General features: G+C 61.8%; 57 protein-coding genes (1 of these 57 only partly in view). 33 read left to right on the forward strand and 24 right to left on the reverse strand.

Annotation, left to right across the window (positions count from 1 at the left end; all coding sequences use genetic code 11):
• Window positions 1–168 precede the first annotated feature (168 nt).
• The 4 genes from CEW89_RS16070 to CEW89_RS16085 all read left to right on the forward strand — a co-directional run bounded on the left by CEW89_RS16070 (window position 169) and on the right by CEW89_RS16085 (window position 3,485).
• A complete protein-coding gene (locus CEW89_RS16070; RefSeq protein WP_096806578.1) occupies window positions 169–963 on the forward strand; it encodes a glycosyltransferase family protein in 795 nt (264 codons plus the stop codon).
• A gap of 67 nt (window positions 964–1,030) precedes the next feature.
• Window positions 1,031–1,933, forward strand: a complete 903-nt coding sequence (locus tag CEW89_RS16075; protein WP_096806579.1) for a LysR family transcriptional regulator — start codon at window positions 1,031–1,033, stop codon at window positions 1,931–1,933.
• Between the two features lie 204 nt (window positions 1,934–2,137).
• Window positions 2,138–2,989 (forward strand): DMT family transporter, encoded by an 852-nt coding sequence (locus CEW89_RS16080; RefSeq protein ID WP_096807268.1) that lies wholly within the window; start codon window positions 2,138–2,140, stop codon window positions 2,987–2,989.
• A gap of 82 nt (window positions 2,990–3,071) precedes the next feature.
• Entirely contained in the window at window positions 3,072–3,485 is a 414-nt protein-coding gene (locus CEW89_RS16085; RefSeq protein WP_066702046.1) for a universal stress protein, read from the forward strand.
• 255 nt (window positions 3,486–3,740) lie between these two features.
• Here CEW89_RS16085 and CEW89_RS16090 read toward each other — a convergent pair whose 3' ends face one another.
• Window positions 3,741–4,094, reverse strand: a complete 354-nt coding sequence (locus tag CEW89_RS16090; RefSeq protein ID WP_096807269.1) for an ArsR/SmtB family transcription factor — start codon at window positions 4,092–4,094, stop codon at window positions 3,741–3,743.
• 229 nt (window positions 4,095–4,323) lie between these two features.
• Between CEW89_RS16090 and CEW89_RS16095 the strand changes: the two genes are divergently transcribed.
• The 5 genes from CEW89_RS16095 (at window position 4,324) to CEW89_RS16115 (ending at window position 7,063) form a co-directional block, all read left to right on the forward strand.
• Window positions 4,324–4,686, forward strand: coding sequence for an AtpZ/AtpI family protein (locus CEW89_RS16095; protein ID WP_096806580.1), 363 nt, complete (start codon window positions 4,324–4,326; stop codon window positions 4,684–4,686).
• Between the two features lie 2 nt (window positions 4,687–4,688).
• Window positions 4,689–5,465, forward strand: coding sequence for a F0F1 ATP synthase subunit A (locus CEW89_RS16100; protein WP_244906086.1), 777 nt, complete (start codon window positions 4,689–4,691; stop codon window positions 5,463–5,465).
• A gap of 58 nt (window positions 5,466–5,523) precedes the next feature.
• Window positions 5,524–5,760 (forward strand): F0F1 ATP synthase subunit C, encoded by a 237-nt coding sequence (locus tag CEW89_RS16105; RefSeq protein ID WP_066608699.1) that lies wholly within the window; start codon window positions 5,524–5,526, stop codon window positions 5,758–5,760.
• Between the two features lie 180 nt (window positions 5,761–5,940).
• Window positions 5,941–6,486: a F0F1 ATP synthase subunit B' gene (locus CEW89_RS16110; RefSeq protein WP_096806581.1), complete on the forward strand. Its 546-nt coding sequence runs from the start codon at window positions 5,941–5,943 to the stop codon at window positions 6,484–6,486.
• Between the two features lie 4 nt (window positions 6,487–6,490).
• On the forward strand, window positions 6,491–7,063 hold the full coding sequence (locus tag CEW89_RS16115) for a F0F1 ATP synthase subunit B (protein ID WP_096806582.1): 573 nt from the start codon (window positions 6,491–6,493) through the stop codon (window positions 7,061–7,063).
• A gap of 298 nt (window positions 7,064–7,361) precedes the next feature.
• Here CEW89_RS16115 and CEW89_RS21515 read toward each other — a convergent pair whose 3' ends face one another.
• The 5 genes from CEW89_RS21515 to CEW89_RS16145 form a co-directional block, all read right to left on the reverse strand.
• Window positions 7,362–7,616, reverse strand: coding sequence for a helix-turn-helix domain-containing protein (locus tag CEW89_RS21515; RefSeq protein WP_081423733.1), 255 nt, complete (start codon window positions 7,614–7,616; stop codon window positions 7,362–7,364).
• A gap of 179 nt (window positions 7,617–7,795) precedes the next feature.
• Window positions 7,796–8,566: a FadR/GntR family transcriptional regulator gene (locus CEW89_RS16130; RefSeq protein ID WP_096807271.1), complete on the reverse strand. Its 771-nt coding sequence runs from the start codon at window positions 8,564–8,566 to the stop codon at window positions 7,796–7,798.
• A gap of 116 nt (window positions 8,567–8,682) precedes the next feature.
• A complete protein-coding gene (locus CEW89_RS16135) occupies window positions 8,683–9,330 on the reverse strand; it encodes a YiaD family glycine zipper/OmpA-like lipoprotein (protein ID WP_066702029.1) in 648 nt (215 codons plus the stop codon).
• Window positions 9,331–9,409: 79 nt separating this feature from the next.
• Window positions 9,410–10,279: a methylated-DNA--[protein]-cysteine S-methyltransferase gene (locus tag CEW89_RS16140; protein WP_238379676.1), complete on the reverse strand. Its 870-nt coding sequence runs from the start codon at window positions 10,277–10,279 to the stop codon at window positions 9,410–9,412.
• 106 nt (window positions 10,280–10,385) lie between these two features.
• Complete coding sequence (locus CEW89_RS16145; RefSeq protein WP_096806583.1) at window positions 10,386–11,018, reverse strand: Hint domain-containing protein; 633 nt, start codon at window positions 11,016–11,018, stop codon at window positions 10,386–10,388.
• 162 nt (window positions 11,019–11,180) lie between these two features.
• Here CEW89_RS16145 and nth point away from each other — a divergent pair, with 162 nt between their 5' ends.
• The gene (gene nth, locus CEW89_RS16150) at window positions 11,181–11,828 is read left to right on the forward strand and encodes an endonuclease III (protein ID WP_066702020.1); all 648 of its coding nucleotides are present in this window, start codon (window positions 11,181–11,183) and stop codon (window positions 11,826–11,828) included.
• Window positions 11,821–12,807: an adenosine kinase gene (locus tag CEW89_RS16155; RefSeq protein WP_096806584.1), complete on the forward strand. Its 987-nt coding sequence runs from the start codon at window positions 11,821–11,823 to the stop codon at window positions 12,805–12,807. The genes nth and CEW89_RS16155 overlap by 8 nt, the downstream gene beginning before the upstream one ends.
• An 87-nt stretch (window positions 12,808–12,894) precedes the next feature.
• Here CEW89_RS16155 and polA read toward each other — a convergent pair whose 3' ends face one another.
• The 3 genes from polA to CEW89_RS16170 all read right to left on the reverse strand — a co-directional run bounded on the left by polA (window position 12,895) and on the right by CEW89_RS16170 (window position 16,500).
• Window positions 12,895–15,726, reverse strand: coding sequence for a DNA polymerase I (gene polA / locus CEW89_RS16160; protein WP_425321009.1), 2,832 nt, complete (start codon window positions 15,724–15,726; stop codon window positions 12,895–12,897).
• A 92-nt stretch (window positions 15,727–15,818) separates the two neighbouring features.
• On the reverse strand, window positions 15,819–16,241 hold the full coding sequence (locus CEW89_RS16165) for a globin family protein (RefSeq protein ID WP_096806585.1): 423 nt from the start codon (window positions 16,239–16,241) through the stop codon (window positions 15,819–15,821).
• A gap of 76 nt (window positions 16,242–16,317) precedes the next feature.
• Window positions 16,318–16,500: a zinc-finger domain-containing protein gene (locus tag CEW89_RS16170; protein ID WP_066702008.1), complete on the reverse strand. Its 183-nt coding sequence runs from the start codon at window positions 16,498–16,500 to the stop codon at window positions 16,318–16,320.
• A 196-nt stretch (window positions 16,501–16,696) separates the two neighbouring features.
• Here CEW89_RS16170 and CEW89_RS16175 point away from each other — a divergent pair, with 196 nt between their 5' ends.
• Window positions 16,697–17,629, forward strand: a complete 933-nt coding sequence (locus tag CEW89_RS16175) for an ABC transporter ATP-binding protein (protein WP_096806586.1) — start codon at window positions 16,697–16,699, stop codon at window positions 17,627–17,629.
• Between the two features lie 78 nt (window positions 17,630–17,707).
• Here CEW89_RS16175 and CEW89_RS16180 read toward each other — a convergent pair whose 3' ends face one another.
• Together CEW89_RS16180 and CEW89_RS16185 are read right to left on the reverse strand one after the other, a co-directional pair.
• Entirely contained in the window at window positions 17,708–18,085 is a 378-nt protein-coding gene (locus tag CEW89_RS16180; protein WP_096806587.1) for an HIT domain-containing protein, read from the reverse strand.
• A gap of 119 nt (window positions 18,086–18,204) precedes the next feature.
• Window positions 18,205–19,782, reverse strand: a complete 1,578-nt coding sequence (locus tag CEW89_RS16185; RefSeq protein WP_096806588.1) for a DUF5928 domain-containing protein — start codon at window positions 19,780–19,782, stop codon at window positions 18,205–18,207.
• Window positions 19,783–19,916: 134 nt separating this feature from the next.
• On the opposite strand from CEW89_RS16185, the gene CEW89_RS16190 reads away from it, so the two are divergent.
• On the forward strand, window positions 19,917–20,735 hold the full coding sequence (locus tag CEW89_RS16190) for a sulfotransferase family protein (protein WP_066701988.1): 819 nt from the start codon (window positions 19,917–19,919) through the stop codon (window positions 20,733–20,735).
• Window positions 20,736–20,763: 28 nt separating this feature from the next.
• A complete protein-coding gene (locus tag CEW89_RS16195; RefSeq protein ID WP_066701973.1) occupies window positions 20,764–20,991 on the forward strand; it encodes a hypothetical protein in 228 nt (75 codons plus the stop codon).
• Window positions 20,992–21,093: 102 nt separating this feature from the next.
• Here CEW89_RS16195 and CEW89_RS16200 read toward each other — a convergent pair whose 3' ends face one another.
• Window positions 21,094–21,435 (reverse strand): hypothetical protein, encoded by a 342-nt coding sequence (locus CEW89_RS16200; RefSeq protein ID WP_096806589.1) that lies wholly within the window; start codon window positions 21,433–21,435, stop codon window positions 21,094–21,096.
• Window positions 21,436–21,810: 375 nt separating this feature from the next.
• On the opposite strand from CEW89_RS16200, the gene CEW89_RS16205 reads away from it, so the two are divergent.
• On the forward strand, window positions 21,811–22,737 hold the full coding sequence (locus tag CEW89_RS16205) for a cation diffusion facilitator family transporter (RefSeq protein WP_066701967.1): 927 nt from the start codon (window positions 21,811–21,813) through the stop codon (window positions 22,735–22,737).
• Window positions 22,738–22,741: 4 nt separating this feature from the next.
• Here CEW89_RS16205 and CEW89_RS16210 read toward each other — a convergent pair whose 3' ends face one another.
• A complete protein-coding gene (locus CEW89_RS16210) occupies window positions 22,742–23,506 on the reverse strand; it encodes a hydroxypyruvate isomerase family protein (protein ID WP_096806590.1) in 765 nt (254 codons plus the stop codon).
• A 15-nt stretch (window positions 23,507–23,521) separates the two neighbouring features.
• Complete coding sequence (locus CEW89_RS16215; protein WP_066701961.1) at window positions 23,522–24,085, reverse strand: DUF1285 domain-containing protein; 564 nt, start codon at window positions 24,083–24,085, stop codon at window positions 23,522–23,524.
• A 106-nt stretch (window positions 24,086–24,191) separates the two neighbouring features.
• On the opposite strand from CEW89_RS16215, the gene CEW89_RS16220 reads away from it, so the two are divergent.
• Genes CEW89_RS16220 through CEW89_RS16235 form a run of 4 tightly spaced genes read left to right on the forward strand, consistent with a single transcriptional unit; the run spans window position 24,192 to window position 30,878 of the window.
• On the forward strand, window positions 24,192–25,196 hold the full coding sequence (locus CEW89_RS16220) for an AAA family ATPase (protein WP_096807273.1): 1,005 nt from the start codon (window positions 24,192–24,194) through the stop codon (window positions 25,194–25,196).
• On the forward strand, window positions 25,193–26,074 hold the full coding sequence (locus CEW89_RS16225) for a DUF58 domain-containing protein (protein ID WP_244906087.1): 882 nt from the start codon (window positions 25,193–25,195) through the stop codon (window positions 26,072–26,074). The genes CEW89_RS16220 and CEW89_RS16225 overlap by 4 nt, the downstream gene beginning before the upstream one ends.
• Window positions 26,074–28,818 carry a DUF4159 domain-containing protein gene (locus CEW89_RS16230; protein ID WP_096806591.1) on the forward strand — a complete coding sequence of 915 codons (2,745 nt, stop codon included), beginning with the start codon at window positions 26,074–26,076 and terminating at the stop codon, window positions 28,816–28,818. Before CEW89_RS16225 ends, CEW89_RS16230 begins: the two co-directional genes overlap by 1 nt.
• Window positions 28,815–30,878, forward strand: a complete 2,064-nt coding sequence (locus CEW89_RS16235; protein ID WP_096806592.1) for a hypothetical protein — start codon at window positions 28,815–28,817, stop codon at window positions 30,876–30,878. The genes CEW89_RS16230 and CEW89_RS16235 overlap by 4 nt, the downstream gene beginning before the upstream one ends.
• An 83-nt stretch (window positions 30,879–30,961) precedes the next feature.
• Here the strand turns inward: CEW89_RS16235 and CEW89_RS16240 are convergent, their stop codons facing one another.
• Together CEW89_RS16240 and CEW89_RS16245 are read right to left on the reverse strand one after the other, a co-directional pair.
• A complete protein-coding gene (locus tag CEW89_RS16240; protein ID WP_096806593.1) occupies window positions 30,962–31,393 on the reverse strand; it encodes a DoxX family protein in 432 nt (143 codons plus the stop codon).
• Between the two features lie 254 nt (window positions 31,394–31,647).
• Complete coding sequence (locus CEW89_RS16245; RefSeq protein ID WP_096806594.1) at window positions 31,648–32,343, reverse strand: DUF599 domain-containing protein; 696 nt, start codon at window positions 32,341–32,343, stop codon at window positions 31,648–31,650.
• A gap of 81 nt (window positions 32,344–32,424) precedes the next feature.
• Between CEW89_RS16245 and CEW89_RS16250 the strand changes: the two genes are divergently transcribed.
• The 5 genes from CEW89_RS16250 to CEW89_RS16270 all read left to right on the forward strand — a co-directional run bounded on the left by CEW89_RS16250 (window position 32,425) and on the right by CEW89_RS16270 (window position 37,733).
• Complete coding sequence (locus tag CEW89_RS16250; protein ID WP_096806595.1) at window positions 32,425–33,861, forward strand: FAD-linked oxidase C-terminal domain-containing protein; 1,437 nt, start codon at window positions 32,425–32,427, stop codon at window positions 33,859–33,861.
• Window positions 33,862–33,884: 23 nt separating this feature from the next.
• Window positions 33,885–34,976, forward strand: a complete 1,092-nt coding sequence (locus tag CEW89_RS16255; RefSeq protein WP_425321034.1) for an FAD-binding protein — start codon at window positions 33,885–33,887, stop codon at window positions 34,974–34,976.
• Entirely contained in the window at window positions 34,976–36,268 is a 1,293-nt protein-coding gene (gene glcF, locus CEW89_RS16260) for a glycolate oxidase subunit GlcF (RefSeq protein ID WP_096806597.1), read from the forward strand. The genes CEW89_RS16255 and glcF overlap by 1 nt, the downstream gene beginning before the upstream one ends.
• A gap of 59 nt (window positions 36,269–36,327) precedes the next feature.
• Window positions 36,328–37,128: a trypsin-like serine peptidase gene (locus CEW89_RS16265; protein WP_096806598.1), complete on the forward strand. Its 801-nt coding sequence runs from the start codon at window positions 36,328–36,330 to the stop codon at window positions 37,126–37,128.
• A gap of 125 nt (window positions 37,129–37,253) precedes the next feature.
• Window positions 37,254–37,733 (forward strand): Hsp20 family protein, encoded by a 480-nt coding sequence (locus CEW89_RS16270; RefSeq protein WP_096806599.1) that lies wholly within the window; start codon window positions 37,254–37,256, stop codon window positions 37,731–37,733.
• Window positions 37,734–37,820: 87 nt separating this feature from the next.
• On the opposite strand, the gene CEW89_RS16275 is transcribed toward CEW89_RS16270, so the two are convergent.
• Entirely contained in the window at window positions 37,821–39,986 is a 2,166-nt protein-coding gene (locus tag CEW89_RS16275) for an esterase-like activity of phytase family protein (protein WP_096806600.1), read from the reverse strand.
• Window positions 39,987–40,142: 156 nt separating this feature from the next.
• Between CEW89_RS16275 and CEW89_RS16280 the strand changes: the two genes are divergently transcribed.
• A complete protein-coding gene (locus tag CEW89_RS16280) occupies window positions 40,143–41,387 on the forward strand; it encodes an aminotransferase-like domain-containing protein (RefSeq protein ID WP_244906088.1) in 1,245 nt (414 codons plus the stop codon).
• 58 nt (window positions 41,388–41,445) lie between these two features.
• Here CEW89_RS16280 and CEW89_RS16285 read toward each other — a convergent pair whose 3' ends face one another.
• Window positions 41,446–42,012, reverse strand: coding sequence for a hypothetical protein (locus CEW89_RS16285; RefSeq protein WP_066701927.1), 567 nt, complete (start codon window positions 42,010–42,012; stop codon window positions 41,446–41,448).
• A gap of 175 nt (window positions 42,013–42,187) precedes the next feature.
• On the opposite strand from CEW89_RS16285, the gene CEW89_RS16290 reads away from it, so the two are divergent.
• Genes CEW89_RS16290 through CEW89_RS16300 form a run of 3 tightly spaced genes read left to right on the forward strand, consistent with a single transcriptional unit; the run spans window position 42,188 to window position 43,620 of the window.
• Entirely contained in the window at window positions 42,188–42,454 is a 267-nt protein-coding gene (locus CEW89_RS16290; protein WP_096806601.1) for a hypothetical protein, read from the forward strand.
• A gap of 9 nt (window positions 42,455–42,463) precedes the next feature.
• The gene (locus CEW89_RS16295) at window positions 42,464–43,096 is read left to right on the forward strand and encodes a DUF1523 family protein (RefSeq protein ID WP_066701921.1); all 633 of its coding nucleotides are present in this window, start codon (window positions 42,464–42,466) and stop codon (window positions 43,094–43,096) included.
• The gene (locus CEW89_RS16300) at window positions 43,093–43,620 is read left to right on the forward strand and encodes a methyltransferase family protein (protein WP_096806602.1); all 528 of its coding nucleotides are present in this window, start codon (window positions 43,093–43,095) and stop codon (window positions 43,618–43,620) included. Before CEW89_RS16295 ends, CEW89_RS16300 begins: the two co-directional genes overlap by 4 nt.
• A 36-nt stretch (window positions 43,621–43,656) precedes the next feature.
• Here CEW89_RS16300 and CEW89_RS16305 read toward each other — a convergent pair whose 3' ends face one another.
• The 3 genes from CEW89_RS16305 to CEW89_RS16315 form a co-directional block, all read right to left on the reverse strand.
• Window positions 43,657–45,987 (reverse strand): aldehyde dehydrogenase family protein, encoded by a 2,331-nt coding sequence (locus tag CEW89_RS16305; RefSeq protein ID WP_096806603.1) that lies wholly within the window; start codon window positions 45,985–45,987, stop codon window positions 43,657–43,659.
• 46 nt (window positions 45,988–46,033) lie between these two features.
• A complete protein-coding gene (deoC, locus tag CEW89_RS16310) occupies window positions 46,034–47,047 on the reverse strand; it encodes a deoxyribose-phosphate aldolase (protein ID WP_096806604.1) in 1,014 nt (337 codons plus the stop codon).
• A gap of 71 nt (window positions 47,048–47,118) precedes the next feature.
• Complete coding sequence (locus tag CEW89_RS16315; protein ID WP_096806605.1) at window positions 47,119–47,961, reverse strand: helix-turn-helix domain-containing protein; 843 nt, start codon at window positions 47,959–47,961, stop codon at window positions 47,119–47,121.
• 185 nt (window positions 47,962–48,146) lie between these two features.
• Between CEW89_RS16315 and rpe the strand changes: the two genes are divergently transcribed.
• Window positions 48,147–48,845 carry a ribulose-phosphate 3-epimerase gene (gene rpe / locus CEW89_RS16320; RefSeq protein WP_096806606.1) on the forward strand — a complete coding sequence of 233 codons (699 nt, stop codon included), beginning with the start codon at window positions 48,147–48,149 and terminating at the stop codon, window positions 48,843–48,845.
• Window positions 48,846–48,857: 12 nt separating this feature from the next.
• Here rpe and CEW89_RS16325 read toward each other — a convergent pair whose 3' ends face one another.
• From CEW89_RS16325 to CEW89_RS16335, 3 genes are all read right to left on the reverse strand, one after another.
• Entirely contained in the window at window positions 48,858–49,763 is a 906-nt protein-coding gene (locus CEW89_RS16325; RefSeq protein WP_096806607.1) for a hypothetical protein, read from the reverse strand.
• Window positions 49,764–49,769: 6 nt separating this feature from the next.
• Window positions 49,770–50,783: a glycosyltransferase family 2 protein gene (locus tag CEW89_RS16330; RefSeq protein WP_244906089.1), complete on the reverse strand. Its 1,014-nt coding sequence runs from the start codon at window positions 50,781–50,783 to the stop codon at window positions 49,770–49,772.
• A gap of 132 nt (window positions 50,784–50,915) precedes the next feature.
• On the reverse strand, window positions 50,916–51,974 hold the full coding sequence (locus CEW89_RS16335) for an AbrB family transcriptional regulator (RefSeq protein ID WP_244906090.1): 1,059 nt from the start codon (window positions 51,972–51,974) through the stop codon (window positions 50,916–50,918).
• A gap of 225 nt (window positions 51,975–52,199) precedes the next feature.
• Here CEW89_RS16335 and phnC point away from each other — a divergent pair, with 225 nt between their 5' ends.
• From phnC to phnE (CEW89_RS16355), 4 genes are all read left to right on the forward strand, one after another.
• On the forward strand, window positions 52,200–53,024 hold the full coding sequence (phnC, locus tag CEW89_RS16340; protein WP_066701904.1) for a phosphonate ABC transporter ATP-binding protein: 825 nt from the start codon (window positions 52,200–52,202) through the stop codon (window positions 53,022–53,024).
• Between the two features lie 53 nt (window positions 53,025–53,077).
• Window positions 53,078–53,983 carry a phosphonate ABC transporter substrate-binding protein gene (gene phnD / locus CEW89_RS16345; RefSeq protein WP_096806609.1) on the forward strand — a complete coding sequence of 302 codons (906 nt, stop codon included), beginning with the start codon at window positions 53,078–53,080 and terminating at the stop codon, window positions 53,981–53,983.
• Window positions 53,984–54,045: 62 nt separating this feature from the next.
• Window positions 54,046–54,933, forward strand: a complete 888-nt coding sequence (gene phnE / locus CEW89_RS16350; protein ID WP_096806610.1) for a phosphonate ABC transporter, permease protein PhnE — start codon at window positions 54,046–54,048, stop codon at window positions 54,931–54,933.
• On the forward strand, window positions 54,930–55,056 hold the start of the coding sequence (gene phnE, locus CEW89_RS16355) for a phosphonate ABC transporter, permease protein PhnE (protein WP_096806611.1). 1,196 nt of this gene lie beyond the right edge of the window; only the first 127 of its 1,323 coding nucleotides appear in the window; the start codon lies at window positions 54,930–54,932; its stop codon lies off the right edge, out of view. The genes phnE (CEW89_RS16350) and phnE (CEW89_RS16355) overlap by 4 nt, the downstream gene beginning before the upstream one ends.

Below are 55,056 nucleotides of genomic sequence, written 5' to 3' on the forward strand. Positions count from 1 at the left end.
ACCGGAAGGCAGACTGCTTTCCGGGATGTTGGCCGGTCTCTACGCGTGCGCGGGAAGTGAGTCAAGAGAGATGCGGCGTTTTGGCCGGGACGTTGACATGAGGTGAGGGCTGGCCTTGGCGGGGGATTGCTCTAGCTTCTGCGGACCAAAGAGCGGAGGGGAGACCCGATGGGGGAGAGTGGTGTGACGCGGGGCGTGCTCTATGTTGCGAGCGGGCCGGACTATGTCGATCTGGCGATTCAGTCGGCGCGGAGTCTCAGGGCGGTGGAGCCGGATCTGGCCGTCGATCTGGTGACGGATGTGCCGGAGCTTTTGCCCGAGGGGCTGTTCGATCAGGTGCGGGTCGAGGCGCGGATGCATGCGCGCGAGAAACTGCGGGCGATGCCGGAGACGCGGTTCGAGCGCACGTTGTATGTCGACAGCGACACGTTGTTCGTCGCGCCTCTGGGCGATCTCTTCGATGTGCTGGAGCGGTTCGAATGTGCGCTGACCCATGATGTGCGCCGCGACTGGGATCTGATCCGGCAGGGGCGGGATCACCACACGCCCTATGCCTTTCCGCAGCACAATTCGGGGGTGTTTCTTTATCGGCGGTCCGAGGCGATGTGGGCGTTTTTTGAGGAATGGGCGGCGCGGTTCTTTGCAGACGAGACGGTGGAGCGCGATCAGATCATACTCAAGGACCTGCTTTGGGAGAGCGATCTGCGTTATTACGTGTTGCCGCCGGAGTTCAATCTGCGCCGTGTGACGGTGCTGGATGCCTGGGAACCCTTGGATGCGGTGCCGACGATCCTGCATTCGCACCGGTTTCAGGATCACATGCGCGGGCGGGGCGATCGGATCGCGACGCTGGAGGCATTGCTGGAGGCGGAGCGGAGGGCTCTGGCGGAGGAATGGCAGGGCGATTTGCCTGAAGCGGCGCAGGGGTGGGCGGAATTAAGAAACCGCGACGTGGCAAAATAGCTTGTAATTCCACACAGACCTCTGGATGATCGCGGTGAACCGTTCCTCTCCGCACATGAGGCCAGAGATGTCCGTCGAAAACTGGGATGAATTCCGCACCGCCTTTCAGGTCGCCAAGATGGGGACCGTGTCCGGCGCGGCGCAGGCGCTGGGCGTGCACCACGCCACGGTGATCCGCCATATCGACAGCCTCGAACAGCGCCTTGGCGTCAAACTGTTTCAGCGTCACGCCCGCGGCTATACGCCGACCGAGGCGGGGATGGACCTTTTGAAGGTCGCGCAAACCACCGACGACCAGCTCTCGCAACTCGTTTCCCGGATCAAGGGGCGCGGCGAAGAGGTAGCGGGGGAACTGGTCGTGACATCGCTGCCGGGGATGGGGGCGCTTCTGGTGCCGGTGCTCTCCGAGTTCCAGCTCGAACACCCCGGCCTCAATGTGCGCTACCTGACCGGCGAGCGGTTGTTCCGGCTCGAATATGGCGAGGCGCATGTGGCGATCCGGGCCGGGCGTCCGCCGCAGGAACCCGACAATGTGGTCCAGCCGTTCCACCGTCAGGCCTATGCGCTCTACGTCCACAAGACCTATATCGAGCGCTACGGCATGCCGGAGGCGACGGGTGAGGCGCTTGCGCATGAGCTGCGGTTCGTGTCGCTCGACGACCCGAGCTCGCGCGCGCCCTTTATGGTCTGGATCAACGAACATGTGCCCGCCGACCGGCTGGCCTTCCGCACCTCCGATGTCGAGGTGATGACGGAGGCGATCATCGCGGGCGCGGGCGCCGGGTTCATGCCGACCTGGCAGGCCGGGCAGCGCGACGATCTTGTCGAGGTGTTGCCGCCCAGCCCCGATTGGGACAGTCAGAACTGGATCGTCACCCATGTCGATCTGCACCGCACGCCGAAGGTGCAGGCCTTCCTGACCTTCCTCAAGGCGCGCTCGCGCGAATGGCCCTGTTCGCAGGTCGGGTGATCGCAGAGCGGGCAATCGCAGACCGGGCAATTGCAGACTGGGTGCCCCGGAAAGCCGCGAAAACGATTTTGTCCTGTGCGGATGCTCGCAATGGACCTTCCGGGCCATGGGCGCTAAGGGAGCACGATCCATAGCGTTTTCAAAAGAGTTCTCCCCGTGCCCCATGACGCGACCGCCGCCGACCGCCGCAATGGCCATCTGGCCATGCTCACCTTCTCCTGTCTCGTGGCCGGGTCGTTCTCGCTGGGCTCCATGGCGGCCAACGAGATCACACCGCTGGCGCTGAACGGGGTGCGCTTCGTCGCGGCGACGATCTTTGTCGGCATCATGGCCATGGCCACGGGCGGCATCCCGCGCGAGGCCACGCGTCAGCCCTGGCGCTACCTGATCCTTGGCGGCATTTTCGCGCTTTACTTTGTGATGATGTTCGTCGGCCTGAAAACCGCAGAACCGGTCTCCGCCTCCGCCGTCTTCACTCTGACGCCGCTTCTGGCGGCGGGGTTCGGCTATCTGATCATGCGCCAGATCACCACGCGCCGCATCGCCATGGCGCTGGCCATCGGGGCGGCGGGCGCGCTCTGGGTGATCTTCCGCGCCGACATCCATGCGCTTCTGGCTTTCCATGTCGGACGCGGCGAGGCGCTCTATTTCATCGGCGTCGTGGCACATGCGATCTACACCCCGCTGGTGCCGCGCCTGCACCGGGGTGAGCGCACGCTGGTGTTTACCTTCTTCGTGTTGGCCTCCGCCTCGCTCGTCATCCTGCTTTTTGGCTGGAAAGACGTGCTGGCGACCGACTGGGCCCATCTTCCGGCCATCGTCTGGATCGCGCTGGGCTATATCACGGTGTTCGCCACCACCACGACCGCGACGCTTCTGGCCTATGCCTCCGTGCGTCTGGCGGCGGCCAAGGTCATGGCTTACACCTATCTCGTGCCCTCCTGGGTGATCATCTGGGAAATCGCTCTGGGCCATGGCACGCCGCCCGCGCTGGTGTTCGGAGGCATCGGCCTGACCATTCTGGCGCTCTATCTCCTGCTCGAGCACGAGGGCTGAGGGTTGACCTCCCGCATATCGGTAACCTTCCATTTCTGTTAGAATGAACGGGATTTGCACAGGCAGGTCAGAAGGAGGAGATATGTTTAAAACGATCGTCATCCCCGTCGATCTCGGCCATGCGGACCGCCTCGAAAAGGCTTTGGGTGTCGCGGGCGATCTTGCGGCGCAATACGATGCCGCCGTTCATGTGGTGGGGGTTGCTCCCGAAACTCCGCATGCTCTGGGGCACACCCCTGCCGAATATGAGGCGCGGCTCCGGGCCTTTGCAGCCGACTTGTCCGACCGTTATGGGCGGCCCGTCACGCCGCACCCCGTGATCGCGACGGATTTACGGATTGATCTCGATGCGCTTCTGATGAAAGCCAGCGATGAGTTGGGCGCAGATCTCGTGGTGATGGCCAGCCATGTGCCGGGCTTTGCCGAATATATCTTCGGCTCGAACGCGGGCACGCTCGCCTCGCATGCCAAGATGTCGGTTTTCGTGGTGCGCTAAGGCGCACGGGAACTTCCGGGCCTTCTCCGCGTTGTCTCTGTAACAGAACAAACGCGGAGAAGAGTTATGAACTCTGTCATTTATCTTGTCGGTCTCGTTGTCGTTGTCGGTGCAATCCTGAGCTTTGTCTTTTGATTGCAGCTTGCACAGCACAGACAGTGCTGAAGAGAAACACGCGGAGCAGAAGTGCTCCGCGTGTTTGTTTCTGTCTCAGGGGCGGTCTTCACCGCAGATTTGCTCTGGTGCCGGGCGGTTTTAGCGCGTGTCGGTTTCTGTCGTGCCGGGCAGGGGCGAGAGTTCCAGCTCCAGAAACCGTTCCAGACCGTCGAGATCAATCTCCTCCAATTGCCCGAAGCCCTGCATCCAGACCGAGGCTGCGCGCATGGCGTCGGGTTCGAGCTTGCACCATTTCACTCGTCCGCGTTTTTCCTGCGCGATGAGACCGGCGCGGGTCAGGATGGTCAGGTGTTTGGAGATCGCGGCCAGAGACATCTCGAACGGTTCGGCCACATCGGTGACCGCCATGTCGTCTTCCAAAAGCATCGAGAGGATGGCCCGTCGGGTCGGGTCTCCGAGCGCTGCGAAGATGAGGTCGAGATCATGGGTCATGTTCTTGCCGATAGGCGTGCGCGCGGGTTTGGTCAACCGTTTGGTTGAATAACGAAAACGCGAGCCTTTTGCGCTAACGGTCCCGTGCGCGCCGAGCCCCTGGTTTTCCGATGGCAAAAATACTCAATATAAACAGTGTCTTGTCTTGTGTGTGGTGTGGTCAATTCCGCGTTGACTCTAAATCCCCCCCCGCATAGCTTGCCCGCAAGTGACCAAGGGGGCTTTCACCATGACCGACCCGCATGATCCCGGGCGTTTGCGCGCTCTGGAAGATCGGATCGCAAAGGTGAAAGAGGCGCAAAAGCCGAAGACCTCCCGCGGCGAAGAGCACTTTTCCCAGGCCAATATGGCCTGGCGGATGGTGACGGAACTTGTGGCCGGTCTGTTGATCGGCTTCGGCATGGGATTCGGCTTGGACAAGCTGTTGGGGACAACGCCCATCTTCCTCGTGCTGTTTATCGGATTTGGTCTCGCGGCCGGCGTCAAGACGATGATGCGCACCGCGCGGGACATTGAAAAACAACAGGTCGCTGAACAAAAGGCGGCCGAAGACGACAACGCGGGGACGCCCGCACGTGATGAGAGGGATTGAACGTGGCGACTGAAGCGCATGGTTCCGAGAGCAGCCTTGTTTTCCACCCGATGGACCAGTTCAAGGTCACGCCGTTGTTCGGCGATGGTCCGGTGCATTGGTACACGATCACCAACGTGACGCTGTGGATGGCGATTGCCGTCGTCGGTGTGATCCTGCTTCTGGTCGTCGGCTCCCGTGGCCGCGCGGTCGTGCCCTCCAAGGGCCAGTCGATCGCCGAGCTGACCTACGGTTTCGTCTACAAGATGCTTGAGGAAGTGACCGGCAAGGATGCCGTGAAATACTTCCCCTATGTGATGACGCTCTTCATCTTCATCGTCTTCTCGAACATGCTGGGCCTTCTGCCGCTGTCGTTCACCACCACCTCGCATATCGCCGTCACCGGCGTGCTCGCGGTTCTGGTGTTCCTCTTCGTGACCGTTTTGGGTTTCGTGAAGAACGGCTCCAAATTCCTCGCCCTGTTCTGGGTCAGCTCCGCGCCGATGGCCGTGCGCCCGCTTCTCGCGGTGATCGAGCTGATCTCCTACTTCGTGCGTCCCGTCAGCCACTCCATCCGTCTTGCGGGCAACATGATGGCCGGTCACGCCGTGATCAAAGTTTTCGCCGGTTTCGCTCCGATTATCCTGTTCTCTGGGATCGGTGTCGTGGTCACCCCTGTATCCATTCTTGCGATTACAGGTATGTACGCTCTCGAAATCCTCGTGGCCTTCATCCAGGCCTACGTGTTCACCATTCTGACCTGTGTCTATCTGAAAGACGCGCTGCACCCGGCTCACTGATCCGGTCCGCAAGGGTCCGAACTCTATCCAGCCAATTCCAACGTAAGGAGATATCACAATGGAAGGCAATATCGCAGAACTCGGCAAATACATCGGTGTTGGTCTGACCGCCATCGGTATGGGCGGCGCCGCCATGGGTGTGGGTAATGTTGCTGGCAACTACCTCTCCGGCGCTCTGCGCAACCCGTCCGCCGCTGCGTCGCAAACCGCGACCCTCTTCATCGGCATGGCCTTCGCGGAAGCTCTGGGGATCTTCTCGTTCCTCGTCGCGCTTCTGCTGATGTTCGCCGTCTGATCCGACGCTCCATCCTTACGGCAGGGTGGGACTCCTAACAGTCCCACCCTCGCGTAATATGTGAGCAATGCTGAGAAAATCGGATGATTTTCGCCATATGATTTTCACTATGGGCATTGCGACCACATAAAAGGGGTCTCTCCCGTCACCGGGAGAACAGGTCAGAATCAGGAGAATAAGATGGCAACTCAGACGCATGGGGCAGAGGTCGTAGACGCCGCACACGGCGCCGCTGAGGCAGGCATGCCGCAGCTCGACTTCGCAACTTTCCCCAACCAGATTTTCTGGCTTCTGGTCACGCTCGTCGTGATCTATTTCGTGCTGTCCAAGATCGCCCTGCCGCGCATCTCCGCGGTGCTCGCCGAGCGCTCCGGCACGATCATGAACGACATCGCCGCCGCCGAAGAGCTCAAGCTCAAGGCGAAAGAGGCCGAGGCGGCCTATGACGCCGCACTCGCCGAAGCCAAAGCACAAGCCCAACAGATTGCGGGCGAGACCCGTGCCGCCATTCAGGCCGATCTCGATGCCGCCACCGCGAAAGCCGATGCGGAGATTTCCGCCAAGGCCGCCGAGTCGGCGAAAGCGATCGACGAGATCCGTGCCGGCGCGGTCGACAGCGTGAAAGAAGTCGCCAAGGAGACCGCCAAGGAACTCGTGGCCGCTCTCGGCACCACCGTCGATGCACGCACCGTCACTGCGGCCGTCACCGCACGGATGAAAGGCTAAGGACATGAAAAAACTTTCTCTCCTTCTCGCCCTCACCACCGCCACCCCGGCACTCGCCGCAAGCTCCAACCCGTTTTCGGGCCATTTCTGGACGCTCACCAACACCAACCTGATCGTCCTTCTGGGCTTTCTCGTGTTCGTTGGCATCCTGTTCTGGAAAAAAGTTCCGTCGATGATCGGCGGAATGCTGGAGCAGCGCGCCGAAGGCATCAAATCCGAGCTCGACGAGGCCCGTGCGCTGCGCGAAGAGGCCCAGTCGATCCTGGCCTCCTACGAGCGCAAACAGCGTGAAGTCCAGGCGCAGGCCGATGCCATCGTCGCTCAGGCGAAGAAGGATGCGGAAGCCGCTGCGGACAAGGCGAAAGAGGACCTCAAGGCCTCCATTGCCCGTCGTCTGGCCGCCGCCGCCGAGCAGATCGACGCCGCCGAAGCTGCCGCCGTGCGCGAAGTGCGTGACACCGCGATCTCTGTCGCCGTGGCTGCCGCTGCGGACGTGATCGCGAAGAACATGGGTGCAACCGAAGCCAATGCCATGATCGACGCGTCGATCGACGAGGTTGCCGCCAAGCTGCACTGATCGGTTTCCTGACCGGACCGACCGGACCCCGAATTGAAAAGCCCCGCCAAAAGCGGGGCTTTTTCTATTCTTGGAACAAGACGAGGACCAATCGGCCAAAATATAAGCTCAAGGCTATGAACAAGGCGGCCAAAAAGGCAAGGATCCCCAGTTGCAACCGTGTCAGCAAAGCATTTTGGGCATAAAAGAAATACGCATAGCTCAACAGTGCCCCAAAAATTGCCGCCATGAGAGAGAGATAGCCAAGAAGGAATATCACTGGATGCCCCTGTTTCTCTGAGGAAGTTTGTGGTGCGGTCTAACGGGCTTTATCCAGGCTGTGAGACAGGCAATCCTGTTTCAGCCAGCCGTTGTGGACGGCCAATGCCAGACATTGTTCGTTTGTCTTCAGGCCAAGTTTTCGTCTGGTGTTCGAGAGATAGAGATTAACGGCGGAATCGCTGATTCCCAGATGCAGGGCCACTTCTCCCAAGCGATACCCATGAGCAAGAAGGCATAGCACCTGGGCCTGACGCGGAGAAAGCGGACTGGGAGTTTCTCCAAGACATTTCATCAATATGGCTCCAACAGGAATTCATCTGGACGCACATGGCGTTTGAAACTCCTTCAGCCCTATGAAACCTCTTTAAGCGCAACAATATGGAGAATTATATATATTCCAATCGACGTGCACCTGTTCCAAGATGCACGCTTTTGCTTGGGTCTGTGTCGATGAAATCTTGCGGCTATGACTTAAGCACGCCCCGTTTCATGGGCGTAGCGCAGGCGGGCGATCTCTTCATTCTGTTCGAATTTTTGCTGATCCTTGAGCGCCTCTTCGACATAGTCGAGATGGCGCGTCACGGCGGCGCGGGCGGCCTCCGGGGTCCGAGCCTGAAGGGCCTCGTTGATCGCGCGATGCTGGTCGAGAAGCTGGGCGCGGTTGGTGCGTTGCTTGAACATCACGGAGCGGTTGTAGAACACGCCCTCGCGCAACAGATCGAACATCGCGCGCATCATATGCAGCATGATCACGTTATGCGAAGCTTCGATGATGGCGAGGTGAAATTCGGCATCGAGCCGGGCCTCTTCTGAGGGATTGCGCTTGGGGTGGGCCGCTTCCATTTTGCGGAAGATCGCGTCGATCACCTTGAGATCGGTGTCGGAGGCCAGTTTCGCGGCGCGCTCGGCGGCGAGCCCCTCCATGTCGCGGCGAAAAGCGACGTAATCGAACACCGCCTCGTCATGGCTTGCGAAGAGCGACACGAGCGCGGGCGAGAAGGCGGACCCCAGGACATCGGCCACGAACACCCCGGCATTGGCACGGGTCTCGATCAGCCCCTTGGCGGACAATTCGGAAATGGCTTCTCGCAGCGATGGCCGGGAGACGCCGAGCCGCTCCGCCAGATCGCGCTCTGAGGGCAGGCGTTCGCCGGGGCGCAGAATGCCGCGCAGGATCAGAAGCTCGATCTGCCGCACGACGGAGGCGCTGAGCTTTTCGGCTTGGATTCTCTGAAACGGCATGGCGGCTCCTTTGGGCAGATTATAGGGCCGCGCCGGGCAGGGAGCCATGAGAAAAACCGGCATGAAAAAAGGCCGGAGCATGCCCCGGCCTTTCGAAATCGTGGCTGAACAACAGATCAGGTCATCGGGGTGATGACGATCTCCACGCGACGGTTCTGAGCCCGGCCTTCGGGGGTCAGGTTGGTTGCGATGGGGGCATCCTCGCCACGGCCAAAGGCCTGAATCCGACCGGAGGCGACACCGTTGGCGCGCAGGATGGTCGCAACGGCAGAGGCGCGGCGGGTCGACAGTTCCTGGTTGTAGGTGGCCGAGCCGGTGTTGTCGGTGTGGCCGATGATCTGCACCGTGGTGCTCGGATAATCCTGAAGGTTGTAGGCCAGAGCGCGCAGGTCGTCTTGCAGCGAGGGCACGACGACGGCACTGTCGGTGGCGAACAGGATGTCCTGCGGCATGGTCACGATGAGCTGCGAACCGGTGTTGACGATCTTGACATCGCCATTCCCCATGGATTGCTGGAGATCGGCGGCCTGTTTGTCGAGCTGGGTGCCGATGGCGCCACCGATGGCCCCGCCGATCATCGCGCCGACGGCGGTCTTGGCCAGCTTGTCATTCTTGCCCGAGGTGGCCGCCGCAGCGATGCCGCCGAGGGTGGCGCCGACGACCGCGCCTTGCGTGGCTTTGGAATTGGCATCGTAAGTGTCCATACAGGCGGTCAGGCCGAAGGCGGAGACCAGCGGGATGGCGATGTAAAGCGGGGATTTCATGTTTGATCCTCCTGAAAAACTGCTCTTGACGCTGGTTTTAGCGCTGTCGCTTGCCTCTGGCACGGTGGATTTTGAGCGATCACGCGAATGTGGCGGGTTTTCGCTCAGGCGCATCGGGCCGCGTCGCGTCGGCCTGCGCACTTTCATAGGCCAGAATCGCGCGTTTTACCGGCAGGCCCCAGTGATAGCCGCCCAGAGCGCCGGTCTTGCGCAGCACCCGGTGGCAGGGGATCAGCCAGCTCACCGGATTGCGTCCGACGGCGGTGCCGACCGCACGCACGGCTTTCGGGTTGCCGATGGCCTGGGCGATGTCGGAATAAGTGGTGACATGCCCGGAGGGGATCGACAGGAGCGCTTCCCAGACCTTGATCTGGAACGGCGCGCCGATAAGGTGGAGCGGCATGGTTCCTCCGCCAAGCGCCGTGTCGATCAGCGGCCGGATGGTTTCAGGCGCTTCGACATAATGCGCGGCGGGCCAGCGGGCAGAAAGATCGGCGAAGGCCGCCTCGCGACCGGTTTCCGAGGTGAAGGCCAGGGCACAAAGCCCGCGATCGGTTGCCATGGCGAGGGCTTCGCCAAAGGGGGTGGTGCAGAGCCCGTAGGAGATGTTGAGACCATCGCCTTTACGGGCGAATTCCCCTGGGGTCATCGCCTCCCAGCGCAGGAACAGGTCATGCAGGCGACCGGTGCTCGAAAGCCCGGTGGCGTCAGCGGTGTCGAGCATGGTGTGGCGGTTGTCGATCAGTGCCTTGGCATGACCGAGCGTGAGATATTGTTGGAAGCGTTTCGGCGAGACGCCGGCCCACTGGGTGAAAAGCTTTTGCAGATGATGCGGACTCATGCCCAGCTCGGCGGCCAAGGCGTCAAGCGACAGGGGCAGGGCGGCGGCGTCGATCAGGTCGATGGCGCGCCGGATGATGTTGTAATGATAACGGTCTTCGAGGGGCAGGGTGGACAAGGCGGTGCTCCGGAGTGACATGCTCTGAGATTAGCGGACCGGGGCCACCGTGCCGACCCGAAACTTGTGCAAAGCTCTGTGATCCGTTCCATTCGGATCAGGCTGCCATGCGTGTGGCAGCGATGGCGGAGCGGGGATGCAGGGCGGCGGCCTCGCCGGGGAGGAGCAGGGGGCGGGCCGTATGCAGCCGCGCCATGGCATCCTGACCGAGTCTCGTGGCGATCTCGGCACGCGCCACGGCGCCGAGCAGGTTGAGCGTGGTCTCCCCGGGAAACAGGCTTTCGAGCCAGACCCCTTCCGCCAGAATGAGCTCATGCTGGCCCATGAGAATGTGGCAATAGCCATAGGCGGGGTCCGCCAGGGACATGCCGCTTTCCTCCTCTGTCGCGATGTCGGAGACCGGCACGAGCACCTCCTCTGTCGCGAAGTGCAGTTCGATCTGTGGTGAGCGCAACAGCACGTGATGGGCCGAGGACAGGACAAGATCGCGATCCGGAATGCGTGTTCCGAGCGCCCCCGCGGCAATGCGCACGGGCGGAGCGACGGAGAGGGGGCTGCGCCCGGTCCAGATCACCGGGCGATAGCCGTGATCGCGGGTCAGAAGGAGATCTCCGGGTCGCAGCCATTCGACCGGTTGTGGGCCCTCCGTCGTTTCGACGACCACGCCGGGGCCAAATCCGGAGAGGGCGCCAGGCGCTGCGCCGTTGTCCATTGCCGTGTTCTCAATCATGTCGATTTTCCCGAAACTCACGGGGCATTTTGCGGCAGAGACCTGAACGCGGGTTTAATCGCCCAGGGCGATTTGCCCTTTGTTTGCATCGCATTTTATGAAAACTTTTCGCGACACAGGAACAGCTTGCCCGACCGGGCCGGACAAGGCATTAGAACCTTTATGACGAAACAGCTCGATTACCACACGATCAAAGAGATTTTCACCCGCTTCCGAGCCGCCGAGCCGGAGCCGAAGGGGGAACTCGATCATACCAATGCCTATACGCTGGTAGTGGCCGTGGCACTGTCTGCGCAGGCCACGGACAAGGGCGTGAACAAGGCGACGAAAGAGCTGTTCAAGATCGCCGACACACCGCAAAAGATGCTCGATCTCGGCGAAGAGGGGCTGATCGCGCACATCAAGACCATCGGGCTTTATCGCAACAAGGCGAAGAACGTCATCAAACTGAGCCAGATTCTCGTCGATCAGTACGAGGGCGAAGTGCCCTCGTCGCGCGCCGCTCTGGAGAGCCTTCCGGGAGTCGGGCGCAAGACCGCCAATGTCGTTCTGAACATGTGGTGGCATGTGCCGACGCAGGCGGTGGACACCCATATCTTTCGTTTCGGCAATCGCTCGGGCGTCGCGGTCGGCAAGGATGTCGTCGCGGTCGAGCGCGCCATCGAAGACCATATTCCCGCCGAATTTCAACAACATGCCCATCACTGGATGATCCTGCACGGGCGCTATACCTGCACCGCGCGCAAGCCGAAATGCAGCGCCTGTCTCATCCGTGACCTCTGTGACTTCGAGGAGAAGAACCTTGACTAAAACCTATCAGGTTGTCGGCATCGGCAACGCCATCGTCGATGTGATCACCCAGGCCGATGACACGTTCCTTGAACTCATGGGGATCGAAAAGGGCATCATGCAGCTTGTGGAGCGCGCACGGGGCGAGATGCTATACGGTGCGATGACCAACCGGGTGCAGACGCCGGGCGGCTCGGTCGCCAATACGCTGGCGGGGCTTGGTGCGCTGGGGCTCAAGACCGGCTTTATCGGCCGGGTGCATGACGACGCTCTGGGGCGGTTCTACGCCGCCGAGATGGAGGCCGATGGCACGTCTTTCGTGAACCCGCCGGTGCCCGGTGGTGAGCTTCCGACCTCGCGGTCGATGATTTTCGTCTCGCCGGATGGCGAGCGGTCGATGAACACCTATCTCGGGATTTCCTCGGAAATCTCGTCGCAGGACGTGCCGGAATCGGCCGCCTCAGACACGGAGATCATGTTCCTCGAAGGCTATCTCTACGACAAACCCAAGGGCAAGGAGGCGTTCAACCGCGCCGCCGAGCTGACCCACAAGGCGGGCGGCATGGTCGGGATTTCGCTGTCCGATCCGTTCTGCGTCGACCGTCACCGTGACGATTTCCGTAAATTTGTGAAGGAAATGGATTTCGTGATCGGCAACGAGCACGAGTGGGAAAGCCTCTACCAGACGGACCTCTCGACGGCGCTGGAAACCGCAGCAAGCGAATCCGGGCTGGTGGTCTGCACCCGCTCCGGCTCCGACGTGGTTCTGGTGCGCGGGGACGAGGAGGCCGTTGTGCCGGTGCATCGCGTGCAGCCGGTCGACACCACCGGCGCGGGCGATCAGTTCGCGGCGGGCTTCCTCTATGGTTTGGCCACCGGCCAGAGCCTTGAGACCAGCGGGCGCATGGGCTGCGTCGCCGCCGCCGAGGTCATCTCTCACATCGGGCCGCGCCCCGAGACAGACATGAAGATTCTGTTCCAGAAACAGGGGCTGATCTGAGGCTTTTCGGATGGCTTAAATACTCGAAACGGCGCGCGGGTTTCCACCTGCGCGCCGTTTTGAGTATTTGGACAGCAAAGGAAACGTCTAGTGCGCTTCCGCCCAGGTGTCGCCGATGCCCGCGTCCACTTCGATCGGGACATCGAGATGCACGGCAGGGGCGGCGGCGCTTTCCATGACGTCCTTGACCACCTCGATCACCGCATCGCAGGCATCTTCGTCCACTTCGAAAATCAATTCGTCATGCACCTGCAACAGCATGGTGGCGGGCAGGTCCTTGATCGCCTCGGGCATGCGGATCATGGCGCGGCGGATGATGTCGGCGGCGGAGCCCTGGATCGGCGCGTTGATCGCCTGACGTTTGGCAAAACCCGCCTGCGGACCTTTGGCGCCGATTTCCGGTGTGTGGATTTTGCGACCGAACAGGGTCTGGACGTATTTGTGATCTTTTGCGAACTCCACCGTGTCGTCCATGTACTGTTTGATGCCCGGGAAGCGTTCGAAATAACGGTCGATGAAGCCCTGTGCCTCGGCACGCGGGATACGCAGGTTGCGGGCGAGGCCGAAACCGGAGATGCCGTAGATGACGCCGAAGTTGATCGCTTTGGCCTGGCGGCGGACCATCGGGTCCATGCCTTCGATCGGCACGCCAAACATCTCGGAGGCGGTCATGGCATGAATGTCCAACCCGTCGCGGAAGGCCTGTTTCAGGCTGTCGATATTCGCGACATGGGCGAGGATGCGCAGCTCGATCTGGCTATAGTCGAGCGAGATGAGTTTGCGGCCCTTGGGGGCGATGAAGGCCTCGCGGATGCGGCGGCCCTCCTCTGAACGCACCGGGATGTTTTGCAGGTTCGGGTCGGAGGAGGACAGCCGCCCGGTGACCGCGCCGGTTTGCAGGTACGAGGTGTGAACGCGGCCCGTTTCGGCGTTGATGAAGGTCTGAAGCGCATCGGTGTAGGTCGATTTCAGCTTGGAAAGCTGGCGCCAGTCGAGCACGCGGGCGGGCAATTCGTGGCCTTCGGCGGCGAGGTCTTCGAGAATGTCGGCGCCGGTCGCATAGGCGCCGGTCTTGCCCTTTTTCCCGCCGGGGAGTGACATTTTGTCGAAAAGAATTTCACCAAGCTGTTTCGGCGAGCCGACGTTGAAATTTTCGCCCGCGAGTTGGTGAATCTCGTCCTCAAGCCCGGCCATTTTCTGGGCGAAGGCATTGGACATGCGCGAGAGCACATCGCGGTCCACGAGTACGCCCGCCATTTCCATCCTGGCGAGCACGGGCGAGAGCGGGCGTTCCAGTGTCTCATAGACCGTGGTGACGCGTTCGGCGTGGAGCTGTGGTTTGAACATCTGCCAGAGGCGCAGGGTGACGTCGGCGTCCTCGGCGGCGTAGGCGACGGCCTTTGTCATCTCCACCTTGTCGAATGTGATCGCCGATTTTCCGCTGCCCAGAAGCTCTTTCGTCGGGATCGGGGTGTGGTTCAGATAGCGTTCGGAGAGCGTATCCATGCCATGGCCGTTGATCCCGGCGTGAAGCGCGTAGGACATCAGCATCGTGTCGTCACAGGGGGCGACTTTGATCCCGTTGCGCGCGAAAATCTTCGCGTCGTATTTCATGTTCTGGCCGATTTTGAGGATGCTCGGATCCTCAAGCACGGGTTTTAGCGCGTCCAGAACCATATTCTTGGCCAACTGCCCGTCGACAAGGTTCGAGCCGCCGAACAAATCGTCCTCTCCCACCGTATGCCCGACCGGAATGTAACAGGCCACGCCCGGCTCGACGCAGAGCGACACGCCCACGAGATCGGCGACCATTTCGTCGAGCCCGGTGGTTTCGGTGTCGACGGCGACATAACCTCGGGCATAGATCGCGTCGATCCAGCGTTCGAGCGCGCCCATGGTCGAGACCTTTTCATAGGCCGCGGTGTCGAAAGGTTTCGATTCCGGCGTCGCGGGGGCGTCGGGGGCGCTGGCCGTCGAGGGAGCCTCGGGGATTGCAGGCGGCGCGACGCCGAACTTGTCGGAGACGCGTTTGACGATGGTGCGGAATTCCATTTTCGACAGGAAGTCCAAAAGCCTGTCGGCGTCCGGTTCCTGAACCTCAAGACTGTCGAGGGTGAAATCCAGCTCCATGTCGCAGACGAGCTTCACCAGCTCGCGGGAAATCCGGATCTGCTCCGCTTTGTCGATCAGGGTCTCGCGGCGTTTCGGTTGTTTGATCTCTTCGGCGCGGGCCAGCAGGCTGTCGAGATCGCCGAATTCGTTGATCAGAAGCGCGGCGGTCTTGAGCCCGATCCCCGGCGCGCCGGGCACGTTGTCGACCGAATCGCCCGCAAGCGCCTGAACGTCCACCACCCGCTCCGGGCCGACGCCGAATTTCTCCTCGACGCCCTCGCGGTCGATGCGCTTGTTCTTCATCGGGTCGAGCATTTCGACCCCGTCGCCGACCAACTGCATCAGGTCCTTGTCCGAGGAGATGATCGTCACCCGGCCACCGGCGTCGCGCGCCTGATGCGCCAGCGTGCCGATGACATCATCGGCCTCGAACCCCTGAATTTCGATGCAGGCGACGTTGAACGCGCGGGTCGCTTCGCGGGTCAGCGGGAATTGCGGCACGAGGTCTTCGGGCGCGGGCGGGCGGTTCGCCTTATAGGCGGGGTAGAGATCGTTGCGAAAGGTCTTGCCGGAATGATCGAAAATCACCGCCGCATGGGTCGGTGCATCATGGCCGCTGGCGTCCTCGATATACTTGTAAAGCATGTTGCAAAAACCCGAGACGGCGCCCACCGGGAGGCCATCGGATTTGCGCGTCAGCGGGGGAAGCGCATGATAGGCCCGAAAGATAAAGGCCGATCCGTCGATCAGATGCAGGTGGCTGCCCTTGCCGAATGTCATGTTGCGCGTTTCCCGTCCCGGTTTCATTCGCGCCTTGATAACACGGAAGCCCGGACCGGCTGCAAGCACCTAAGCCGGGGCGGAGCGCTTGCGCGCCATTTTGTCCTTCGCCTGCCCGCTCAGGCCACGCGGGAGGAATTCACCCCTTCGAGCATGCCTTCCGCCATGAAATAGAGGAATTGCTCCCAGGCGTCGGCCAATTCGTCCGTCCAATGCGTATCGGTCGCTTCGGCAAAGGCCTTGATGATTTGCCCGATCAGGAAGGGGTGCTTTTCACGCCACGAGCCGTAATGCGCATAGTCCTGCCCCATCTTGTGCAATGTCGCAAACAGGGCGGTGGGATGATCGGCCGAGAGAAGTGCGAGTTCGATCAGCCCGTCCAGCACGCGTGCACGTTGGCACAGGCTGCCGTCATATTGCGCTGCGGCCTTGGGATCTTCCCCGACTTGCCGGTCGTAGACAGGGATGAAAATATCCGGTCGCTTCGGTGACAGCGCCCGGAAATTGTTGCGCACGAGCGCGATTTGACGGGCCGAAGGCATGATGCGTCTCCCAAGTCTGTTGGAAAGACGTTACAGGCCAAGCCTTAATGAAAAGAGAACATTCCGGAAAAATCGCTCACGCGTCGCTGAGGCGGGCGCTTTCGTGGATGTATTTCTTGTCGCAATAGGGGCATTCGACAAACCCCGTGTCATGCGGAATCACGAGCCAGACGCGCGGATGTCCAAGCGCGCCCTCGCCCCCATCGCAGGCCACTTTCCAGGAGGAGACCACTTCGGTTTCCGGCGCTTCAATCGTCATCTCTGTCGTTCCTTTTGCTTTGAACGTGCGGTCAGCACAGTCTTTGGCGGAGCGTGTGGGTCTTTGCAAGGGGGGCTGTGTGGCCCGTGCGGTTGCCGAGTGCCCAGAGACCGCCTAGATCAGGCCTGCATGATAGTCATCCGCGGGATGCGGACAAGAGGCAAACCGCGGGCACTCGGCCCCGGAAAGGGAATGCATGAGACACGCAATCGAGATCGAAGCCCTGCGCAAGACTTATGCGGGGGGCAAGGGGCAGGCGCCGAAAGAGGCGCTCATGGGAGTGGATTTGAGCATCCCGCAAGGCTCGATCTTTGGCCTTCTGGGGCCGAACGGTGCGGGCAAGTCGACGATGATCAACATCCTTGCCGGGCTGGTGATCAAGACCTCCGGTCGGGTGAAGATCTGGGGCTTCGATCAGGATGTGAACCCGCGTCAGTCGCGCGCCGCCATCGGGGTGATGCCGCAGGAACTGAACCTCGATCCGTTCTTTACCCCGCGTGGCGCGCTTGAGGTGCAGGCCGGGCTTTATGGCGTGCCGAAACGCGATCGGCGCACCGATGAGATTCTTGAATTGATCGGGTTGACCGACAAGGCCGATTCCTATGCCCGGACGCTTTCGGGCGGGATGCGGCGGCGGCTTTTGCTTGGCAAGGCGCTGGTGCACAACCCGCAGATCCTCGTGCTCGACGAACCCACCGCAGGGGTCGATATCGAGCTGCGTCAGATGCTCTGGACCAATGTCCGCAAGCTTAACGAAGAGCGCGGCATGACGATCATCCTGACCACGCATTACCTCGAAGAGGCGCAGGAGATGTGTGACGAGATCGCCATCATCAATCATGGCGAGCTGATCAAGCGCGACACGACGAAAAACCTGCTGGGGATGATGGATGCCAAGACGCTTGTGATCGAACCGGAGGGCGCGGCCCCCGAGATCGTGGGCCTGCCCGAAGGCGTCAAGATGGAGCGGCGCCGGGATGGCACGCTGTCCTTCGATTTTTCCCGGCGTCAGACCTCGGTCGGTGCGATCATCGACGCGGTGCAGGCGGCGGGGATCACCATTGGCGATGTGCGCACGATGGAGCCCGATCTGGAAGACGTCTTCGTCAATCTGACCTCAGGGAAATGAGATCCGGTTTTCCGATGGTTGAAATACTCAATAAAAACCCCGCGTTTCGCGGGGTTTTCTCATGATATGATGTAAATCTCAGTCGCAGACCAGCGGCCCGCAGGGTTCGCCGCCCAGGAGATGGACGTGGAAATGCGGCACTTCCTGATGCGAGTTCGCGCCGGAGTTGGTGATCAGGCGAAACCCGTCACCGCCCGCGGATTCGGCCACGCCCACACGTTCGGCCACCTTGGCCACGGAGCGAAAGAAATCGAGCTGTTCGGCATCGGAAGCCGCCTGTACGAAATGGTCGTAGCAGCGGTAGGGGCCTTTCGGGATCACCAGCACATGGGTCTTTTTCTTCGGCGAAATGTCGGGGAAGGCCAGTGTGTGCTCGCTTTCGAAAACCGGCTTCGCGGGGATCTCGCCACGCAGGATTTTCGCAAAGATATTCTGATCGTCATAGGTGTAGGGCATCGTGGCCTCCCTTGCAGCGTGTCTCGAAATCCGAGGTACTCAGGTTTTCAAAACGTCGCAATCGCAAAGCGATGTGGTGACGTTTTCGTTCAATCCGTTTCAGATTAAACGAAAAAGGCTCAGTCGGAAAACAGGTAGTGCATCGAGACGATCTCGCGCGCGGTTTCTTCGGGAATGCCGAGGAAGCGGGCAAGGGGGCGCGCATTTTCCTCCGGGGTGCTGGATTGCGAGATGCGCTCGTAATGGTCGAATTCGGCGTCGCGGATGCGGTCGCTCTCGTGATTGATGTCGGCGCGGATCGTCGGCAAAAGGCGCTGGAGCGCCTCTTCGGGCGTCTGTTCTCCCGCAAGCCCGGTGCGTTTGGCGTGACCCGCCAGATAGTCGTCGGTGAACTCGCAGTCGATCTCAAGCACCCGCGTGCCGGAGCGGTCGGCATTGAAATCGCGGATCAGTTCGATGCCCTGCGGGTCGAGACAGACCACCATCTTGTCGGCGTCGAAATAGTCGAACAGCATCCGCACCCAGGCCCGCCGGTGCCGGGTGCGTTTCTCGAGGCTTTTCTCGATGCCTCCGAGATCGGGCAGGTAGGTGTTTTCCTCGTTGAACAGATATTCGAGACAGGGAATGTCGGAGTGATCCTTGATCCGTGAGACCAGTCGCTTGGCGACGTGCCATTTCTTGCAGACGATCATCAAAAGCTCGCGGTCCCGGCCCAGCGTGCTTTCGGTCTCCCAGAAGCGTTGCGCGAACCGCCGCCCGTCCCGTCCGCGCCCGGTGAGGAAGTTGAACAGCGACCGCCCCTCGTTGGAAATCTGGAACTCGACCCCGGTGGCAGCGAACAGATCGCCCAGGCGTTTTTTCAACTCCTTGGCTTCGGGAGAGATTTTCCGAGCGAACAGATAATCCTGCGACAGGAGAAGGTCGTAGTGGTCGTTATAGAACACCACGGGCATGCCGTAATCGGTGAACATCAGAAAGGTGAGCGTTCGCGTCTTGATCTCGTTTTCCGGCACGAGATGGCGCACGAGGGTCTGAAAGAATGTCTCGTCGGGAATCCATGTGGTGCGGAAGAATTTCATCACGTCCTTGCGGCTCCGGGTAAAGTCGAGAATCCATTCGATCGTGCGGCGGCGCAGGCACCACCATTGCGAGCCGATCATGATTTGCAGATCCTCGGGGATCTCGCGTTGGAGGCCAAGCCGCCGCTGCATCCAGAAGCTTTGATAAAACAGCCACTTATGCGTGCGCTCATTGAACCAGTGGCGATAGATCAGCCGCTCTTCCTTGATCCCTGTCTTGATCCAGTCGCTCTCGAAAAAGTCGAAGCTTTCGATGACATCCACATCCTCGCGGTCGAGGTAATCGTGGATATATTCGGCGGTCTTGATCGCCATGCAATCGCCCGAGAGCATGTAGAAATGCGTGGCGCGCGGAAAGGCCGCCTCCGCCGCCTCGATGGCGTAAAGCGTGGCTTCGACAAGGCTCCATTCCCCCCAGCCGCATTTGATCCGCTTGGTGGCATAGGCGACGTTGGGATTGTCCTTGAGCCCTTCCCGGATCGCCTCGAACGCCTCCTTGCCGCCGCGCGCGTCGAAATGGATGGCGATGTAGTCGCCCGCACGGGTCAGACGCCGGGCTTGATCTATGATCGCTTCCGGGTCCTTATGGCACAGCAAGATGAAGGCAATTCGTGCCATATTGGAAACCGTAACCTCATTTCTAACGCATTGTTCACATACAAGCGTAACCAATCATTGAATAATCAAGGCGAATTTGCTTTTAAAGCGAAAAGGCGCGCGGGTGTCGCGACATAAACGGAGTTGTGGTAAATATGGGCTTTCCCGGAACCTGGATGACCGAAAGCGAGAGCGTGGTATACCGCGTTGTCCCGAAATGTGCCTGTTCGACCATCGGTCAGATCATGTTCTATTCCGACCACGGCGAGTTCTTCGACGGTGACATTCACGACAGCAAGGATCGCCTGCACAAATGGTCGCAAGAAGAAAGCCAGGCGCCGATCGAAGCCAATGTCCTGGCGCATAAATCCTATGCCTTCACCTGTGTGCGCAATCCCTACACCCGGGTTTTGTCATCGTTTTTCGACAAGATCTGTGGCATTCAGCGCAACGGCAGCCGCTATCGCGGCAAGCTCGTGCCGCAGCTCATCCAGAAATACGGTATCGAGGTCGGCGGCGAGGACGGCAAGCAGGAGTTCGACCAGATCGCCAGCTTCCGCCGATTCCTTTTGTTCGTGCGCGACACCATCCGTTTTCGCCGCCCGATGGACCCGGACATTCACTGGTCCGCGATGGCGGGGCATGTGTCCACGTTCATTGTGAACGGCGGCACTTACGACAAGATTTTCTTCACCGAGAAATTCAACGAGGGCATGCAGGAGGTGCTCGATCATATCGAGACACCCTATCCGGTCGACCTGGCGCAAATTCCGCGCTTCAACGAATCCGAGGGTCATGGGCCGAAGCGGCTGCATCCGGTGGAGGATTATTTTGACGACCTTTCGATGCATCTGATGTGGGAAATCTACAAAAAGGATTTCCAGCTTTTCAAATACGATTTCGAAAACCCGGCCAACAAGATGCCGACCGGTGAGATAGATCTGGCCGAGGTGCATGCAAAGCTCGGCGACTGATATTTGTCCAGACATTCAAGAGGAAATCATGAAAATCATTGAAGACGCCCCGCGCATCCTTGTGGGGATTGCGGTGCTTTTGTTCGTGGCGCAAGTCATGGGGGTGATGGTCAGTTCTTACGCAAGTGCCCGCACGGGGGCGTTGGGCAGCGGATATGCTTTGATCAACTTTCTCCTGAGTTTCGCTGCTGCCACATTCCAGCCGGCACTGCTGATCGGACTTGCCGCCGTGGTGGAGGCGCTGCGGCGCTCCTGATCGCAAGCCCCGTTTGTGGAAAAACGCCGTCGGGAAACCCGGCAGCGTTTTCGTGTGTGTCGTGGGGAGGGCGCAGGCGCCCCCCGGAGGTTTGCCGACCGCTTATTGGTAGGTGTCGGCGGTTTTGATTGCGAGCGGCGCGCCGTTGCTGCCAACCAGAACGAATTCCACGTCGGAGGTCGGAGCGGCGGTCAGACGCACTTTGACGTTGGTGTTTGCGCCAGCGTTCACATCGGCGGCACCGAGCAGGGCGCCGCGTTCGCCGCCGTGGAAGTTGTAGACTTGCAGCGTGGCGTTTTCATCGGCGCGCACGAGGTCCACGGAAGCCACGGTTTTCAGATCGCTCTGGTCGCCGGGGATGATGTAGTTCGGGCCAGCGAAAGCGGCGGAACCTGCAACGGCAACGATGGCGGCGGCGGAGAGAGTTTTCAGAGAGAAGGTCATTGTTTTGGTCCTTTGTGTATCTGTGTCTTTAATGGTGTCCGGCGCGGTCTGTGTATTTTTGCGCCGTTCGATGAAAATGAATTTAGGGTTTTGTCGTTCGTGTGTAAATGCGAACTAATATTCAAAATATGACCTCATGATGTGCGAAAAAGCTGATCACATTTTCGGGATTTTGACTGGAAATCGCCAAAATTTTTATATTGATGTGAAAATTGTAGCAATGTGCGCATTCACACATAAGTGAGATGTCTTGCGCGACGGTTTGGGAATAAAGCCACGTCAGGCCTGTCCGGGACACATCGGGTGCGAGTTCCGCCCGCGGCTGTGGCGCAATTTCCTCTGGTATTTCCCGTGTATTGGAGCATGGATAGGTCCATGGCTCATGATCATCATGCTCACACACATCACCATCACCACCACATCGCCCCGGATGCGGGCGACGCGCGCGTTGCGGGGGCGATTGCCGTCAATCTGTTGCTGACCGTTGCGCAGATCGTCGGCGGGGTGATCTCCGGCTCCATGGCCCTGATCGCCGATGCGATCCACAACCTCTCGGATGCGATTTCCCTCGTCATCGCCTTTGGCGCGCGCAAGATCGCACGGCGGCCCCGCGACGGTGCGATGACCTTTGGATACGGGCGGGCGGAGGTCGTGGCAGCGATGGTCAATTACACCACATTGGTGGTGATCTCGGTCTATCTCTTCGCCGAAGGGGTTTCGCGCCTGTTCAACCCGCCGGAGGTGGCGGGCTGGACCGTTGTGATCATCGCGGGGATTGCGCTTGTCGTCGATCTGGTGACGGCGGCGCTCACCTGGGCCATGTCGAAGGACAGTCTGAACATCCGCGCCGCCTTCCTGCACAACCTCGCCGATGCCGGGACCTCGGTGGCGGTGATCGTCGGTGGCGTGGTGATCCTGTTGTGGGACTGGCGGTTGATCGACCCGATCCTGACCATCCTGATCGCGGTCTATATCCTCATGCACGCCTTCGTCGAAATCCGCCCGGTGATCCGAATCCTGATGCTCGGCGCGCCGGAAGGGCACAGGGCGGGGGACGTGGCGCGCGCCATGGCCGAGGTCGAGGCGGTCGAGGATGTGCACCATGTGCATCTCTGGCAGATCGACGAACACCGCACCTCCGTCGAGGCGCATGTGGTGACCGCAGGCGACCCGGCCGAAGTGCTTGGGGCGCTCAAGCGGGTTCTGCGCGACCGTTTCGGCATCGCTCATTCCACGCTCGAAGTCGAAGCGCCCGGGGCGGGCTGTGCCGGAGAGGCGCCGGGGGTTCAGCCGCTGAGCTGATCCGTCACGCCGATTGCGCCTGCCGGAACCACTCGAGCCCGTCTTCGGTGCGTGTCTTCGGCATGTATTCGGCGGAGATCCAGCCGGAATAGCCGCTATCGTCCACCGCCCGGAACAGTGCCGGGTAGTCGATCAGACCTTTCACCGGTTCGTGCCGCTCAGGCGCGCCCGCGATCTGGATGTGCCGGACATAGGGCGCGTAACGCTCCCAGGCGGCCATCGCGTCGCCGGTGATGATCTGGGCGTGATAGGCGTCGAACTGGAGCCCGAGGTTCAGCTCCGCCACCGCATCGAGCACCTCGATTGCCAGATCGAAATCGTCGAGAAAATAGCCCGGCATGTCATGCGGGTTGATCGGTTCGATGGTGAGGCTCATGTTCGGCGCTTCCTGCGCCGCCCAGGCCAGATTGCGCTTGTAGGTCTCAAGCGCCACCACACCCTTGGCCTTGCCCGCCATGATATGCATATGCCCGGCCTTGAGGAACTCGGCATATCTGAGCGCGCGTTTGAAATCGCGCCGGAACCGTTCTTCCAATCCCGGCACGGCGGCAAAGCCGCGCTCGCCCCCGGTGTAATTTGGCGGCGGCACATTGATCAGCGCCATTTCGAGGTCGAGATCCTGCATCCGCCAGGCAATTTCCGAGGCCGGTTCGTCATAGGGAAACAGAACTTCGACCGCCTTGAAACCTGCTGCCTTCGCCTCGGCGAAGCGTTCGAGGAAAGGGTATTCCTTGAACAGGAAAGACAGGTTGGCGGCGAATTTGGGCATCGGGTCAGGCGGGGTTCAGGTCAGGTCGCAGGCTTTCGCGATTTCGAAAAACGTGTTTTTCGACCAGACGCCAAAAACCGCCTCGCCGTCAATCTCCCGCGTGACAGCATGGTCAACGAGCCGGAAAAAGCTCTTGCGGTCGATCAGCGCCTCAAGCCCCGCACGCACCTCCACGTAAGGCGCGGGTTCACCGTCGCGGGTCGCGACCCGGATCGGGTGCTCCGCATCCGCCGTGACCCGGTCGCCGACCGAGGTCAGAAAAGTCAGGCTTTGCGCCTCGCCCTCGCCCTCTGCGTCGAAATCGACGGCCAGAAACGGCGCGTCATCGACGGTGATTCCCACCTTTTCCACTGGCGTCACAAGGAAATAGCGGTCTCCTTCGCGTTTCAGGACGGTGGAGAAGAGCCGCACCAAAGGCGCGCGCCCGATCGGGCTGCCGAGATAATGCCATGTCCCGTCGCGGGCGATCCGCATGTCGAGATCGCCACAGAACGGCGGATTCCAGCGTTCGACCGGCGGTAATCCGCGGCCTTCCGCCGACTTGATCGCCGCGGCAATGCTCTCTGCGGAAACACTCATCGGAAAATCCCCCTTTTAACCCTTTTGTCATTTGTGCTTTTGCACGCAGGTGTCCTTAATAGTGTCACGGAATGACATCGGAGGTGAAGCCATGACTGAAACCGACATGACCGAAACCGACCTTGCGGCAGAGATCGACGCGCTGGGCGCGAAACTGGCCGAGGCCAAGGCCTCGATCACCCGCCGTTTCATCGGTCAGGAGACCGTGGTCGATCTGGTTCTGTCTTCGATGCTCTGCGGCGGTCATGCTTTGCTTTTGGGTCTTCCGGGGCTGGGCAAGACGCGTCTGGTCGATACGCTCTCGACGGTCATGGGTCTCAAGGGCGCGCGGGTACAGTTCACCCCCGACCTGATGCCCGCCGATATTCTCGGCTCCGAGGTGCTGGAAACCGCCCCCGACGGTTCGCGTGCGTTCCGCTTCATCGAAGGGCCGGTGTTCTGTCAGCTCCTCTTGGCCGACGAAATCAACCGCGCCAGCCCCCGCACCCAATCCGCGCTGTTGCAGGCGATGCAGGAGAAATCCGTCACCATCGCCGGGCAGCCGCACGATCTCGAAGCGCCGTTTCACGTCCTTGCCACGCAAAACCCTTTGGAACAGGAGGGCACCTATCCGCTCCCCGAGGCTCAGCTCGACCGTTTCCTCGTTCAGGTCGATGTCGAATATCCCGACCGCGCGACCGAGCGTGACATCCTGATTGCCACCACTGGTGCGGATGAGGGCGAAGCGCATCCGGTCTTCACCGCCGCCGAGCTGATCCGCGCACAGACCCTGTTGCGCAAAATGCCGGTGGGCGAACAGGTCGTTGAAATGATCCTCGATCTGGTGCGCGCCTGCCGTCCGAACGAGCCGGAGGCGACGGATGCGGTGAACGCCTCCGTCGCCTGGGGGCCGGGGCCACGCGCCGCGCAGGCGCTGATGCTCACCACCCGCGCGCGTGCTTTGCTCGACGGTCGTTTGGCCCCCAGCACGGAAGACGTTCTGGCCATGGCGCGCCCGGTGCTCATTCACCGCATGGCCCTGACTTTTGCGGCCCGCGCGCGTGGCGAGGATCTGGGCGCGATCATCGCCTCTGTGGCCGCCGCCGCCATGGATGCCCGGTCCGCCGCGTGAGCGAAAATCCCGCCCCCGCCGCCCTGCGCGCCCGCGCAGAGACGCTCTCCGCCCCCTTGCCGCCCTTGCAGGCCCGGGCCGAACAGCTTGCCCGCGCAATGCTGATCGGCGGGCACGGGCGTCGGCAATCCGGCATGGGTGATGAATTCTGGCAATACCGCCCGGCGCAGGCGGGCGATCCGGGCCGTGCCATCGACTGGCGGCGTTCTGGCCGCTCCGACGGGCATTATGTGCGGGAAAAGGAATGGCAGGCGGCGCAGTCGGTGCATCTCTGGGTCGATCTTTCGGCCTCGATGAGTTTCACCTCCGGCAAGGCGATCCCGCCGAAATCCGACCGCGCGGCTTTGCTTGCCATGGCTTTGTCGATCCTTCTGATGAAAGGCGGCGAACGTGTGTCACTCGCCTCTCTCGGCACGCCGCCCCGCATCGGGACACTGCAACTCCGGCGTATCGCCGAAGGCCTCTCACAACAGGGCGAAGCGGATTACGGCGCGCCCGATGCGCGCCTCTTCCTGCCCCATGCCCGCGCTCTGTTCCTGTCGGATTTCCTCGGCCCCATCGAGGCGATTGAAGACGCCGTCGGCATGGCCTCCGATCGCGGCATTTCCGGCGTGCTCTATCAAATTCTCGACCCCGCCGAAGAGGCGTTTCCTTATCAGGGCCGCACGGTCTTTACCTCCATGAGCGGGACCGTGCGCCATGAGACCCTGCGCGCGGGCGATCTGCGCGACCGCTATCTGGAGCGCCTTGCCGAGCGCAAAGATCACCTGAGCCGCATCGCCCATCATGCCGGTTGGCGGTTTGCCACGCACCATACGAACGGAGCCGATTTGCCCGCACTTCTGTGGCTTTACGAGGCCTTGGAGGGCCCGCGCTGATGTGGATTCTTGGCCCCATCGGGTTCACCGCGCCTTGGGCGCTCCTCGCGCTCGCCTTTTTGCCGATCCTCTGGATTTTGCTGCGCGCCGTGCCGCCCGCGCCGGTCAAACGCCGCTTTCCTGGGGTCGCGCTTCTTTTGGGTCTGAAGGACGACGAGGTCGAAGCCGACCGCACGCCCTGGTGGCTTCTGCTCCTGCGCATGCTGGCGGTTGCCGCGCTCATTATTGCCTTCGCGGGTCCCGTCCTGAACCCGCGCGTCGAACGCGGCGGCTCCGGGCCGCTTCTGGTTCTGATGGATGCAAGCTGGGCCTCCGCGCCGGATTGGACCCTGCGTATGGGGCGCCTCGGTCAGGCGCTCGATGAGGCGGAGGCCGACGGGCGAACCCTATGCATTCTGCCCGCCAGTGATCTGCCCGCCGAAGGCTGCGCCTTTCTCTCCGCCGCCGATTGGCGTCCGCGCCTCGCCGGGATCAAGCCCGCCGGTTTCGCGCCCGATATGGATGCTTTGAGTGGCGCATTGACCACGCTCCCCGATGGGGTCGAAACGCTCTGGCTCTCCGACGGTCTGGCGCGCGACGGGCGCGATCGCGTGTTGTCTCTGTTGCAATCTCATGGCCCCGTCACGGTGTTCGAAACCGGGCGAGATCGTCTGGCGCTTGGGGCTTTGTCGCTTACGGACACTGGGGTCACGCTCCCGGTTTTGCGCGCAGGCGAGGGGCCGCGCGACGTGACCGTTGTCGCCCATGGCACCGATCCTGCCGGGGTGGCGCGCGAGCTGGCACGGCAAGAGGTCACGCTCGATGGCGCGCGGGCAGAGGTGATCTTCGATCTGCCTCCCGAATTGCGCGCCCGTGTCAGTCGTTTCGAGATCGAAGGCGAGCGCAGCGCCGGGGCCAAACGTCTCACCGACGACAGTCTCAAACGCCGCGAGGTCGGGATCGTGTCCGTGCGTGAAGGCGGCGAGGGGCTGCAACTTTTGTCGCAACTGCATTACCTGCGCGCCGCCCTGTTCGGCAAAGCCGATGTGATCGAGGGTGCTCTGGAAGACCTGATCATGGCCAACCCGGATGTGATCGTTCTGGCCGATGTGGCGCAGCTTTCGGGCGGGGAGAGCGCCGATCTTCTGGAGTGGCTGAGCAAAGGCGGGCTGCTCCTGCGCTTCGCCGGGCCGCAGCTTGCCGCCTCCGATGTGGCGCGGGACGCGGAAGACCCGCTGATGCCCGTGCGTCTGCGCGCAGGCGGGCGCACACTTGGGGGTGCGATGAGTTGGGGCGAGCCGAAACGCCTGCGCCCCTTTGCCGAGACCTCGCCGTTTTACGGCCTGCCGGTTCCCGAGGATGTCGAGGTGAATGCGCAGGTCATGGCCCAGCCCGATCCCGAACTGGCCGCCCGCACCATCGCGACGCTCGAAGATGGCACGCCGCTTGTCACACGCAAGGCGCTGGGGCAGGGGCAGGTCGTTTTGTTCCACGTCACGGCCAATGCCGAATGGTCCACGCTGCCTTTGTCGGGCCTCTTTGTGTCGATGCTGGACCGGCTTTCCGTGACGTCTCAGGCGGCGTTTCTGGAGGCCGATGACCTCTCCGGCCAAAGCCTTCAGCCGCAGCAGCTCATGGACGGGTTCGGCACGCTCACGGATGCCGGGACGGTGCCGCCGGTCGCAGGCGAGGCGTTCGCCGAAGCCCATGCCTCCCGCGCGACGCCGCCGGGGCTCTATCAGGGCCGCGATGCGCTTCGGGCGCTCAATGTGATGGCGGAAGGCGACACCCTGACCGCCGCAAGCTGGCCCTCCGACGTGCCGCTCTCCGGTGTGACGGCAGCGCGTGAACGCCCGCTCTCGCCCGCGCTTTTGCTCGCCGCTCTGGCGCTTTTGGCCGCCGATCTTTTGGCCTCGCTCTGGCTTTCCGGGCGGCTTTTCGGCGCGCGGGCCGTGCCGGTCCTGCTTCTCGCGCTGGCGCTCTCGCCGCAAGATCTGCGCGCCCAAAGCCCCGACGATTTCGCGCTTCTCGCCTCGTCCGAATTGACGCTCGCCTATGTCAAAACCGGCGATGCCGCGCTCGATCGCACCTCCGAAGCGGGGCTTCAGGGCCTCTCCAACATGCTCACCGCGCGCACCTCCGTCGAACCTGCGGCGCCCATGGGCATTGATCTCGAAACCGATCCGCTCGGGTTCTTCCCGCTGCTCTATTGGCCCGTGACCACGACGCAGCCCATGCCCTCCGCCGCCGCCTATACCAAGCTCAACGCCTATCTGCGCACTGGCGGCGTGATCGTGTTCGACACGCGCGACGCCGATGTCGCCGCTTTCGGGGCCGCGACTCCCACCGGCACCCGGCTTCAGGCGCTGGCCTCCCCGCTCGACATCCCGCCGCTCGAGCAGATCCCCGAGGATCACGTTCTGACCCGCGCCTTCTACCTGTTGCGCGATTTTCCGGGCCGTCATGCCGAAGGCACGCTTTGGGTCGAAGCCTCGCCAGACTCCGAACAGGCCGAAGGCATGCCGTTTCGCAACCTCAATGACAATGTGACTCCGGTGATCATTGGCGGGGGCGATTGGGCGGCGGCCTGGGCGGTGGAGGATAGCGGCTTTCCGATGCTGCCCGTGGGCCGTGGCTTCGCAGGCGAACGGCAACGCGAAATGGCCTATCGTTTCGGCATCAACCTCGTGGTCTATGTGCTGACCGGCAATTACAAATCCGATCAGGTCCATGTCCCCGCACTTCTCGACAGGTTGGGCCAATGATCCGCGATCTTGCCTTCTCCCCGCTCATTCCATGGCCGGTGCTGGCCGGTCTGGCCGCCTTCACCGCCCTGCTGATCGCCTTTGCGGCCTTCCGGGGGCTCTCCGGCTGGGCCTTCCGCGCTTTGGCGACCCTTGGCATTCTCGCCTTTCTCTGTGGGCCGTCGCTCCGCGAAGAACAGCGTGATCCGCTGTCCGATATCGTCTTCCTCGTGGTCGATGAAAGTGCCTCGCAAATGCTTTCGACCCGCCCCGGACAACTTGACGAGGCCCGCGCAACGTTGGAAGCGCGCCTGTCCGCGCTGCCCAATACCGAGTTGCGGGTGATCACGCTGGGCGATGCGCCGGACAATCGCGGCACGCTTTTGATGACCGCTCTGACGGAAGCCATGGCGGACGAGCCGCGCGGGCGGCTTGCGGGGGCGTTCCTGCTCTCGGACGGTCAGCTTCATGATGTCGACATCGCCCCGGATTTCCCCGCGCCGGTGCATCTTTTGCTGACCGGGGAGCCGGAGGATTGGGACCGGCGTCTTGTGATCGAAAGCGCGCCGTCTTTTGCCATTCTCGACGAAGAAGTCACGCTCAAACTCCGCGTCGAGGATCAGGGCAACCGCCCCGCAGGTCTTCCCGATCTCACCGATCTGATGATCTCCATCGACGGCGAAGCGCCCGAACGCTTCACCGTGCCCATCGGTCGCCCGCTCGACGTGCCGCTCAAACTGGCGCATGGCGGCATGAACGTCATCCAGTTCACCCTGCCCGAAGCCCCCGGCGAGATCACCCCCCGTAACAACAGCGCCATGGTCCAGATCAACGGCGTGCGCGACCGGTTGCGCGTGCTTCTCGTGTCCGGCGAGCCGCACAATGGCGAGCGCACATGGCGCAACCTGTTGAAATCCGACCCTTCCGTCGATCTCGTCCACTTCACCATTCTCCGCCCGCCCTCGAAACAGGATGGCGTGCCTGTGACCGAGCTGTCGCTGATCGCGTTTCCGACCCGCGAGTTGTTCATGGAGAAGGTCGACGATTTCGACCTGATCATTTTCGACCGCTACAAATTGCGTGGCATCCTGCCTGCCTCCTATCTCGACAATATCGCGCGCTATGTCGAAGACGGCGGCGCGGTGCTCTTCGCCGCCGGTCCCGATTTCGCCACCGCCGACAGCCTCTATCGTTCGCCTTTGGCCCGTGTCATCCCGACCGCACCGACGGGCCGGGTGATCGAGGAACCCTTCCTGCCGCGTCTCACCGATCTCGGCGCGCGCCACCCGGTGACCGAAGGTCTCGGCGGGTTGCGCACAGGGGACGATCCGACTTGGGGCCGCTGGTTCCGTCAGGTCGAACTGGACCCCGGCGAGACCGGCGAAACCGTGATGTCCGGCGTCGATGGGCGGCCTTTGCTGGTGCTCGACCGGGTGGGCGAGGGGCGCGTGGCCGTGCTGGGCTCGGATCACGCCTGGCTCTGGACCCGTGGCGTCGAGGGCGGTGGGCCGCAACTCGAATTGTTGCGCCGTCTCGCGCATTGGATGATGAAAGAGCCGGATCTCGAAGAAGAGGCCCTGACTGCCACGGCTGAGGGCAACACGCTGATCATCACGCGGCGCAGCCTGACCGAGGGCGCGCGGTCGGTGACGGTCGAGACGCCGGACGGCTCCGTTGTGGAGATCCCGATGGAAGAGATCGCGCCGGGCCGTTTCGTGGCCGAGCTGACCGAGGGCGAGATGGGGCTGTACCGACTCCGCGAAGGCGACCAGAGCGCCGTCATGGTCCTTGGCCCCGCAGCGCCGCGCGAATTCGAAGAAACCATCGCCACGGGGGACAAGCTCGCCCCGGTGATCAAAGCCTCGGGGGGCGGTACTTTCGCGCTTTCCGATGGCCTGCCCACGATCCGAACCGTCCCCGAGGGCCGCGTCGCCCATGGTCGCGGCTGGATGGGCATCACGCCCCGCGAGGCCTATGTGACTCAATCGACCCGGCTGATGCCGGTCTTGCCGGGCTGGGTCTGGCTGCTGCTCTTGGCGGGGCTGTCGGTGGTGGCGTGGCTCAGGGAAGGGCGGCGATAGGCGTCCGCGCTTTGAGAGAAGGCTTTTGAAACACAAACACCCCCGGCACAGTGACGTGTCGGGGGTGTTTCGTTGCAGAGGGGTCAGGCCGTCAGGGCCAAAGCGCCACCGCCGAGCAGGACCTGCACCAGAAGCGCCACGGCCCAGAAGGCCGGATATTCCCAGCCGCCGTTTTCGTTGGTGAACCAGAAGCCGTTTTTGCCGTGGGCAAGGATCGCGGCACCCAGAAGGGTCGGGATCAGGAGAAGCGCGACGAGGCTGGTTTGGAAGCCGAGGATCAGGGCGATGCCGCCCAGCGTTTCGGCGGCGATGGTCAGGTAGGCGAACCAGCCCGGCACGCCGAGGGAGGCAAAGAAGCCCGCGGCCCCTTTGGGCGTAAAGACGAAGTATTTCAGGTAAGCGTGGGCCAGAAAGAGACCACCAAGAGAGACGCGCAGCAGCAGGGCGGCAAGCGCGATGGCGGTGACGGAACCGGCGCCGGCGACGCCGAGGATGTTGGAAGAAAGGTCGATCATGTCTGTGTCCTCATCAAAGCCGCGACGTGCGGCGTTTCGTTGAGGAGAGAGATAGGCCTATTCTATTTGGCTTTATATGTTGAAGGTGTGGAATGACTTTCTTCAATTCGTTCTGAATATGGTCGTATGGGCTTTCTCTGATTTTCTCGGTGAGGCACGGAGGGATGCCGTCTCACTCTGAAACTGCCCGACGAAAGTCCGACAAAAGTCCGACGCTTTGCCGACACAGGAATTCAGGTGATTTTCGACCCGGATCAGGGTTCTTTCCGAAGCAGGATCGCGCGCGAGCTTGAGGCGAATTCGCGGCGCAGCATGATGGCGATCACAAGAGTGCTGCCAATCAGTAAACCGACCGGGCCGAGGAGCCAGGACAGGGCACCTAAAGCGAAATAAATGCCTCTGATCCCCGAATTGAACGCCCGCGCGGCGGTGATGTTCAATTCGCCCGCCTTCTGTGCGCGGGGCAGGGCTTTGGGGTCGTTTTCATCGTTGCTGACCGAGGCCATGACCACACCGCAATAGCCGAACAACCGGCTCGACCAGATGAATCTCAGGAAGGCGTTGGTGATGAAAAACAGCGCCAGAAGAATCTTCACCTCCCAGATGATCTGTGGCGCATCCAGCGCCAGATCGCGCGCCACGCCGCTCAGGCGCTCGGCGTTGGAGATTGCGGCCAGCCCGCCACCGATGGCGATCAGGCAGGCGGAGGCGAGAAAACTCGTGCCTTCTCTGAGGGTTGAGAGCACGGTGGCGTCGAAGATTCGCGGCTTTCGGGTGATCATATGGACCATCCACTCGCGCCGGTAATCGGCGACCAGCACCGAGGTCGAGATCCGCGATTTGGGCGGGTTCTCGATGACATAGCCCAAAAGCCCCCAGGCCCCGACCAGATAGATCACGGCGATGGCGTCGAGCGCGCTGAAATGTCGAAGCTGGTCAATGAGTTCCATGGGGGCAGCATTACGCAAGAGCGGCATGCTTGTCACATCCAAAAATTGGTTTTAAAACTTTACCAATAGGGGAGGAAAGACATGGATATGCCAGAGCCCGAGCCGGGGACCCTTGTCAGAAAGCCGGAACTGGTCGCTCGGTTGCGCGCCGTGCTTCCTGAGGATGCGGTGATTGACGCGCCGGAAGAATTAAAGGCCTATGAATGCGACGCGCTGGCGGCCTACCGCTGTCCGCCGCTGTTGGCGGTCCTGCCGGAAACGACAGGGCAAGTCTCTGAAATCATGAAAATTTGCCACGATATGGGCGTGCCCGTGGTGCCGCGTGGGGCAGGAACTTCGCTTGCGGGCGGTGCTCTCCCGACGGCGGATGCGGTGATCCTCGGCGTGGCACGCCTGCGCGAGGTTTTGGAGATCAACACCGCCGACCGTTACATCCGGGTGCAGACCGGCATGACCAATCTCTCCGTGACGGCGGCGGTCGAGGACGAGGGGTTTTTCTATGCCCCCGACCCGTCGAGCCAGCTCGCTTGCGCCATCGCGGGCAATATCGCGATGAATTCAGGCGGCGCGCATTGCCTGAAATACGGGGTGACGACGAACAATCTTTTGGGCGTCACAATGGTCATGGCCGATGGCGAGGTGGTCGAGATCGGCGGCGCGGAGATGGATGCGCCGGGGCTGGACATTTTGGGGCTGATCTGCGGTTCCGAGGGGCAGTTGGGCGTGGTCACCGAAGCGATTTTGCGCATCCTGCCGAAACCCGAGGGTGCGCGGCCGGTGTTGTTCGGTTTCGACAGCAGCGAGGTGGCGGGGGCCTGTGTCGCGGACATCATCCGCTCGGGGCTGATTCCTGTGGCGATCGAATTCATGGACCGGCCAATCATTCGTGCCACAGAAGAGTTCGCGGGCGCGGGTTACCCGGATTGCGAAGCGCTTCTGATTGTCGAAGTCGAGGGCTCGGAGCAGGAGATTGCGGATCAACTGGCGCGGATCATCGCGATTGCCAAGCGGCACAATCCGGTGGCGATCCGCGAAAGCCAGAGTGCGGAGGAAAGCACGCGCATCTGGCTCGGGCGAAAATCGGCCTTTGGGGCGATGGGGCAGATGGGAGACTACATTTGTCTCGATGGAACGATCCCGGTGGGCGAGCTGCCCTCTGTGCTGAACCGCATCGCCGATCTGGCCGCCGAGCACGGCCATATGGTCGGCAATGTGTTCCATGCGGGGGATGGAAACATGCATCCGTTAATTCTTTATAACGCCAACGAACCGGGTCAGTTGGAAAGCGCCGAGCGGTTTGGCGCGGAGATTTTGAAGCTCTGCGTCGATGCGGGCGGCTGCCTGACCGGGGAGCATGGCGTGGGGGTGGAGAAGCGTGAGTTGATGACGCATCAGTTCGCGCCCGCCGATTTGGAAGCGCAGATGGCAGTGAAGGATGTGTTTGATTCGACATGGATTTTGAACCCGGCGAAGGTGTTTCCGCTCGACGTGAGTGCCACGCGGAGGGCGCGGGCATGAGTATTTCGACAGCAAAGGAAACGCTGGCGCCGCAGAGCGAGGCGGAGGTTTGTGCGGCCATCCGCAGCACTGGGGCGTGTGTCATCGAAGGTGGTGGAACGCGACGGATCGGATTGGCCGAAGGGGAGCGTTTGATAACGCGAGGCCTCAGCGGCGTTACGCTGTATGAGCCCGGCACTCTGACCCTCGTGGCGCAGGCAGGAACACCTTTGCATGAGATCGACGCGCTTTTGGCTGCGGAAAACCAGAGGTTGGCGTTTGAAGTGCCCGATCTGCGCGGGATTTTGGGCCGTGTGGGCGAGAGCACTATCGGCGGTGTGGTGGCCGCGAATGCCTCCGGGCCGCGGCGGGTGGCGTCCGGGGCCTGTCGCGATTTTTGCCTTGGGGTAAGGTTCGTGGACGGGCGCGGACAGGTGGTGAAAAACGGCGGGCGGGTGATGAAGAATGTTACCGGGCTCGATCTTGTGAAACTGATGGCGGGGAGCCATGGCACGCTTGGGGTGCTGACCGAGGTGAGCCTGAAGGTACAGCCCTTGCCGGAGACGGTGGTGACGCTGGTAGTTCCGGGATGTGATGCGCCCGGGGCGGTGGCGATCATGTCGGACATGTTGGGGCAGCCCTTCGATTTGACCGGTGCGGCTTGGCTGGGGGGTAAGGTTATGCTGCGGCTCGAAGGGTTCGAAACCTCGCTGCGTTATCGGGTCGGGCGGATGCGTGCGCGGCTGCGATGTGCGGCTGAGGAGATCTGGGGCGCTGAGGCCTGTACGCCGATCTGGTGCGGTATCCGTGATGTCGAGGCGTTTAATGACAGAGGTGGCGATGTCTGGCGGGTGTCGGTGAAGCCCTCGGAGGCCACAGGGCTGATCGAGGCGGTTCAGCCCGAGGATGTGATGTTCGACTGGGGCGGCAACCGGCTTTGGCTTTTGATGAAAGAGGGCACGGATCTGCGGGCGAAGATGACCACTGGTCATGCGACATTGGTCCGGGCATCCGATGAGACCAAGCGGCGCCTCGGGGTGTTTCATCCGCAATCGGCAGTATTGGCACGGATCAGTGCGGGGTTGCGCCATAAATTCGATCCGGACGGCAAGTTCAACCAAGGGATGATGGGCTGATGCAGACGCATTTCACCGAAGAGCAGCTTGTCGATCCGGGCATTCAGCGCGCCAACGAGATCCTGCGCGCCTGTGTGCATTGCGGGTTTTGTACCGCGACCTGTCCGACCTATGCGGTCTTGGGCGACGAGTTGGACAGCCCGCGCGGGCGGATTTACCTGATCAAGGATATGTTGGAAAACGACCGGCCTGCGGATGCGAAGATCGTCAAACATCTGGATCGCTGCCTGTCCTGTCTGGCCTGTATGACGACCTGCCCGTCGGGGGTGCATTACATGCATCTGATCGACCATGCCCGCGCGCATGTGGAGAAGACCTACAAACGGCCTGTGATGGATCGGGTGCTGCGCTGGACGCTGGCAAAAATCCTACCCTATCCGGGGCGATTTCGGGTCGCTCTTTTGGGGGCGAAGATCGCGAAGCCTCTGCGCCATCTGATGCCCGATCCGCGCTTGAAAGCCATGCTGGAGATGGCGCCGGCCCGTATTCCGCCCTCCTCACGCAATGACGCGCCGCAAGTGTTTCCGGCGAAAGGTGCGCGCAAGATGCGGATCGCTCTGATGACTGGCTGCGCGCAAAAGGCGCTGGATACCGACATCAACGATGCGACCATCCGGCTTTTGACCCGGCTTGGATGCGAGGTTGTCGTTGCGAAAGGCGCGGGCTGTTGTGGCGCGCTGACCCATCACATGGGCAAGGAGGCCGAGGCACACGGATCGGCCGCGAAGAACATCCGCGCGTGGATGCGGGAGATCGAAGGCGAGGGGTTGGACGCCATCGTGATCAACACTTCGGGCTGTGGCACGACGGTGAAGGATTACGGTCATATGTTTCGGACCACTGAATTGGCGGAGGAGGCCGCGAAGGTGGCGGCTTTGGCCAAGGATGTCTCCGAAGTGCTGATCGGGCTCGATCTGCCCGAAGGCAAACAGGACCTGAAAGTCGCCTATCACGCCGCCTGCTCCCTGCAACACGGGCAACAGATCAAGACCCATCCAAAGACGCTTTTGAAGCGCGTCGGGTTTGAGGTGGTCGAGCCGCGCGACAGCCATCTCTGTTGCGGCTCGGCAGGGACCTACAACCTGTTGCAGCCGGAAATTTCACAAAATCTCAAAGCGCGCAAAATCAAGTCCTTGCAGGACAAGACCCCAGATGTGGTGGCTGCGGGCAATATCGGCTGCATCATGCAGATCGGTTCCGGCATGGATGTGCCCGTGGTCCATACGGTTGAATTGCTTGATTGGGCAACAGGCGGCCCAAAACCGCCCAAATTGTTCTCGAATCGGTCATAATCCCGCCTTGAATCCTCTTTAGCGCTGAGGGGGAGGGACAGAGGGCTGACGAGGCTGACATGAAAAAATTGCTGACGATCTTTTTTCTGATCCTGATGAGCGGGGCGGCGCAGGCGGACAGTGTGTTAAAGACCTTTCGCACGGGCGATGATGGCCGGGGATGGGAAGCAGTCGGTCGGCTCGATTTCGCGGGGCGCAGTTTCTGCACCGGCACATTGATCACCGAGCGTCTCGTGCTCACCGCCGCCCATTGCATGTACGACATCTCGTCGCAAAAGCCGCACCAGCCGTCCGACGTGAGTTTCAAGGCCGGATGGCGCAACGGGCAGGCGCAGGCCTATCGCGAGGCGAAAGCGATCTATGTCCATCCGGGGTTTTCTCTGGCGAGCGGCGATCTGCACGACCGGCTGGTGAACGACGTGGCATTGATCGAACTGTCGCAGCCGGTGCGCACCACCTCCGTGCGCCCTTTCCCAACCTCCGTGCGCCCCGAAAAAGGTCAGGAAGTGGGGGTTGTTTCCTACGCTCATGATCGCGCCGAAAGTCCGTCTCTTCAGGAGGTCTGCCATGTGATGGCGCGTCAGGGCGGTGTGCTTGTGACCTCCTGCGAAGTGGATTTCGGCTCCTCCGGCGCGCCGATCTTCGACATGACCGGCGCCACGCCGCGCATCGTGTCCGTGGTCTCCGCCAAGGCGAATTTCCGGGGCGAACGCGTGTCGGTCGGCACCTCTCTCGATGGCGCTCTGGCCGATCTTCTGCAAATGGCGTCCAATGGCCAGAGCACCTTCAAAAAGGTCGACGCCGGCCCCATGCCCGCCCTCACCAATACCGAATTCGCCGTGGGTGTGCTCGGGCAATAAGCCCCTTGAAACCGCCTCTCTCCATGCCCAGATCTTTGATGTCGGATGCCTGAACAGGGTCCGGCATATCGCCTGTCCGCAACGCGGAAGGCCCTCACTCTGGAATCGCTCAATGGAGGATACCCATGCGCAACTTTGATCTTGCACCGCTTTACCGTGCCACCGTCGGTTTCGACCAAATCGCCGATCTGATGGACCGGGTTTTGGCCCAAGACGTCAGCCAGCCCAGCTACCCGCCCTATAACATCGAGAAAACCGCTGAGGATGCGTGGCGCATATCGCTCGCCGTCGCCGGGTTCTCGACCGAAGACATCGCCATCGAGCAACGTGAAAACGCTCTGATCGTCTCTGCCCGCAAATCCGACAGCGAGGAAGATAAGGGCAAGACCTATCTTCATCGCGGCATCGCCACCCGCGCCTTCGAGCGCCGCTTTACCTTGGCCGAACATGTCAAAGTCACTGGCGCGTCGCATGAAAACGGTATGCTGCACATCGACCTGAAACGCGAAGTGCCCGAAGCCCTGAAACCGCGCCGGATCGAGATTGCCGGGCCGAACACGGTCGACACCAAGGTGATCGAAGGCGAACGGACAGTCGAGGTCTGAGACCCCGTTCCGCTCTTTTTCTTGGCAAAAATACTCACATAAAAACGCCCGCCGGTTTGGCGGGCGTTTCTGTTTTGGTGCTCTGGCTTATTCGGCTTTGCCGATGGACCAGAAGAAGGTCTCGCCGGAGCTGTCGTCCACGCCGTCATTGTCGGTGGAGACGAACATCTCGCCGTCCTGGGTGATCGCCAAGCCTTCGACCTTGTCGACCACATAGCCGTTCCAGGATTTCAGATCCGGGATCAGGTCGCGCACCTCTTCCTTGGACACCACCGGGAGCTCATCGCCCAGCGGAGCCGGAACCATTTCGGAGGCCGGGATGCGGTAGATCTTCTTGATCTTCGCGGCGGCGCCGATCTGGTTGTCGCGCTCGATGACGTAGAACCAGTCGCCATGCGCGACAATCTCGGAAAGACCGGTCCAACCGGTGTCCGGCGCGGCTTTCTCATAGCGCACAGCCCCCCATTCACCGGTCTCGATGTTGTAGGCTACAAGCTTCACCGTGTTCTTCGGATCGTCTTTCCATTCGCGCTGAACCGCCATCCAGAGCGTGTCGTCGACCTTGGTGATGCCTTCGAAACCGAACCGGACTTCGTTGTTCAGAAGCTCGGCGGGCAGGCCCACCTCGTCCTTGATCACGCCCTTGGCGTTCACATGGTAGAGCGCATGCGGGGTCACACGGTCGGTGCGTCCCTCGGAAGCGACCCAGAACCCCCCTTCGCCATCGAGCGTGATGCCTTCCATGTCGAGTTTCTGCGCGGCATCGCCATTGGTGCGCACCACGCGGATCGCGTCGACGATCTTCGCGGGCGTCTGCGTCGGGTCGATTTTGAAGATGGTCGGTTGATAGCCGTAGAAGCTGTCGTTCACGGCGTAGATCATGCCGTCCTCATCCGCGACCATGCCGGAGTTCGCACCCCAGCCGGTGATCTCGTCCATGCCTTCTGACGTCAGCGTCGGGTAGGCGGCGGGGGCGTCCTGCAGTTCATAGAGCATGACATGGGCACGGGTGCCGCCGTCTTCGATGAGGTCGAGCTCGTTCGCGGTGGCCAGAAGCCCGCGTTCGGGGATCGCAATCGCGCCTTCGGGCGAAATGCCGGAGGGCAGGAGTTGCTTGAACACCGGGTTCTCTGCGTCGGTCACGTCATAGACGGAAACGGTGGAGGAGCGCTCGGACAGGATGAAGGCGTAGGTGGTGTCGCCGAAGGTGGCGACTTCCATGCCCTCGGGTTCCACGCCTTTGGCGTCGGAGCGTTTGTCCGGGTAGTGACCGGCCTGAATGATCGGATGCTCGAATGCTGCGCCCGATTCCCAGACCAGCGTGCCGTCTTTGTTGAACACGGTGACGGAGCGCGACCCGCCATCCATGTCGCCCTCGTTGGCGATCATGATGTGATCGTTGTCGATCCACTGAAGCCCATCGGGTTCGCGCAGACGACCCGGCTGGCTTTCGGTGAACAGAAGGGCGGCACGTTCATCGGTGGCGTCAATGTTGTCGAGGTCAACAGAACCGGCAGAGAAATGCGCGGTGACATTGCCGTCTTTGTCCATCACCACGATGTGGTTGTTTTCCTGCATCGTGACGGCCATCTCGCCCAAGGCGTTGATGTCCACGAATTCCGGCTCCGGATCTTCCGGCGCGATCTCTGCCAGGCCGGTGACGTCGATTTTCTTCAGGCTGTCGCAGGTCAGCGCCTCGTCTTTCACGCCAACAGTGACCATGTAGCCGGCCGGAAGCTGGCCGACACGGCCGTCGCCCGCTTCCTCGTCGCGCTCGTTCTCGATGGCGATGGCAACCATGGTGCCTTCGTCGTTATGCGCGGTGGAATCCGGTTGGCCGCCAAGATCGCATTCGCCGGTGATCTCGCCGGTGGCCAGATCGACGGACAGGAGTTTGCCCGAGGGTTCGACATAGCTCTCAGAGGTGTTCACCGCGACAAAGGCGGTGTTGCCGATCACGGTCACGGATGTCGGTTCGCCAGCGACATCCACATTGCCTTTCGGCTGCGGGTTTTTCGGGTCGGTGATGTCGATCAGGCCCACGACGCCCAGCGGGCTGTCAGTATAGACCAGCGTCATGCCATCCGCGGAGGCGCCGATGATCTCGGCGGAGGTCTCGCGCGCGCGGTCTTCGCCCTCGGCCATGTTGTCCGGGGTGGCGAAAGCGGCGATGCGGTTGAAGTTCAGTTCGGCATTGGCCCCGGTCGCGGTGATCGCGAGCGCAGAGGCGGCCAGCAGCAGATGCTTTTTCATTATGTGTCCCTCGTCATTGCACACGCGCGCGGTGTGACGAAAGGAAATGTCGCTAGGGTGACGGTTTTGTATCATTTTTGTAAAGGGGGCTGTGCTTGGAGTGTCACGTCAGCTTTGTTGACTTAAACGTCGAAAAGCGCGAGACGGGAGCCCTGAATGGAGAAGAAAATGAGTCTGTCGCAGAATTCGCCCGCGCGCCTGAACACGCTTTTTGCCAAACGCACCCAGAAAATGAAGGCTTCCGAGATCCGCGAGCTTCTCAAGCTTCTGGATCAGCCGGATATCATTTCCTTTGCGGGCGGTATCCCCGACCCGGCCTATTTCCCGCGTGTGGCGTTCGAACAGGCGATGCTCAAGGCGACGAGCGAACAGGCGGCGGGCATTGCGCTGCAATATTCGACCTCCGAAGGCTATACGCCGCTGCGCGACTGGATTGTCGACTACATGGGCCGTCATGGCGTGACCTGTACCCGCGACAACATCCTGATCACGGCAGGCTCGCAACAGGCGCTCGACTACCTCGGCAAGCTGTTTCTCGACCCGAACGACACGGCTCTGGTGGCCTGGCCGACCTATATGGGGGCCTTGGGGGCGTTCAACGCCTATGAGCCGCGCTATGACCGCTTCGATCCGCAGGCCAATCGTCCCATTGAGGACATCGAGGCCGATGCGGAGGCCGCAGGGGGGCGAGTGAAATTCGTCTACTTGTCGTCCGATTTCGCCAACCCGACCGGCGTGACCCTGACCGAGGATCAGCGCCGCACGGTGCTCAAACGTGCCGAGGCGCTGGGCTGTGCAGTGATCGAGGACGCGGCCTATCAGGAGCTGCGCTATACGGGGGCGGAGGTCAAACCGATGCTCGCGCTGGAGATCGAAGAGAAGGGGGATATTGAGGAGTGCCGCACGATCTATCTCGGCTCGTTCTCGAAAACGCTGGCGCCGGGGCTTCGGGTCGGCTGGGCGGTGGCGGCGAAACCGGTCATTCAGCAGATGGTGCTGACCAAGCAGGCCGCCGATCTTCAGACCGCTACGATCAACCAGATCGCCGTGAACGAGGTGGCGCGTGGCGTGTTCGACGCGCATGTCGCGACTCTGCGCGAGGTGTACGGTGCGCGGTTGAACGCCATGCTGGCGGCGCTCGACCGGCACATGCCCGAGGGGGTGGAGTGGACGCGTCCCGAGGGCGGCATGTTCGTCTGGGTCACCCTGCCCAAGGGCATGGGGGGGGCGGAGCTTCTGGTCAGAGCGCTTGAGGCCAAGGTCGCGTTCGTGCCCGGTGGCGCGTTTTATGCCGATGGCTCGCACACCAACACGCTCCGGCTCAATTTCTCGATGTCGCCCGCCGCGAAGATCGAAGAGGGCATCGCCCGTCTGGGCGATGTGATCCGCGCCGGGATGTGAGCTTTCAGAGTTTCAGAATGAAAAGAGGGGCCAGTGCCCCTCTTTTTGTGTCTCGCGCTCAGTAGCCGAACCGGCCCAGCTCGCGATAGTCGATGCTCTCCAGCAGCGGCAGAACCACCTCGCGCGGTTCGCCCGAGGCCTGGACCAGAACGCGGCCCTCAATCAGGGCCGAAAGATCGCCCTCGTTGTCGAGGAATTTCTCACGCCCGACGCGCACGGTCTTCATTCCCATGGCGCCGGCATTCTGGATCATGCCGCCCATCATGCCAATCATCGGGCTGTCGACCACGATGGTGATGGTGAACTCCTCGCCCGTTTCCTTGAAATAGCGTTTCGCCGCCGCCGTGCCGCCCCCCATCATGGCAAAGCCCGCGGTGGTGTCGGCATCATTTTCGGCCGTCCAGCCCTCGGGGGCTGCGGGGAGGAAGGCCGAAAGTTCGCCGGTCTTCATCTCCTGCATCAGTTGCTTGGCGTAATCGAGTTCTTCGAGCGCGTAGGTGACGTCGCCCTCCTCATAGGCCTTGAGCGCGCTGTTGAGCGTGTCGCTCACCTCGTCGGCCATGGCGGCAGTGCCGAGGCTCAGAGCGAGCGCCGTGCCCGCCAGAAGTTTGCTTGTGAATGTCATGGGACCCCTCCGATGAATGCTGTGCCGATAGCAAAACCGCTCTTCGGGAGTCGGGCAAGGGGAAGAATGGGGGCGGAAGCTCAAAACAAGAGGGTATGTGAGACATGAAACCACCTCGCACTTGTGCCGCAACGCCGCTAGAATGGGCGGTGTGTTTCAGTCCTGAGGCCAAACCATGTTGGGATTCCTGCGTTTTCTCGTGATCGGCCTCGTCCTCCTGACGGCGCTCTACATGCTTTTGGGCATCTACCTGCGCTCGCTCACCCGCGAGCGTCTTGAAGACGATTGGGAGAAAGAGGGTTCCATTGGCGCGCGCGAGGATTATGTGGAGGAGGGGATGCGGGAGTATGAACGCTCCTTCCGGCCAAAGCTCTTGCTGCTGGTCTATATCCTGCCCCTGGTCGTCTTTGCCGCGATCTTCTACGTGACGAATTTTATGTGAGGCCCCGCGATGCGCTATGTGAAATGGACCCTGATCGCCCTGATCGTGCTCTTTGTCGGAGGGTTCTTCCATTACACCCTGCCGCAGCATGACATCGTGCGGATTGTGAATACCTATCAGGAACGGCAGGATATTTCCGGCTGGACCTCGATCTTCTGGCAGGGGCCGGACAATGGCACGGCGACGATGCAGAGCCGCGACGTGCAATTCATCCAGGCGGTGCGCCCCTCCGGCAAGACCATCGTTTATCGCAACGAGGACACCGGCTGGGGCTGGCCGCCCTATTTCAAATTCGACACGGCCAATCTTGCGACCGAGGCGAGCGATGCCATCTCGACCAAGAACGCGCCCGCGTGGGTTTCGGTGACCCATTACGGCTGGCGCTCGCAGGTGTTGTCGATCTTCCCGAATGCCGTCGGGATCAAACCGGTGTCCGGGCCGGATACGACGATCATTCCCTGGACGAATATCATCATCCTGACGCTCATTGCCGTTTTCCTGATCACGATCTACCGCATGTGGCAGCAGTTCCGCGAACGCACCATCGAGCCGCTGGTCGAGGATGTGGAGGACGTTCTCGAGTTGGCCGACGAGAAAAAGGACAGCGCGGTGGACAAGGTCAAACGCTGGTTCCGCAGGTGAGTTTTGTCGCCTGGCTGGTGAGCGCGGGCTATGTCGCCGGGTTTCTGGCGCTGACGGCGGCGCTGGCGCGACGCAGCGGGCAAAAGCTTTGGCTGTTTGACGCCGGCCAAGCCGGGGCGGCTTGGGGCTTTCGCATCGCGTTTGCGATCCTTGTGCTTTGGCCTGTGGTGACACGGGCAGGCGGCGCGCCGATCTGGATCGTGCCTGCGGCTGTCTCTGCCGCTTTCGCGCTCTATGCGCAGGCCTGTATGGGCCGCTCCTGGCGTATCGGCACCAAGGATGGCGCGATCGGCGAGATCGTCACCGGCGGGCCGTTTCGCCTGTCGCGCAATCCGGTCTTTGTCGGGCAAATCGCGCTCAGTTGGTTTTTGACGCCGCTCGTGGGTCTGCCGATGGCCGTGGCCGCCGCGATCATGACCGCCTCTGCGGTGATGCAGGTGCGCTCCGAAGAGGTCGTTCTGGGCCAGAATGCCGATTGGCGGCGCTATTCCGAGAAAACGCCGCGCTGGATTGGACGGGTCTGAAAGCGGATGTAAAAAGGGGCCTTGCGGCCCCTTTCCTTATTCGCCGTAAGGCACCCAGATCGTCTTGACCTCGGTCGCCTGCGCCAACCAGTCCCGCGCTGGGTAAGTCCGGCTTAGACCGTTGTTCACCCAGGTACGTTTCAAATTCCCGGCGCTCTCTTTCTCGATCACAGCGGAAATCTCGGCGGAGGAAAAACTCCACACCGCCTCGACATCCATATGCCCGGCCATGGTTTTCGCCAGCTCCGCGTGCGACCCGGTCAGGATGTTGACTACACCTGCGGGCACGTCGGAGGTGTCGAGCACCTGATAGAAATCCGTCGCGGCCAGAGGATAGGCCTCGGAGGCCACGGCAATCACCCGGTTGCCCATGGCAATCGCAGGCGCGATCACCTCGATCAGTCCGGCAAGAGGCCGGTCGTCACAGAACGCGCCGATCACGCCGACGGGTTCGTTCATCGCCAAAGCTACGCCGCGCATCGGCACAGGTTTCGCGGCCCCGTCCAACTTGTCGCACCACGCGGCATAGGTGAAGAGCGTGTCGATCGCCTCCGCCACTTCGGCCTGTGCTTTCGCTTCGGTCGTACCCGTCAGATCGCGGATGCGCGTGGCGAATTCATCGGCGCGGGCCGAGAGATTTTCGCCGATGAAATACAGCACCTGCGCGCGGTTGTGGGCGGTCGCTTTGGCCCAGCCTTTGGCGCCTTGTGCGGCCTCGACGGCGTTGCGAATGTCCTTGCGGCTGGCAATCGAGCTATGGCCCAACAGTTTGCCTTTGGGCGAGTAGATCGCCTGAGAATAGCCGCCATCCGGCCGCGCCTGTTTGCCGCCGATGTAGAGCTTTGCGGTGCGATCAAGGCCGAGAACCTCGACGTCATCCGGCTTCATATGCGCCTTTGCGGGCTTCACCAGCGTGGCTTTGCCCGCAGGTTTGGTGTAGGCCATCAGCCCTTCCCAACCACCTTCGCGGCCAAAACCGCTCTCGCGCACACCGCCAAATCCGGCCGCGGCATCGAACATGTTCGACCCGTTGACCCAGACGACACCCGCGACCAGTTTCGGCGCAATATCCAACGCCAGATTGACGTTTTCGGTCCAGACCGAGGCCGCCAAGCCATAGCGCGTGTTGTTCGCCACCTGCACCGCCTCGGCGGGCGTGCGGAAGGTGGTGGAGACGAGCACCGGCCCAAAGATTTCTTCCTGCATCAAGAGCGACGAGGGCTCCAGCCCCGACACCAAAGTCGGCGGGTAGAAACAGCCTTCCGGCGCCTTCACGGGTTGATGCACGGTGCCTTCCGCGCCGCCCTTGGCCACGAGGCTTTCGATCCGCTGTAACTGAACGGGATCGACGATGGCGCCGACGTCGATGCTCTTGTCCAAAGGATTGCCGATCCGCAGATTTCCCATCCGCGCGACAAGCCGCGCGTGGAAATCCTCGGCAATGCCTTCCTGAACGAGCAAACGCGACCCGGCGCAGCAGACCTGCCCCTGATTGAAGAAAATCGCATCGACCAGCCCTTCGATGGCGCTGTCGATATCGGCATCCTCAAAGACGATGTAGGGCGATTTGCCACCCAGTTCGAGCGTCAACGACTTGCCCGATCCGGCAGTCGCCTCGCGAATGCGGCGGCCCACGGTGGTCGATCCGGTAAAGGCGATCTTGTCCAGGCCCGGATGTGTCACGATCATCTCGCCCACCGCGCCGTCGCCGGTCACGATGTTGACGACGCCTTTTGGCACACCCGCCTCTTGGCAAATCTGCGCAAAGAGCAACGCGGTCAGCGAGGTATATTCCGCCGGTTTCAACACCACCGTGTTGCCCATCGCAATCGCGGGCGCGACCTTCCACGCCAGCATCAAAAGCGGAAAGTTCCACGGGATGATCTGACCGCACACGCCAAGCGCCTCGCGCCCCGGCAGTTCTTCGTCCATGAGCTGCGCCATGCCCGCGTGGTAATAGAAATGCCGCGCCACCAGAGCCACGTCGATGTCGCGGCTCTCGCGGATCGGCTTGCCGTTATCCAAGGTCTCCAACACGGCAAAGAGCCGCGCGTGTTTCTGCACCAGACGCGCCAGCGCATAGAGCACCTTGGCCCGCGCTTTGCTGTCCTTCGCCCATTTGCTCTGCGCCTTGCGCGCGGCGGTGACAGCCGCCTCCACATCGGCCTCGGTCGCCTGTGTGAGATGCGCCAGAACCTCGCCTGTGGCCGGGTTCTTCGCCTCGAACACCGCGCCCGGATCCGTCATCTTGCCACCAATGAACAACCCGAACCGATCACCACCATCCACCAGCCAGGCCAGAGCCTCCGCCGCACTTTCGGGCGCCGTGCCATAGTCCATCGTGTCGAAAATCTCTTTCACGCTCATTGCCCGCGCCCCTGCTTCTTCTTGGCAAAAATACTCATGTCCGACCTCACCCAATCGCATGCCGCCATGAGGCCGAGTACTGCCCGGTCACATGGTGTTCCAACTGCCGCTCAATGTCGCCCAACAAAGACGACGCGCCGAAGCGGAACAGATGCGGCGAGAGCCAATGATCGCCCAGCTCTTCCTTGATCAGCGACAGGTAGACGAGGGCATCCTTCGCCTTGGAAATCCCGCCCGCCGGTTTGTAGCCGATGCGATAGCCGGTGCGGGCGTAATAGTCGCGCACGGCCCGGATCATCACGAGCGAAACAGGCAGGGTGGCATTGACGCTTTCCTTGCCGGTCGAGGTCTTGATGAAATCCGCGCCGGCCATCATGCAAACTTGCGAGGCTTTCGCGACATTGCGCAAAGACCCCAGCTCGCCGGTCGCGAGAATGGCTTTCACATGCGCCTCACCGCAGGTGGCGCGGAACTCGCGCATCTCGTTGTAAAGCGCTTGCCAGTTGCCGGTCAAAACGTGACGCCGCGAGATCACGATGTCGATCTCCTTCGCCCCCGCTTTGACGCTTTCCTCAATCTCCTTGACCCGCAAGTGATAGGGCGAGAGCCCCGCCGGGAAACCGGTCGAGACCGCTGCAACCGGGATTCCCGTGCCGTCCAGCGCCTCGACCGCCGTTTCGACCATATCGTGATAGACACAGACAGCGCCCGTCGTGATCGCGGGCATGCCCATGGCGTCCAGAATGTCGGCGCGTACCGGATGGGCGGCTTTGGCGCAAAGACGCCGCACGCGGCCCGCCGTGTCGTCGCCCGCCAGCGTTGTGAGGTCGATCATGGTGATCGCTTTCAACAGCCACGCGGCTTGGTGGTCTTTTTTCACTGACCGACGTCCGGGCAGGGTGGCACAGCGCCGCTCGACAGCGGAGGTGTTCACCCGCTGGCGTTCGACGATGTCGAGGTCCAGCTCCATGCCGGGATTGCGCGGTTCGTGGACCTGCGGCAGATGGGCGGTTTCGGTGTCCGCACCGGCGGTGGGGACGGATAGGTCGGTCGTGCTCATCGAAAAGCTCCGTTTTCACTTGGGCGCAAGCTCGCACGGACGACGCGCCTTGGCAATCATTGACCAATCGGTCAAACCGGTTGCACCACGCCTTTTTGATATTTCACTCGATATTGCCGCGGCGTCATGCCGAACCGCGCCCGGAACAGCCGATGGAAATGGCTCATGTTCTGCAGGCCGATGTCGGTGGCGATTTCCGCCAGGCTGTCGGGGGTGCCCTTGAGGCGGCGCGCGGCATAATCCATGCGCAACCGGTTGACATAATCGGAGGGCGTCTGGCCGAGGCAATTCTGCATCGTGCGGGCGACATGGGCATGGGCCTTGCCGCATTGCGCGACGAGCCCGGCAGCGCCGTCGCGGAATACCGCAGGCTCCTCGACCCGCACAAGCGCGTCGGACAGCCAGAGCGGCATGGCTTCGGTCGTCTCCCTGGCTTCGAGCGCAAGACCGGCGATCAGCGGCAGCAGGAAGGCTTCGAGGAAAAGCGCGGTGCGGGGCGAGGCCTCCAGCGTCTTGGCGGCGGTCGAAAGCTGGGCCATCTGGCGAATGTCGCGGCGCACCTGTACGGGGATGGCGCCGGCGCCGGGGAAATATTGGCTCACTTCGGGGAAGCGTTCGATCAGCTCCCGAACCCGTTTGCGCCGCAGGATGAGGTTGACGATATGGCTTTCTTCGCCCTGTCCCTGAAGCGCGTGGGGCAGGCCGGGAGAGATGAACACCAGATCACCCTCGCTCAACGCCAGACGCGTGGCCTCCGTCACCAGACGCGCCCGCCCGTTGTGGAGCCAGAACAGTTCGTAATAGTCCTGATCGTGTAAGGCTTTCGGTCGCGTCCTTGAGAGAACGCTTCGGGAAAAGTGGTAGTCTTCCCCTTTGGACAGAATGTCGGCCTGATGCAATGACGTCGTGAGCATGTGCACAGCTTACCATAGGAAAACGGCTGATTCTCACATTTTATATGGAGCAAGGACATAAATAAGGACAGAAATACGTGACGTCGGGTGCGATTTGCCACATTCTGGGGCAGTCGCGAGCGCGTGACAGCGCGCGGCGCATCGGATAGAGCAGGCCAACCCCGCAAAGACCAAGGATTCGCAAGATGACCGCCCAGAGCTTTGACCGTTCCATCAAGATCGCGCCCTCCATCCTCGCCGCCGATTTCGCCGATTTCGGACGTGAAATTCAGGCCGTCGAGGCGCATGGCGCGGATTGGATCCATGTCGATGTCATGGACGGGCATTTCGTGCCGAACCTGACCTTCGGCCCGGCGATGTGCAAGGCGATCCGCCCGCATATCAAGACGGTGATGGACGTGCACCTGATGATCGCCCCTGTCGATCCCTATATCGACGCCTTTGCCGATGCGGGTGCCGATATTCTCTCCGCCCATGTCGAGGCCGGACCGCATATCCACCGCACGCTTCAGGCGATCCGGGGCGCGGGGATGAAAGCCGGTGTCGCGCTCAACCCGGGCACGCCCGCCGAGAGTGTCGAGTACCTGCTCGACATGGTCGATCTGATCTGTGTGATGACGGTGAACCCCGGGTTCGGCGGTCAGAAATTCATCCATTCCCAGATCGACAAGGTGAAGGAACTGCGCGCCATGATCGGCGATCGCCCGATCCATATCGAGATCGACGGCGGCATCGACCCGACCACCGCCCCGCTGATGACGGCGGCGGGGGCCGATGCGCTGGTGGCGGGCTCTGCCGTGTTCAAGGGTGGTTCCGTGATCAACCCGGTACCTTACGGCGAGAACATCCGCGCGATCCGCGCCGCAGCCGAGGCCGCGCGCTAAAAGTCGCGTCGCTCAGGCGAGTGGCGTGTCCGGCAGGATCAGGGTGATGCCCTCGTCCTGCGCCAGCGCAGCAATGTCGTCCTCGTAACGCGCCGTGACCTCCGCGATCCTGGCGCTGTCCCAGCCGGGAATGTCACAGCGCGGCGACAGTGCGTCTTCGATGCCGTATTTGTCGAGAAACAACAGGATGACCCGCTCATACTGAGCGTCGGTCTCCGGCGGAAATTTCGCCAGATAGGCACGAAGCCGCGTGAGACCCTCCGGTTCGAGCAACGGTTTAAGCGGCTGGAGCCGGGCCTCCAGCTTCGCATCTTGTGGCAGCGCGAAAAGGTGGCGCAAGACCCGCGGCCAGATCAGCGGTGCATCTTCGTCGCACCAGAGCGTCAGTGGCACCTCCGGCATGGTGTGGCGCAGACGCTGCACCATCTCGCGCCAGCTCAGCCGTGCGGGATCGGTGGCTTCGACAAAGCTCCGGACCGTGCGGATCGCGTTCCCCGAGGCAAGGGCGCGATCCAGGAAAACCACCGGATTGATCAGCGCCAGAGAGAGCCGGAACGACGTATTCGAAAACAGCTCGGCGACCGGTGCGATACGGCTCTCGATGCCGTTGTAAAGCACGGGCCCGGTGAAGAGATCGCGCAAGGAGCCGGCGCGCAGGTCGTCGTCCAGCACCAGATGCGCCACCTTGCCGGGGGCGGTCAGTTCTGCGAGCAAAGCGTCCTGCTCCTCCGGGATTGGCGGCATGCCGTCGAGACGTCTGAGTGTCTCGTCGATGATCTTGCGGGCCTTTCGGATGGGCGGCAGTGAAATGTCGCGGGCGCGCAACAGATTCGCATTCGCCTTGGCGCTCAGGAGAATGTCGCGGCCTGTGCTGAATTGCACGCCGATATGGAAGGTGACCTGTGTCGGGCGTTCCATGGCGGCTCAATGATCCTGCGCGAGGGCCTTGAGGCGGGCGAGATGGGCCGCGAGCTGCGTTGGTCCCGGTGGGGTGGAGCCGGCCAGAAGTGTCAACTGCCACATCATCTCGACCACCGGACGCTCTGCGGTCAGGGCCTTGAGCCGGGCGCGGTGATGCGCGACGGTGTCGGCATGGAGCGCTTCGAAAACGGCCAACTCGGCGTGTGCGGCTTCGGCCCCGGGGCGCATGGCGGCAATGCGACGGTCTTCCTCGCTGTTGAAATTGCGTTCGGCCCAATAGCCGGGGCCGATTGGTTTGAGCATGTGATTGGGCAGGCCGCGCGCGGATTTCAGCACGAATTCCTCGATGGAACGCACGGAATAGTGGTTGAGCCAGGCGCGCGCGCCATCCTGTGGCAGGCCGAAAAGATTGATCCTTGCGCTTTGCTCGGCAAAGGCCTCTGGCATCGCTTTGCCATTGGCCCCAATCCAGCGCGCGGGCCGGTCCTTGAGCGGTTTCGGACGATGCACACCAAGTCCCTTGAAGGCCGCGGGGCGGTGGAGCGTCTTAAAGAAATGCGCCAGCGGCAGGGCGATCTCGTCGGGGGCGGCCATGGTGAAGCGCTCGGTGACGGGGCGGTCGTCCCATGACCCGATGCCGCTGTTGCCGAAGAGATGCCAACGCAACGGCACGGCATCGAACCCCTCGGGCAGGAGAGCGTCAAGGCTCAGTCCGTCCTCAAGTACCAGATATTCGTCGACGTCGAAAAACATCGCCAGATCGGCGGCCTTGTAGAGCGGATGTTTGGACAGGAGTTTCATCGCCTGCCATTGAACGGATTTCTCGCCGTCGGGCTGAAACGACAAATGAGTGACGACGCCAGCCTGGTCGAGCGCATCCAGCAGGGCATCCGAGCGGTCCGAAAGATCATGCGAAGCGATGAGGAAATGCGAGAACCCGGCGGCCCTGTGATGGGCGATCCAGTCGAGAAGCCAAGGCCCCTCGTCCCGGATGCATGTGATCGCGAGTGTGTTCAAACCCAACCTACCTGTCATGTGCCGGAGAGGTGACGTGTTTTTGCACAGTTCCGTCCGGCTTTTACAGTGTTGCGTTGGTCTCACACAGCTCAGGCTGAGTCAAGCGCAGGGCGGGGTGACCGGCCTGTGGGTTCAATAGCCGAGACGCCCGGCGATGCGGGACAAAAGCGTCGGCGCGATGGCCACGAGAATGACGATCCGCACCAGATGGTGGAGCGAGATATAGGCCACCTCGGCATGCATCGCGAGGGCGACGAGCGACATCTCCGTCAGGCCCCCCGGGGCATAGGCGAGCAGGACCTGCTCCGTGGTCTGGCCGAAGAGCTGATGCAACCCGACCGCAAAGCCGAGGGACAGGGCCATGGTCACGAGCGTGCCGCCCAGCGTCAGCGCCAGTGTGCCGAACACCAGCGCGGGGCGCGCACCGCGAAAGCGACAGCCCATGGAGGTGCCAAGGATCACCTGTGCGGCAATCACCAGAAGGGCGGGGGGCGAGGAATGGGTCAGCCCGGTCATATGCGCCGCACCTGACAGGATCATCGGTCCCAGCAGTCCCGGCGCAGGCAGGCGCAGTTTGGCGCCGCCCCAGGCGCCCACCACGGCACAGGCCAGAAGAATCGCAGCACTCATGAGGGTGATCTCTGGCCCGTCGCTTTTGAGCGTGATGCCGGTGACCTCGTAGCCAAGGAACACCCGGAAATAGAGCGCGATGATCGAGATCGTCACCACAATCCGCCCGGCATGGGCCAGAATGATCCGCTTTTCGTCGCCCCCCAGAGCGCCACCGATGACGGTCATCTCGTTGAGCCCGCCGGGCATGGCGGAGAAAAACGCGGTGATCGGGTCGAGACGGCCGACCTTGATGTAGAAGGGTACGACGAGGGCCGCGGACAGCGCGATATAGACCGAGAGCCCCGCCAGCGAGAGCGCCCAGCGGCTGAGGTTCTGGAAGGTGTCGGTGTCGAAGCTCGATCCGAGCATGACGCCGATCACCGGGATGACGATGGGGCGGAGCTGGTTCGGGGCTTCCAGCGGCGCGCCCGCCATCACGAAGACGAAGATCACCAGCATCGGCCCGAGCATCCAGGGCAACGGCATATGTGCCAGATAGAATCCGGTGCCCGCAGCCGCGCCGATCATCAGCGTCATGAGGATGAGCAACAGGCGTTTCGGGGCGGGCAGATCGGGCAAGGGGTGGGGTCCTGAGGGGGCAATTTGTCGCGCCAACATACAAGGCCATTGCGATGGGGCAACCCACAGGTCCGTGGGAATTGTGCACAAGTCTTGCGCGGGCGATTGTCGCGCGTCTTGTAGAGGACGACGTCTCGTTCCCTGTCACAAATCTTTTTCCCTCGCGTCACAGAAGGGATGCACTCCCTGTGCTTTATCGCCGCCAGCGAAAAAGAGGGGGCGGATATGCTCGAAGTGAAGAGCCTGACGAAACGGTTCGGCACCAAAGCGGCCGTGGACAAGGTCAGCTTTCAGATCGACCGGTCGATGATGATCGGTATTATCGGGCGCTCCGGGGCGGGGAAATCGACCTTCCTGCGGATGATGAACCGGCTGACCGATGCCTCCGAGGGCGAATTGCTGTTCGAGGGGCGCAATGTGCTGTCGCTCAAGGGGGCGGAGAAGCGTCAGTGGCAATCCGATTGCGCGATGATCTTTCAACAGTTCAACCTCGTGCCGCGCATGGATGTGGTGTCCAACGTGTTGCATGGCACGCTCGGTCGTCGCTCCACATTGGCGACCATGTTCAACCTCTATCCCGAAGAAGACATTCACAAGGCGATCGACATTCTCGGTCGCCTTGGCATTTCCGAACATGCCGAAAAACGCGCCGAGGCGCTTTCGGGCGGTCAGCAACAGCGCGTCGCCATCGCGCGTGCGCTGATGCAGGATCCCAAGGTGATCCTCGCCGATGAGCCCATCGCCTCGCTTGATCCGATGAATGCCCAGACCGTGATGGAGGCGCTCAGACGCATCCATGACGAGGACGGACGCATGGTGATCGCGAACCTTCACACGCTCGACACCGCACGGCGCTATTGCGACCGCATCATCGGCATGCGCGACGGGCGCGTGGTGTTCGACGGCACACCCGCCCAGCTCACCACAGGCGTTGCGCGCGATATTTACGGGGCGGGGGCCGATTTTTCGGAGGCCGCCACCTCGACCGAAATCCGTGATCACGAGGATGTCGAGGCGGTGGAGCGCCGTCTCGCAAAGGTTACTGTCTGACCCTTTCACCCGCACCAACCGAACTCATGCGGGTCCATCAACTGGAGAGAATGATGAAAAAACTGCTTGCTGCCGTTCTGACCACCACCGCGCTTGTCGGTGCCGCTCAGGCTCAGGAGATCAAGGAATTCAACATCGGTCTGCTGGGCGGCGAAAACGCTCAGGACCGTCTGAATTCCAACGAATGCCTGCGCGCCTATGCCGAAGAGGCTCTGGGCGTTCCGGTGAAACTTTTTGCTCCGGCCGACTACAACGGTGTGATGCAGGGCCTTCTGGGCGGCACCATCGACATGGCCTGGCTCGGTGCCTCCTCCTACGCCGGGGTCTACATCCAGGACCCGGAAGCCGTTGAACCGGTTCTGGTGAAGATCAACCTCGATGGCTCCTACGGCTATCATTCCATCGGCTTTGCCCGGAAGGACAGCGGCATCACCTCGCTCGACGATATGGCTGGCAAATCCTTCGGCTTCGGCGATCCGAACTCCACCTCCGGCTACCTGATCCCCTCCGTCGAGATCCCGCAGTACAAAGACGGTATCACCATGGAATCCGGTCAGTATTTCGGTGAGGTGAAATTCACCGGCGGTCACGAACAGACCATCGTTGCGGTGAACAATGGCGACATCGACGCCGGTGTGACCTGGGCCGACGGTCAGGGCGCCTGGGAAGACGGGTACAACAACGGTGCGCTGCGCAAGGCCGTGGACGCCGGTCTCGTCGATATGAACGATCTCGTGGAAATCTGGCGCTCCAAGCCGATCCCGGAAGGCCCGGTCGTGCTGCGCAAGGCGCTGCCCGCCGATGTCAAGGCGACGATGACCGCTCTGGTCGACGGCCTGAACGAAGTCGATCCGGATTGCGCCTATGGTGTGGCCGCCGGTGAGAGCCTCGGTTTCGACCCGATCACCCATGAGGCCTACACCTCCATCGTCGCCGCCCGTCTCGCCGCGTCGAACTAAGCCGATCTGACATTGGACCCTGCGCTTTTGGCGCGGGGTCTTTTCCCGAAGGACTTCCGAACATGGCCGATTTCACCGCCAACACGCTGGACGCGACCCGCGCCCATTACATGGCGCTTACCCGTCAGCGTCGCCTCTATGGCGGCATCATGCTTCTGGTTTTCGTCCTTCTTCTGGCAAGCGGGTTCGGCATCGCCAATGACCGAAATGCGGGTGGCTTCCTGCCCGGTCTGCCGCATATTTTCGATTTTCCTGCCGATGTGGTTGCCGAGGCTTGGCAGAAACGCGCGAACCTGCCGGGGCATCTGCGCGATGCGATCCCGGCTCTCATCGAGACCATCAACATTGCCGCCGTGGCGACGCTCACCGGCGCCTGCGGGGCGATTGTGTTGTCGTTGTTCTCGACCCATGGGCTTGCGCCTTGGCCGCGTCTCATTCCGCTGTTTCGCCGGGTGATGGACCTGATGCGGGCGATCCCGGAGATCGTGATCGCGCTTGTGCTGATCTTCGTTCTGGGTGGTGGGCCGGTGCCCGCGGCCATTGCCATCGCCTTTCACACCGTCGGCGCGCTGGGCAAGCTGTTTTCCGAAGTGAACGAAAATGCCGATCAGAAACCGCTCGAAGGGCTCGCTTCCGTCGGCGCGACATGGCCGCAGCGCATGATGCTGGGCCTCGTGCCGCAGGTCGCGCCAAACTGGTTTTCCTATGCTTTGCTGCGCTTCGAAATCAACATCCGTGCCTCCGCGATCCTTGGTTTTGTCGGCGCGGGCGGCATTGGCTACGAACTTAAGAACGCGATCTCTTGGGGGCAGGGCAAGTTTGATGAGGCCGCCGCCGTTTTTATCCTTCTGTTCCTGACCATCGTGTTCTTTGACCAGATGTCCTCCGTGGTGCGCAATCGTCTGACGCATGGCTCGATGAAAGGGCCGAAAAAAGGAGCCGCGCAATGAACTTCGCTGCCAACACGCCCGTTGACATGCACGCCCGCGCCAAGGCGTTGATCGCCCGCAAGCGCGTGCTCGCCTTCGCTCTGCCGCTCATTGCGCTGGCCTATTTCGTTTATATTTTCTTCG

This window comes from Celeribacter ethanolicus (assembly GCF_002407265.1).
Classification (GTDB): domain Bacteria; phylum Pseudomonadota; class Alphaproteobacteria; order Rhodobacterales; family Rhodobacteraceae; genus Celeribacter; species Celeribacter ethanolicus.

Bases quoted from the DNA above. Each gene is read 5' to 3' on its own strand.
- CEW89_RS16105 (WP_066608699.1), top strand. From the start codon at position 5,524: ATGGAAGGCAATATCGCAGAACTCGGCAAATACATCGGTGTTGGTCTG.
- phnC (WP_066701904.1), top strand. From the start codon at position 52,200: ATGCTCGAAGTGAAGAGCCTGACGAAACGGTTCGGCACCAAAGCGGCC.
- CEW89_RS16190 (WP_066701988.1), top strand. From the start codon at position 19,917: ATGGGCTTTCCCGGAACCTGGATGACCGAAAGCGAGAGCGTGGTATAC.
- CEW89_RS16270 (WP_096806599.1), top strand. From the start codon at position 37,254: ATGCGCAACTTTGATCTTGCACCGCTTTACCGTGCCACCGTCGGTTTC.
- CEW89_RS16080 (WP_096807268.1), top strand. From the start codon at position 2,138: ATGCTCACCTTCTCCTGTCTCGTGGCCGGGTCGTTCTCGCTGGGCTCC.
- rpe (WP_096806606.1), top strand. From the start codon at position 48,147: ATGACCGCCCAGAGCTTTGACCGTTCCATCAAGATCGCGCCCTCCATC.
- CEW89_RS16175 (WP_096806586.1), top strand. From the start codon at position 16,697: ATGAGACACGCAATCGAGATCGAAGCCCTGCGCAAGACTTATGCGGGG.
- CEW89_RS21515 (WP_081423733.1), bottom strand. From the start codon at position 7,616: ATGAAATGTCTTGGAGAAACTCCCAGTCCGCTTTCTCCGCGTCAGGCC.
- CEW89_RS16245 (WP_096806594.1), bottom strand. From the start codon at position 32,343: ATGGAACTCATTGACCAGCTTCGACATTTCAGCGCGCTCGACGCCATC.
- CEW89_RS16170 (WP_066702008.1), bottom strand. From the start codon at position 16,500: ATGACGATTGAAGCGCCGGAAACCGAAGTGGTCTCCTCCTGGAAAGTG.
- CEW89_RS16070 (WP_096806578.1), top strand. From the start codon at position 169: ATGGGGGAGAGTGGTGTGACGCGGGGCGTGCTCTATGTTGCGAGCGGG.
- glcF (WP_096806597.1), top strand. From the start codon at position 34,976: ATGCAGACGCATTTCACCGAAGAGCAGCTTGTCGATCCGGGCATTCAG.
- CEW89_RS16135 (WP_066702029.1), bottom strand. From the start codon at position 9,330: ATGAAATCCCCGCTTTACATCGCCATCCCGCTGGTCTCCGCCTTCGGC.
- CEW89_RS16205 (WP_066701967.1), top strand. From the start codon at position 21,811: ATGGCTCATGATCATCATGCTCACACACATCACCATCACCACCACATC.
- phnD (WP_096806609.1), top strand. From the start codon at position 53,078: ATGAAAAAACTGCTTGCTGCCGTTCTGACCACCACCGCGCTTGTCGGT.
- CEW89_RS16290 (WP_096806601.1), top strand. From the start codon at position 42,188: ATGTTGGGATTCCTGCGTTTTCTCGTGATCGGCCTCGTCCTCCTGACG.
- CEW89_RS16295 (WP_066701921.1), top strand. From the start codon at position 42,464: ATGCGCTATGTGAAATGGACCCTGATCGCCCTGATCGTGCTCTTTGTC.
- CEW89_RS16275 (WP_096806600.1), bottom strand. From the start codon at position 39,986: ATGAAAAAGCATCTGCTGCTGGCCGCCTCTGCGCTCGCGATCACCGCG.
- CEW89_RS16110 (WP_096806581.1), top strand. From the start codon at position 5,941: ATGGCAACTCAGACGCATGGGGCAGAGGTCGTAGACGCCGCACACGGC.
- CEW89_RS16265 (WP_096806598.1), top strand. From the start codon at position 36,328: ATGAAAAAATTGCTGACGATCTTTTTTCTGATCCTGATGAGCGGGGCG.
- CEW89_RS16215 (WP_066701961.1), bottom strand. From the start codon at position 24,085: ATGAGTGTTTCCGCAGAGAGCATTGCCGCGGCGATCAAGTCGGCGGAA.
- nth (WP_066702020.1), top strand. From the start codon at position 11,181: ATGACGAAACAGCTCGATTACCACACGATCAAAGAGATTTTCACCCGC.
- CEW89_RS16230 (WP_096806591.1), top strand. From the start codon at position 26,074: ATGTGGATTCTTGGCCCCATCGGGTTCACCGCGCCTTGGGCGCTCCTC.
- CEW89_RS16220 (WP_096807273.1), top strand. From the start codon at position 24,192: ATGACCGAAACCGACCTTGCGGCAGAGATCGACGCGCTGGGCGCGAAA.
- CEW89_RS16285 (WP_066701927.1), bottom strand. From the start codon at position 42,012: ATGACATTCACAAGCAAACTTCTGGCGGGCACGGCGCTCGCTCTGAGC.
- polA (WP_425321009.1), bottom strand. From the start codon at position 15,726: ATGAAACCGGGACGGGAAACGCGCAACATGACATTCGGCAAGGGCAGC.
- CEW89_RS16250 (WP_096806595.1), top strand. From the start codon at position 32,425: ATGGATATGCCAGAGCCCGAGCCGGGGACCCTTGTCAGAAAGCCGGAA.
- CEW89_RS16090 (WP_096807269.1), bottom strand. From the start codon at position 4,094: ATGACCCATGATCTCGACCTCATCTTCGCAGCGCTCGGAGACCCGACC.
- CEW89_RS16240 (WP_096806593.1), bottom strand. From the start codon at position 31,393: ATGATCGACCTTTCTTCCAACATCCTCGGCGTCGCCGGCGCCGGTTCC.
- CEW89_RS16195 (WP_066701973.1), top strand. From the start codon at position 20,764: ATGAAAATCATTGAAGACGCCCCGCGCATCCTTGTGGGGATTGCGGTG.
- CEW89_RS16315 (WP_096806605.1), bottom strand. From the start codon at position 47,961: ATGCTCACGACGTCATTGCATCAGGCCGACATTCTGTCCAAAGGGGAA.
- phnE (WP_096806610.1), top strand. From the start codon at position 54,046: ATGGCCGATTTCACCGCCAACACGCTGGACGCGACCCGCGCCCATTAC.
- CEW89_RS16235 (WP_096806592.1), top strand. From the start codon at position 28,815: ATGATCCGCGATCTTGCCTTCTCCCCGCTCATTCCATGGCCGGTGCTG.
- CEW89_RS16280 (WP_244906088.1), top strand. From the start codon at position 40,143: ATGGAGAAGAAAATGAGTCTGTCGCAGAATTCGCCCGCGCGCCTGAAC.
- CEW89_RS16305 (WP_096806603.1), bottom strand. From the start codon at position 45,987: ATGAGCGTGAAAGAGATTTTCGACACGATGGACTATGGCACGGCGCCC.
- CEW89_RS16200 (WP_096806589.1), bottom strand. From the start codon at position 21,435: ATGACCTTCTCTCTGAAAACTCTCTCCGCCGCCGCCATCGTTGCCGTT.
- CEW89_RS16165 (WP_096806585.1), bottom strand. From the start codon at position 16,241: ATGCCTTCGGCCCGTCAAATCGCGCTCGTGCGCAACAATTTCCGGGCG.
- CEW89_RS16210 (WP_096806590.1), bottom strand. From the start codon at position 23,506: ATGCCCAAATTCGCCGCCAACCTGTCTTTCCTGTTCAAGGAATACCCT.
- CEW89_RS16145 (WP_096806583.1), bottom strand. From the start codon at position 11,018: ATGATTGAGAACACGGCAATGGACAACGGCGCAGCGCCTGGCGCCCTC.
- CEW89_RS16180 (WP_096806587.1), bottom strand. From the start codon at position 18,085: ATGCCCTACACCTATGACGATCAGAATATCTTTGCGAAAATCCTGCGT.
- CEW89_RS16130 (WP_096807271.1), bottom strand. From the start codon at position 8,566: ATGCCGTTTCAGAGAATCCAAGCCGAAAAGCTCAGCGCCTCCGTCGTG.
- CEW89_RS16185 (WP_096806588.1), bottom strand. From the start codon at position 19,782: ATGGCACGAATTGCCTTCATCTTGCTGTGCCATAAGGACCCGGAAGCG.
- CEW89_RS16075 (WP_096806579.1), top strand. From the start codon at position 1,031: ATGTCCGTCGAAAACTGGGATGAATTCCGCACCGCCTTTCAGGTCGCC.
- deoC (WP_096806604.1), bottom strand. From the start codon at position 47,047: ATGAGCACGACCGACCTATCCGTCCCCACCGCCGGTGCGGACACCGAA.
- CEW89_RS16115 (WP_096806582.1), top strand. From the start codon at position 6,491: ATGAAAAAACTTTCTCTCCTTCTCGCCCTCACCACCGCCACCCCGGCA.
- CEW89_RS16325 (WP_096806607.1), bottom strand. From the start codon at position 49,763: ATGGAACGCCCGACACAGGTCACCTTCCATATCGGCGTGCAATTCAGC.
- CEW89_RS16095 (WP_096806580.1), top strand. From the start codon at position 4,324: ATGACCGACCCGCATGATCCCGGGCGTTTGCGCGCTCTGGAAGATCGG.
- CEW89_RS16085 (WP_066702046.1), top strand. From the start codon at position 3,072: ATGTTTAAAACGATCGTCATCCCCGTCGATCTCGGCCATGCGGACCGC.